The sequence below is a fragment of the Streptomyces sp. NPDC005566 genome, assembly GCF_040605575.1.
Classification (GTDB): domain Bacteria; phylum Actinomycetota; class Actinomycetes; order Streptomycetales; family Streptomycetaceae; genus Streptomyces.
The window spans coordinates 1-57671 of the sequence record NZ_JBEXDB010000022.1 but is presented as its reverse complement, the minus strand read 5'-3'; the positions used below and the strand labels follow the sequence as shown (position 1 = coordinate 57671).

The window sequence follows — 57671 nt, the reverse complement described above, 5'->3', positions numbered from 1 at the left end:
GAGCTGGAGCGCGCCTACCCCGCACTCGTCCTCCGGGAGACGGTCGCCGCCTGCGCCTTTCTCCCCCTGGTCGTCTCCGGGCACCCCATCGGCTCACTGGTGCTCTCCTACGACCGGCCCCACGACTTCCCGCCCGAGGAACGTGCCCTGCTCACGTCCATCGCCGGCCTGATGGCCCAGGCGCTCGACCGCGCACGCCTCTACGACACCAAGGACAGGCTCGCGCACAGCCTGCAGGCACACCTCCTCCCCCACACCCTGCCCCGCATCCCCGGGCTGGACGTCGCAGCCCGCTACCTCCCGGCCGCCCGCGGCACGGGCATCGGCGGGGACTTCTACGACCTGATCCGGCTGGACGACACGACGGCCGCGGCAGCCATCGGCGACGTGCAGGGCCACAACGTGAACGCCGCCGCGCTCATGGGCCAGGTCCGTACAGCCGTGCACGCCTCCGCCGGAGCACCGCCCGACGAAGTGCTCGCACGCACCAACCGGCTGCTCACCGATCTCGATCCCGGCCTGTTCACCAGCTGTCTGTACGTCCATCTCGACCTCGCCGGGCACCGTGCGGTCCTGGCCACCGCCGGTCACCCCGCACCGCTCCTGCGGCAGCCGGACGGACAGACGGCGGTGCTCGAGCTGCCGCCCGGCCTCCTGCTGGGCATCGACCCGGCGTCCCGCTACCCGACGGCCGAGATCGCACTGCCGCCGGGTGCGACGCTCGCCCTGTTCACGGACGGCCTCGTGGAGACTCCGGGGGTGGACTTCGACGACGCGACGGCCGAGCTGGCCGAGCACTTCGCGCTGGCGCTCGACCAGGACATGGACGACGTGGCCGACACGCTCGTGCGGTACGCGGAGCGGTACACACCCGGCACCGATGACATCGCCCTGCTCCTCATCAACGCCCTGGGGACGGGCGCTCCGCCACCGCCGGAGCGGTGAGGCCGGCCGAGGTGCGTTCGAGGAAGTCGGTGGCCCGGAGGGCCGGGGATGTGCCGTGGGAGTCCCGGGGTGCCGAGGCGGTGGGGTTTCATCGGCGCCCCGGGACGGTCAACGGGTGGTGCTGTGAGCGCTGTTCTGGACTCAGCCGCCGTACAGGTCGCCCAGGCTGATACCGGTGGTGGAGGTCGCGCCGCCGAGCCTGACCTGGTGGTCGAGGCTGACGAATTTCCCGGCCGACTGCCAGAGCGCCGGCTTGAGCAGGGCGTACTTGGCTTCGTCCCACGTGGACCAGTCGTGGTTCAACAGCCCGCCCGTGTCACCGGAGTTGGGGTTGATGCACCAGAAGGTCTGGTGGATCCCGTTCTCGACGATGAGGTCACGCAGCGCCGTCATCCACTTCTGGTTCGGGCCGTTGTCGAGGAAGCCGCCCCATTCACCGATGAGCAGGGGTGCGGTACCGGTCTTGTGCACGAAGAGCCAGTTCGGGTCCCAGACGTCGCGCTCCAGTGTGGTGCGGCTCCACTCGCCCTGGAACCAGGGCTGTTGGTAGACCAGTGGCCCGTAGTCGTGCGGCGAGTAGACGAGCTGGTCCTGCTGGGCACCGAGGTCGACCGGGTGGTCCTCGACGCCCCGCAGGTTCCCGCCCCACCACATGCCGTGGTAGTCCGTCGCGGTGGTGGAGGACCAGTTCGCGCCGTCCTTGGGGTAGATCTCGATGCCCTCGCACAGGACGAGGACATCGGGGTTGATCGCGAGGATGCGTCTACCCGCGGTCTCGCAGGTGTACTTGAAGTTGTCCTGGTCGGTGGAGCTGTCCCACTTCGCCCGCGGGCTGTCGGACTGCTTGCCGTGCGGCTCGTTCTTGATGTCCATCGCCACGAGGGTGTCGTTGGTCCGGTAGCGGGCGGTCACCCACTCCCAGGCGGAGTAGAACTGCTCGGTGGTGATCGCCCCCTTCCACCACACGGGGTGTACGTGGCCGGAGTTGTCGGCCTCCGCGCTGTGTACGTCGAGCATCACCTTGATGCCGTACTTCTCCGACACCGCGAGGAAGGCGTCGAACACCTGGAGGGTCGTCCTGTCCTTGAGCTCGGGGTTCGCCCACGTGTTGACCGCGCTGGAGACCGCGGCCCGGCCCTCCTTCCACTCCAGCAGGAGCTGGGTGGAGATCGGTACGCGGACGATGTTGATGCCCCGTTCCGCCATCTGCCTGGTGACCGTCTCCAGATTCGCGGACCACAGTCCGTGGAAGACGCGTTCGGTGGCGTTGAAGCCGAACCAGTTGGCGCCGGTCAGCCAGACCCGGTTGCCCTGCTCGTCGACGATCCGGTTGCCCTCGGTGTGCAGCCAGTCCTTGCCGCTTCCGGCAGCGGCCTTCGTCTGCGCGGCGGGGACTGCCGCGGTCGCCGGCGGTGAGCCTGTCGCCGCCTGGGCAGCGACCGGGCCCGACAGGGTCATCAGCACGGCTGTCGCTGTGACGGCTGCGGCGACCGCCGCGCCCAGGCGCTTTCTCATCGATAACTTCATCCGTCGTTGCCTTTCATGGGGTAAGGCAGGCAAAGGATCATGGGAGCGCTCCCATTCGTCGCTTACATGAAGCCAGCACGGCGGATGCACTGTCAATGGGCATGTCAATCTTCACCTCTTGAAGGCGCCGCGCGGGTCATCGGGAGCCGAGCGGAAGCCGCACCGGTCCCGCACACCCCGACCGCACCCGCCACACCCGGGCGACACCTCCGGACGATCGGCACGCACAAGGAGCCCTCACCGGAGCGAGCCCAGTATTCACGCGACTGAGTCATTAATTTGAGCTCTGAACACAAAATCTTGCGCAGCAGCGTGGACTTCCTTGCGGAGATGCTCCTAGCCTGTGGGGCGTCCGCAGAGCCCCCACGAGCCGCAAGGACGACCGACACGTGACCTCACCACCTGGACGGCGCCTGCTCAGGCGCTCCCTGTCCGCATCCCTCTCCCTGGCCCTCGCCGCCGTCGGCACCGCCGCCGCCGTCGTGATGGCCGGCGCACCGCCCGCCCAGGCCGCCGGTGTCCCCGCACCGTCGCCCGTCGGGATACCCGGCCGGGGTGCGACCGTTCCGTTCACGGAACAGGAAGCCGAGTACGCCGCGACCAACGGCGCGCTCATCGGCCCCGACCGGCTGTACGGTTCGCTGCCCTCGGAGGCATCGGGCCGGCAGGCCGTCACGCTCGACTCGGCGGGTGAGTACGTGGAGTTCACCCTCACGGCCCCCGCGAACGCGATGACCTTCCGCTACTCACTGCCGGACAACGCCGCCGGAACGGGCCGGGACGCCTCGATCGACCTGCGGGTGAACGGCTCCTCGCTCAAGAGCGTGCCGGTGACCTCGAAGTACGGGTGGTACTACGGCGGGTACCCCTTCAACAACAACCCGGGCGACACCAACCCGCACCACTTCTACGACGAGACCCGCACCATGTTCGGGTCCACGCTGGCCGCCGGTACGAAGGTCCGGCTCCAGGTGACCTCGACCGCGAACTCCCCCTCCTTCACGATCGACCTGGCGGACTTCGAGCAGGTCGGCGCGCCGGTCGGCAAGCCCTCCGGCGCCCTGGACGTGGTGGGTGACTTCGGTGCCGACCCGACGGGCAACACCGACTCCACCGCGAAGTTCCAGGCGGCGGTCGACGCGGGCCGCACCCAGGGCAAGGAGGTGTACATCCCGCAGGGCACCTTCCAGGTCAACGACCACATCGTCGTCGACAAGGTGACATTGCGGGGCGCCGGTCCCTGGTACAGCGTGCTGACCGGGCGCCACCCCACGGACCGGAGCAAGGCGGTCGGCGTCTACGGCAAGTACGCGGCCCAGGGCGGCAGCAGCAACGTCACGCTCAAGGACTTCGCCATCATCGGCGACATCCGCGAGCGCGTGGACGACGACCAGGTCAACGCCATCGGCGGGGCCATGTCGAACTCCGTCGTCGACAACGTCTGGATGCAGCACACCAAGTGCGGCGCCTGGATGGACGGTCCGATGGACAACTTCACCATCAGGAACAGCCGGATCCTGGACCAGACCGCCGACGGCGTCAACTTCCACTACGGCGTCACGAACTCCACCGTGACCAACACCTTCGTACGCAACACCGGTGACGACGGTCTGGCCATGTGGGCGGAGAACATCCCGAACGTGAAGAACAAGTTCACGTTCAACACCGTGATCCTGCCGATCCTCGCCAACAACATCGTGACCTACGGCGGCAAGGACATCACGATCTCCGACAACGTCATGTCGGACACCATCAGCAACGGCGGCGGGCTGCACATCGCCAACCGCTATCCGGGCGTCAACTCCGGTCGGGGCACCGCGGTCTCGGGCACCCACACGGCCGCCCGCAACACCCTGATCCGCACCGGCAACAACGACTTCAACTGGCGCTTCGGCGTCGGTGCGATCTGGTTCAGCGGTCTCAACGAGCCGATCAGCAACGCCACGATCAACATCACCGACAGCGAGATCCTGGACAGTTCCTACGCCGCGATCCACCTGATCGAGGGCGCGTCCAACGGGCTGCACTTCGACAACATCAAGATCGACGGCGCCGGTACGTACGCCCTGCAGATCCAGTCGCCGGGCACGGCCTCGTTCAACAAGGTCGTCGCCACGCACATCGCCCAGTCCAACCCGATCCACAACTGCGTCGGCAGCGGCTTCCAGATCACCCAGGGCACCGGCAACTCCGGCTGGTACGCGAACCCGCCCGCCTGCACCGGTGTCTGGCCGGACCCGGTGTGGACCAACGGCGGGGTGCCCGGGAGCGGCGGTCCCACGGACCCGCCCGACCCGACCGACCCCCCGGACCCGACGGACCCGCCCGAGGAGACGGGCAACCTCGCCCAGGGACGTACGGTCACCGAGACCAGTCACGTCGATGTGTACGGCGCGGCCAACGCGGTGGACGGCAACGCCAACAGCTACTGGGAGAGCCGCAACAACGCCTTCCCGCAGTCCGTCACCGTGGACCTCGGCGCCGCCAAGGCCGTCAAGCGGCTGGTGCTGAAACTGCCCCCGGCCGCCGCCTGGGCCACCCGCACGCAGACCATCGGCGTCACGGGCAGCACCGACAACTCCACGTACAACTCGCTGAAGGCATCGGCGGGTTACACCTTCAACCCGTCGAGCGGCAACACCGCGACCGTCACCCTGCCGGGGACGCCGACCCGCTACGTGCGGCTGACCTTCACCGGGAACACCGGCTGGCCGGCGGCCCAGCTCTCCGAACTGGAGGCCTACACCAGCTGATCCGACGACGCAGTGACGGGCCCGGCCTTCACGGCCGGGCCCGTCACTGCGTACGGGGGGTCAGGACTTGGACGCGAAGCCCTCCGCGGCCGGCGACACCTCGGCCGGGCGGACCACCTTGAGACCACCGGGGGTCTTGGCATCCGGCTTCATGATGACGGTCTGGTTGGTCGACGGGGCCGCGGGGTCGGTGAAGTCGTGCGAGATCCCGAAGTCGCTGCCGAAGCCCTTGATGGTGAGCAGGGCCTTGTCGACACCCTCGCGGGTCAGGTCCTTGGACTCACAGGCCTTCTTCAGCGCCTCCCCGAAGACGGCCGCCGCGTTGTATCCGGCGACAACTCCGTTGTCGAGGCCGTCCTTCGGGTACTGGGCCGCGTACGCCTTGGAGAGCTTGGACGGGCCCGCCGCCGCGTCACCGATCGGCAGGGTGGAGGAACCGATGTAGTAGTCCTTCTGCAGGGCCGGGCCCGCCTGGGTCGCCAGGAGCTGCGGCGCGTAGGCCGAGTTGTTGCCCACGACGGGGACGTTGAAGCCCGTGGCGGCGGCGACGCCGACCAGTGAGGCCGCCTGACGCGGTCCGGCACTGATGACGATCGCCTTGACGCCCGCCTGCTTGAGCGCGGAGACCTGGGCGGTCATGTCGTTGTCGGTCGGCTTGATCTTCTGCTCGACGACGGTGAGGCCCGCCTCCTTCGCCGCGTACTTGGAGCCGGCCAGGGCGTTCTCGCCGTAGTCGCCCTCGAAGTACACGTGACCGATCTTGTCGCCCTTGGCGACGCGCTTCTCGTCGAGCAGGAAGTCGACCAGGTTGATCGTCTCGACGTCGTACGTGGCGCCGATGACCCGGACGTACTTGGAGCCGAGGAGGTTCGCCGACCATGCCTGCGGCAGGACGATGCCCTTGTCCTGGCCGTCGATGCGCTGCTCGACGGCGGCGACGAACGGGGAACCGATGAACTGGGCGAAGCCCAGCACATCCGGCTCCAGCTCCGTGTAGGCCGCGATGGCCTTCTGCGGGTCGTAGCCGTGGTCGCGGACGGTCAGTTCGATCTGCCGGTCGCAGATGCCGCCCGCGGCGTTGGTCTCCTTCACCCACAGCTGCTGGGCCTGGGTGACGCTCTTGCCGAGCGATGCGTACACCCCTGTCATGTCGGTGAGGGCTCCGAGGGTGATCTTGGAGTCGGTGACCCCTTCACCGGTCTTCACGCCGCTCTTGTCCGTACCGGCGGCATCCCCCTTCCCGGCCTTCTCGCTGCACCCGACGAGGGTGAGGGTGAGCGCCGCAAGGACCGCTCCGTACACACGCATTTTCATTTCTTCTCCCCTGGATTCTTCAGACGCGTAAGGCCGCCGGGCAGGAACAGGACCACCGCGACCACCGCGGCGCCGTACAGATAGCGGGACGCCTCACCCGGTGTGAGTCCGCCCGTACCGGGGGCGGACACCAGGGGCAGGGAGTCGCTGTAGTGGGTGAGCACCTGCGGGAGCAGCGATACGAACGCGGCGCCGACGACGGCCCCCGCGACACTGCCGAGCCCGCCGATGACGATCATGGCGAGGTACTCGAGGGACAGGACCATGCCGAAGTACTCGGGCACGGTCCGCTGGAAGACCAGCGCGAGCAGGACACCTGCGAGGCCCGCGTACATCGAGGAGAGGACGAAGACCCCCGCCCGGTACTTGGCCACCGGCACGCCCATCACGCCTGCGGCGATCCGGTGGTCGCGGATGGCGTTGAGCGCCCGGCCGGGCCTGCCGCGCAGCACCCCGCGGGCGAAGAGCCCGCTCAGGGCGAGGGCGAGCAGTCCCACGTACCAGAGCTTCTCGGAGGACTCGAAGGGCACCGCGGCGACGACCACCTCGGTGTCGTCGAAGGTGAACCCGAACAGTGAGAGCGGGGGCACGGCACGGCCGTTGAAACCGCCGGTGAGTGAGCCCGCGTTGAACAGCACGTGCTGGCCGATGAAGATCAGCGCGAGCGTGGCGATACCGAGGTACGCGCCGCGCAGCCGGCCGGCGATCGGGCTGAACAGTCCGCCCACCGCTCCCGCCAGCAGGACGGCGAGGATCGCGGCGAGCCAGGTGGGCAGGCCCAGGCCGGAGAGTTCGTGGCCGTTCTCGCTGCTGCTCTCACCGGCCAGGATGCAGTAGCCGTACGCCCCCACGGCGAGGAAGAAGGCGTGGCCCATGGAGAGCTGGCCCGTGCTGCCGGTGAGCAGGTTGAGGCCGATCGCCCCGATCGCGGCGGCCATCGCGAAGAGTCCGGCCTGGAGCCAGAAGCGGTCCAGGTAGAACGGGAACAGGAGGAGCAGGACGGAGCCGGCGAGCCACAGGTAGGGACGGGGGTGCCGCAGCCTTCCGGTGAGCGACCGCCCCGAGCCGGGCGGCACGGGAGCCTGGGTGACGCCGGCTTCGGCGGGCGTCCCGGCGTCCTTGACGGTTTCAGACACGGGCCAGCTCCTTCGTACCGAAGAGTCCCGCGGGCCGGATGAGCAGGACGATCACCATCACGAGATAGGGCGCGAGGTCTCCGATGCCGCGTCCCAGGAAGGAGAGATCGCTCTGGTAGCCGGTGGCGAGTGACTCGGTGACTCCGACGATGAGCCCTCCGACCAGCGCACCCGTCGTCGAGTCGAGGCCACCGAGGATCGCCGCCGGGAAGGCCTTGAGGGCGGCGAAGGAGGTGGCCCGCTCGAGGCCCGGGGTGGGGAAGACGGTGAGGAACAGCGCGGCGACCGCGGCGAGTGCCCCGGCGACCGCCCAGGCCGACAGCGACACCCGGCCGAGTTTGATGCCCATCAGGGCCGCGGTCTGCGGGTTCTCGGCGGCGGCCCGCATCGACACGCCCCACGAGGTGTAGCGGAATGCGAGCAGGAACACCGTGATGAGGAGCCCCGCGACGACGAAGGCCGCGATGCGGGTCTCGGCCAGGGTGACGCCGCCGATGGTGACGACGTCGTCCCCCCAGGGGTCACCGAGCGACAGGACCTCGGTGCCCATCTGGCGGGTGAGTTCCGTGGTGATGAGGATGTCGACGCCGATGGTGACGATGGCGAGGACGCTGTGGTCGCTGCCCCGGTAGCGGCGCATCACGAAGAACTCGACGGCGGAGCCGACGACCGCGGCGCCCGCGATCCCGACGCCGAGCGCCGGCCAGAAGCCGATGTCGTCGTGCAGTACGGCGGTGACGTATCCGCCCGCCAGCAGGAGGGAGGCGTGGGCGAAGTTGACGACCTCGGTGGCCTTGAAGATGACGACGAAGCCGAGCGCGATCAGTGCGTAGACCGATCCGATGGAGAGTCCGCCGAGGAGGAGTTCGATGAAGGTGGTCATTCCTGTGTCCCCAAGTAGGCCTGGACGACGGCCGGATCGTTCTGGACCTCGGCGGGGGTGCCGCCCGCGATCCTGCGTCCGAAGTCGAGTACGGTCACGGCGTCCGCGAGCCGCATCACCACACCCATGTCGTGTTCGACGAGCACGATGGAGATGCCGAGGCTGTCGCGTACGTCCGCGACGACGGCCGCGACGCGACGGCGTTCGTCGGCCGTCATACCGGCGATGGGCTCGTCGAGCAGCAGCACCTGCGGCTCCATGCAGAGCGCACGGCCGAGCTCGACGAGCTTCTGCTTCCCGTACGGGAGTGCACCGGCGGGCCGCTCCAGCTCCTTGTCCAGGCCGATGAACTCGGCTATTTCTCGGACCCGTTCGCGATGGCGCCGCGCTTCGCGGGCCGCGGACGGCAGCCGCAGTCCGCTGGCGAGGAACCCGGCGCGGGTGAGGCGGTGCCGGCCGAGCAGCAGGCTGTCGGCGACGGTGGCGTGCGGGGGCAGCGCCAGGTTCTGGAAGGTGCGCGCGACGCCGAGGCCGGCGATCTTGTGCGGGGCGAGGCCGGTGAGTTCGGTGGACCCGAGGTGCACCGAACCGGAGGTGGCGCGGTAGACGCCGGAGAGCACGTTGAAGGTGGTGGACTTGCCGGCGCCGTTGGGTCCGATGACGGCGTGCACGCTGCCGGGTTCGACGGTGAACGAGACCGCATCGAGGGCGGTGAGCCCGGCGAAGCGGACGGTCACGTCGCGCACGGCGAGTGCGGCCGGGGCGGTGACGGGGGCCGTGGTGGCCGGAGCGGTTGTCACGCGGACCACCTGCTCAGGGTGCGTGAGGGTCCGCCGACGGCCTGCCGCGCGACCTCGGCCGCCTCCTCGTCGACGACGCCCAGATAGCGGCGGCGTACCTCGTCGGAGGCGGCGAGATCGTCGGCCGGGCCCTCGATGGCGACCTCGCCGACGTCCAGGACGTACGCCGTGGAGGCGAGCCTGAGCGCGATCGCCGCGTTCTGCTCGACGAGCATGACGGAGGTGCCCGCCGCGTTGATCTCCTGGATCGTCTCGGCGATCCTGGCCGCCATCAACGGCGCGAGGCCGAGGGACGGTTCGTCGAGCAGGAGCAGGCGTGGCCCGGCCATCAGGGCCCGTCCCATCGCCAGCATCTGCTGCTCCCCACCGGACAGCAGCCCGGCACGCTGGTGGGCGCGCTGGGCGAGGACGGGGAACAGCTCGTGTACGCGTGAGAGGGCCGCGGTCGTCGCCTTGCGCCCGCCCCGGGCACCGAGTGCACCGGCCCGCAGGTTGTCCGCCACCGTCATCCGGGCGAACACCTGTCGCCCCTCCGGCACCTGGATCACTCCTGCGGCCACCACCTGGGCGGGGCTCAGCCCGTCCAGGGGTACGCCGTCGAAGCGGATGGTGCCCGTGCCCGTCCCGCGGTGGAAGCCGAGGGTCCGCGACACGGCCCGCAGCAGCGTGGTCTTACCGGCGCCGTTGCCGCCGAGTACCGCGGTGATCGCGCCGGCCGGCACGTCGACGGAGACGTCGCGCAGTGCCCGTACCGGGCCGTAGCCCACGGACAGTTCGCGGATCTCGAGCGTTGCCATGCGTCCTCCTCCTTCCGACTGGTCGTTGTGGTGCCACAGACCAGCAGGGGGGCGGGCCGCGCGTCCACGGTCCGCGGCGCAATCGCTGCGGCTGACCAGCGTGGGAAGGGTGCGGTTGTGCACGCGCACAGAGGCGCGCACATCCGCTGTCGTACGCCTCGCGGCGGGTGGCATCGTCACGAGCCATGAGCGGCCCGGCTGCGGAACGGAGCGATGACATGCAGCGGCGCAGTGACGAACGGGTCCAGGCGCTGCTCGACGCCCTCCTGGAGGACCGGTCCACGCCGGGACTCGCGGCGCGTGCGGCGGCCGGTCTGGGGCTGCCGGAGCAGGGCCGTTACGCGGTGGCGGTGCTGCGGACGGGGGGCGGGCCGGCCCGTCCGGTCATGGACGCGGACGGGATGACGTTCCTCCGGCGGATGCGGGCGGACTGCGAGATCGTGGTCGTGGCCCTGGGAGAGCGGGGTACGGACGAGCTCGTCGCGGTCATGGTGGAGCGGTGTCCGGGTCCGGGCGGGATCAGCCCGGCGGTGAACTCGCTGGCCGAGCTTGGGTCGGCGCGCCGGCTGGCCGATGTGGCCCTGCTGACCTGTCCCCCGGGCACGGCCCGGATCGTGCGGCTGGAGGAGCGGCTGCCGGCAGCGCTGGTGGTGAGCCGGCCGGAGCTCGCGGCCCGGCTGGTCGCGAGTGTCTTCGGCCCGCTGCTGGGCCTGGACCCGGCCGACCGGGACCTGCTGGTGCGGACGCTGGAGGCCTGGCTGGACTGCGGGGGGTCCGCGGGGCGGGCGGCGGGCCTCCTGTACTGCCACCGCAACACCGTGCTGAACCGGTTGCGGCGGCTGGAGCAGCTGACGTCACGGTCGCTGTCACGGCCGCGCGAGCTGGTCGAGGTCATGCTGGCCCTGGAGGCCTTCCGGCTGTCGGTGGCGACGCCGCGGTGAGGGGCGGGCCCGCCCCTCACCGCTGTGCGTCACGACAGGAGGCTGTGCGTCACGACAGGAAGTCGCGGGCGATCGCCTCGGCCACGCGTTCGAGCAGGGGGCCGGCCTGTGCCATGGAGACCGCCGGATCGGGTTCGAGTTCCGTCAGGGCGTAGGCACGCCGGATCCCGGCCCCTTCCAGCGCCTCGGGCGGCAGGGCGAGCCGTCCGCAGACGGCGACGACCTCCACGCCCGCGGCACGGGCCGCCGCGGCGACGCCCGCCGGTGCCTTGCCGTGCAGGGTCTGCTCGTCGAGCGATCCTTCGCCGGTCACGACGAGCGTGGCGCGGGCGAGCGCCGGGGCGAAGCCCAGGACGTCGAGCATGACCTCGATGCCGGGCCGGAAGCGTGCCCCCAAGGCGACCAGCGCGCCGTAGCCGATGCCTCCGGCGGCGCCCGCCCCGGGAAGCGCGGCGTGCTCGGGTCCCAGGACGGAGGCGTAGTGGGCGAGCGCCGCATCGAGGACCGCGATGTCGTCCTCGGTGGCGCCCTTCTGCCGCCCGTACACCTCGGGGGCGCCCTTCGGGCCGGTCAGCGGGTTGTCCACGTCGCTGGCCAGGATCAGGTCGATGTCCGTCAGCCGGGGGTCGAGCCCCGACAGATCGGCCTCGGCAAGCTCCGCGAGCCCTCCGCCGCCGGGGCCGACGGGCTTGCCGTCCGCGTCCAGGAAGCGGGCACCGAGCGCGGCGAGCATGCCGGCGCCGCCGTCCGTGGTGGCGCTGCCGCCGACCCCGAACACGATCGTCCGTGCGCCCGCGTCGAGTGCGGCCCGCAGCAGTTCGCCGGAGCCGTACGTGGTGGCCGTGAGCGGGGCGAACTGCCCCGCCGGGAGGTGCTGAAGGCCCGATGCCTCGGCCATCTCCACCACGGCCGTGGTGCCGCGCACCGCGTACGCCGCGTCGACGGGTGTGCCCAGCGGTCCGGTCACCCGCGCCTCGCGGCGCTCGAACCCGGCGGCCACCGCCGCCGCGACCGTGCCGTCGCCGCCGTCCGCCACGGGCAGGGTCTCGACCCGCACCTCGGGGACGACGCGCCGCAGTCCGGCCGTCACCCGCTCCGCGACCTGTACGGCCGTGAGCGAGCCTTTGAACTTGTCCGCCGCGACGAGCACGCGGGCGGTCTCGATCACTGCTCCGTCCGTCACCTTGCATCCTTTGCTTTCGAACAGGCAGTCGCGCCGCCCCGACCCTATCCGGACCACCCCCTCTCTGCCCATGGCTGTCCATGACCGCCCTGGCCTGCCGTTGAGCTGCCGCCATGCCCCACTGACTCCGCCGCCCGGCGCGGCGAGTCGCCGCCGTGCGGCGGGTGTCCCGCCTCCCTCCCGGTGTCACGAGCCGGTCGCACTCGACCGCCGGCGCCGCCATCCGCTCGTCTCCCTGTGGTTCCGGAGCCGCAGGGGCGTCGAGGTGGACACGGTTCATCCCGGTCCTGTCCTCCGGCACCTGCCGGAGGACAACCGTTGGCTGTGCCCGTCCGCGTCCTCGACGGCCGGTTTCGTGGTGCGCTGCTCCGGTGCACCGGCCTGGGCAAGGAGGTCGTCCCGTACGGCCGACGCACCTCCTCCTCCCCCCAGGACCCGATCCGGCGTTGCCGGGGGTCCGTTCGGAGGACCGTCGGGAGTGGCGGCCGGTCACCGGAAGGGCCTGCTCCTACGTTCGGTCCCATGACGAACGCATACACAGGCCGTGCTCAGGCGCCCACCCGACGGGGCGCGCTCGCCGGTCTCGCAGCCGGGGCGGGGGCGGCCGTGCTGTCCGCGGCGTCGGCGGCCTCGGCGAGCTCGGCACCGGCGTTCGTGACGGAGCGTGGCGCCGACGCTTCCGCCCCGCCTTCGGCACCTGCCGCGTCGTCGACGCCCGGTGCCATGCAGTTGTTCACGGACCCGGGGCTCAACTTCAACGCGCTGCTCGCGCTCGGCGGCGCCGGGTACGGTGCGGCCGAGGTCGGGGAGGTGCTGACCGCCGTCAACGCCATCAACGCCGCAGGGGCGAGCGAGCAGACCTATACCGCGGAGTTCCGGCGCTGGGGCGAACGGCTGACGGCAGCCGCCTCGCCCCACCGGGAGACACGCCGTGCCCACTCGCTGCGGGCCGCCCAGTACTACGGGCAGGCGCTGTTCTTCGTCCTCGGCTCGGACACCCCGGGTGACGAGAAGAAGCTGTATCTGGCGGGGCGCCGGGCCTGGGACACCTTCGCCCGGCTGTGCACGCCGGCGGCGATCACCGAGCAGGTCCCCTACCGGGGCGGGGCATCGATTCCCGTCTGGTTCTTCCGCCCCGACGAGTCGGGCAAGCCCCGGCCGACCGTCATCCTCACCAACGGCAGCGACGGCCCGAACGTCGACATGTGGACCTACGGGGTCTCCGCCGCGCTCGCCCGCGGCTGGAACGCGCTCGTCTACGACGGCCCCGGCCAGGGCCAGCTGCTCTTCGTCGACCAGCTCGTCTTCAGCCCGCGCTGGGAGCAGGTGGTCTCGCCGCTCGTGGACTGGCTGGAGCGTCGCGGGGACGTCGACGCCCGCCGGATCGCGCTGACCGGCCTGTCCATGGGCGGTGACCTCGCACCGCGCGCCGCGGCCTTCGAGCACCGGATCGCCGCTCTGGCCGCACTGCCGGGCTGCCTCGCCCCGTGGCTGGGCTTCCCGGAGGAGCTCCGGGACATCGTCACCCCCGACAAGGCGGAGACCAACCGCATCTGGAACGAGGAGGTCGCCCCCGAACTGACGCCGTCCGAGCAGTTCGTCATCAAGAAGCGGATCGAGCCCTTCTCGATCCCGGCGATGCTCGCCGCCCGGCAGGGCCGTCTCTTCACCGACTTCTGGACACCGGCCCAGCGGATCATGGCGCTCGACATCACCGGGGTCGTGGGCCGCATCGCGTGCCCCACGCTGGTCCTCGACTACGACGACGAGGTCTTCTACCCGGGTCAGCCGCGCGAGTTCTTCGAGCTGCTGCGCACCCGCAAGGAGTACCGGCTCATGCGGGCGGCCACCGGTGCCCAGCTTCACTGCTCCCCGATGGCGCCGCAACAGCACTGCGAGGTCGTCTTCGACTGGCTGGAGGACACCCTGGGCCGGGGCGACCGCCGGTAGGGGGCATCAGGGCGCCGTTCTCCGGTGGGGGGACGCCTTCCGGCGGCCGCCGGCGCCGCGGCGGCACCTTCCGCCGCGGCCCTACTCCTTCAGGCCTCCCTGGACCCGGCGCGACGGCTTGAACACGTACAGGTCCAGGATCTCGGGCGCATCGGCGAGACCGGGTCCGCCGTCCCCCGCCCAGGTCACGATGTCCGCGACGGCGTGCGGATCGTTCACCAGCCCGAGCCAGACCGGCCGGCCACCGGCGCCGCGCCCCTCTGCGGAGGGCTGCACCACGATGACGTTGCCCTGCTCGCAGGCGTCCAGACACTCCACGGCACGGACGGTGGCGACCCCGTCGAGGGACTCCCGCAGCTGTGCCAGCTGCCCGGCGTGGTCCACACCGGGGATCTTCGGGGTGCCGCAGCAGCAGCCCCGGCAGACGCTGACGGTGGGCCGGGAAGGTCCCGGCCCGGCGGCGGGCCTGCGGGTGCGGCGGCTCATGCGGAGGAACTCCCGGTGGTGGCGCGGCTGATCACCGTAGGACTGTACCGAGCAGCTCCCCCGAGGGTCCGGGCCCCCGGGTGGGGTAGTGTTGACGGCTGCGAAGGGGAGTAGCCCCGCAAACCGGTCGTCGACACGCTGGAGCCCTCGGGTTCCCGGTGGCCGGGCTCGTAGATCCTTACGGGCGGGCGAGACCTTCGGTCAGGTATGACACACCCGCGTCCTGCGGGCGCTGCCGTCATGCCGGGCCGAGTGGTCCTCCGAGAAGCCCGAGCGGCGCTTCGCGAAAGGCCCGGGGCCCGGCTCGTACAGAAAGCCACCCGGAATGCATCTCGACCTCCTGGCGATCCTCACCGCCTTCGGGCTGATCTTCCTCGCGGAGCTCCCCGACAAGACGATGTTCGCCTCCCTGGCCATGGGCACGCGCATGCGGCCGCTGTACGTCTGGTTCGGCACGTCGTCCGCCTTCATCGTGCATGTCGCCATCGCGGTCGGCGCGGGAGGACTGATCGGTCTCCTGCCCGACTGGATCGTCAAGCTGGTCTCGGCCTGCCTCTTCGCCTTCGGCGCGTTCATGCTGCTGCGCAGTGGCGGCGGTGACGAGGACGACGAGGACGAGATCAAGACCGTGACCGGCTTCTGGCCGGTCTACTCGACCGCTTTCATGGCCGTCTTCATCAGCGAGTGGGGCGACCTGACGCAGATCACCACCGCGAACCTCGCCGCGAGCAACGGCACCTGGTCCACGGCCGTCGGGGCCGCCGCCGCCCTCATGTCCGTCTCGGCGCTGGCCCTGCTGGCCGGGCGCTTCATCGCCAAGCGGGTGCCTCTGAAGACCGTGCAGCGCATCGGCGGGGTGTGCATGCTCGGACTCGCGATCTGGTCGGTCGTCGAGATCTTCACGGGCTGATCCGTACGAGGGGCCGGTCGGGCCCTCAGAACAGGGCTTGTACCTCGTCCCCGGTCCCCCGCTCGAAGTCCAGCAGCCGCTGCTTGCGCTCCAGCCCGCCGCCGTACCCCGTGAGGCTTCCCGACGCTCCGACGACCCGGTGGCAGGGGACGATGATCCCGATCGGGTTCTTGCCGTTGGCGAGGCCCACCGCACGGGAGGCGCCGGGCTTGCCGAGGTGTTCGGCCAGTTCACCGTACGAACAGGTCTCGCCGTACGGAATCTGCTGGAGCCCGGCCCAGACGCCGCGCTGGAACGGGGTGCCGCCCAGGTGCAGCGGCAGGTCGAACGTCCTCAGCTCTCCGGCGAAGTACGCGTCCAGCTGGCGGACCGTCTCGGTGAAGGGCCGCGGGTCGGGCTCGCCGAAGGTCTCCTCCGGCGGCCGGTGGCGTTGTCCGGTCATGTACAGGCCGGCCAGTGCGCCGTCGGTGGCGACCAGGGTGAGGGCCCCGTACGGGCTGTCGATGACCGTGTGCTGCCTGGTCACCGTGGGTGTGGCGGTCATGGTTCGTCCTTACGCCCTCAGACGGGCAGGTGGTTGATGGGGTGGTTGTCGACGGTCCACAGGTACTGCACCGCGTACGCACGCCAGGGCCGCCACTGCGCGGCGCGTGCGGTGAGCGCCGCGGGGGTCGCGGGGAGGCCGAGCTGCTCGGCCGCCCGGCGGATGCCGAGGTCGGTGGGGAGGAAGGCGTCCGGGTCCCCGAGCGCGCGCATGGCGATCACTTCGACCGTCCAGGGGCCGAAGCCCGGCAGCGCGGCCAGTTCGGCCCTGGCCGCGTCCCAGTCGGTGCCCTCCCCCAGGTGGAGCGTGCCGTCGGCGAGCGCCCCGATCAGGGTGGTGAGCGTGGTGCGGCGGCTGCGCGGCAGGGCGAGGGTCTCGGGATCGAGTACGGCCAGGGCCTCCGGGGACGGGAAGAGATGGGTGAGGCCGCCCTCGGGGTCGTCGACGGGCACACCGTGGGCGGTGACCAGGCGGGCGGCGTGGGTGCGGGCGGCGGCCGTGGAGACCTGCTGGCCGAGCACCGCGCGCACGGCGAACTCCGCGGCGTCGACCGTGCGCGGCACACGGCGGCCGGGGGCCGCGTCGACCAGCGGCGCGAGCAGCGGATCGGAGCGCAACTGCTCGTCCACGGCCACGGGGTCCGCGTCCAGGTCGAGCAGCCTGCGGCACCGGCTGATGGCCTGGGTGAGATCACGGGGGTCGGTGAGGGAGAGCCGGCAGGCGATGTGGTCGGGCCGCGGTGTGAGCGCCACGATGCCGTGTCCGTGCGGGAGGGTGAGCGTGCGGCGGTAGGCGCCGTCACGCCATTCCTCGACCCCGGGGACGGCCGTCGCGGCGAGGTGCCCGAAGAGGTTGCTGGGGTTGAGCGGGGCGCGGTACGGCAGCCGCAGGGTGATGACTCCGGGGGCCTCGGCCGCTCCGGCGCCGCGTGCGGCACGGGTGCGCAGTTCCCCGGGGGCGAGCGCGAAGACCTCGCGGACGGTGTCGTTGAAGGTGCGGATGGAGGCGAACCCGGCCGCGAACGCCACCTCGGCCATGGGGAGTCCGGTCGTCTCGATCAGTACCCGCGCGGTCTGGGCACGCTGGGAGCGGGCCAGCGCGAGCGGGCCCGCGCCGAGCTCCGCGAGCAGCTGGCGCTCGATCTGCCGGGCCGAGTAGCCGAGCCGCGCGGCGAGACCCGGTACGCCCTCCCGGTCGACCACCCCGTCCTGGATGAGACGCATGGCGCGGGCCACGGAGTCGGCTCGGGCGTTCCACTCCGGTGAGCCGGGGCTGGTGTCGGGCCGGCATCGCTTGCAGGCCCGGAATCCGGCCTGCTGGCAGGCCGCGGCGCTGGGGTAGAACGTCATGTTGCGGACCTTGGGCGGCACCACGGGACAGCTGGGCCGGCAGTAGATCCGGGTGGTCAGGACTGCCGTGAAGAACCAGCCGTCGAAACGGGCGTCCTTCGACTGTACGGCCCGCACGCAGCGCTCGGTGTCGGTGTGCATGCTTCAAGCATCGGGCATCCACGGCAGTAGGGCTGGCGGAAATCCGACATCAGCCTTGCGCTGCCAGGGCCTCCTCGAACTCCACGTAGGCGTGTGCGTCGAACAGCACGAAGCGCACCTCCTCGACCGGCGGAGCCGCCTCGGCGAGCACGGTACGGACGGCGATGCGGGCGCCGTCGTCCATGGGCCAGCCGAAGATGCCGGTGGACACGGCCGGGAACACCACCGTGCGCGCACCCAACTCCGCTGCCACGCGCAGGGATTCGCGGTAGCAGGAGGCGAGCAGCTCCGACCGGTCCTCGGCGCCGCTCCAGACCGGACCGACGGTGTGGATGACCCACGTGGCGTCGAGCCGGCCTGCGGTGGTGGCTACGGCCCTGCCGGTCGGCAGCCCCTTGCCGTACTGCGACGCGCGCAGTTCACGGCAGGCGGCCAGAATCTCCGGGCCGCCGCGGCGGTGGATCGCGCCGTCGACGCCGCCCCCGCCGAGGAGACTCGAATTCGCGGCGTTGACAAGGGCGTCGGCCTTCTGACGGGTGATGTCGCCGCGGGCCAGGGTGACGGTGACGGCCTCAGATCTGCTCATGCGCACATCATGCCGTTGCCGGGCGGGGCCGTGCGGGACGCTCACGTGGCCCGCAGACGGCGCCACACCGCCTTCGCCGCGTGATGGCCGGACATTCCGTGCACGCCGGGGCCGGGCGGGGTGGCCGAGGAACAGAGGAAGACCGCTGGGTGGGCGGTGGCGTACGGGACGCGGGCGAGTTTGGGGCGTATCACCGTCTGGAGTCCGGCGAACGCTCCGGTCGCGATGTCTCCGCCCACGTAATTGGCGTTGCGCACCGCGAGTTGGGGCGGGCCGGCGATAGCGCGGGCGAGGACGAGATCGCGGAATCCGGGGGCGAAACGCTCCAGCTGCCGCTCGATGACCTCCGTCGCGTCGCCCTCCCAGCCCGCGGGGACGTGTCCGTACACCCAGAAGACATGGCGGCCCTCGGGGGCGCGGGACGGGTCGACGAGGCTCGGTTGTGCGGTGATCAGGAAGGGGACGTCCGGGTCGCGGCCCGACACGGCGGCGCGCAGGGCGGCGTCGATCTCACCGGCCGTGGGGCCGACATGAACCGTGCCGGCCCGCCTGGCCTCCTCCGCGGTCCACGGGACGGGGCCCGACAGGGCGTAGTCGATCTTGAAGCAGGAGGCGCCGTAGCGGTAGCGGTCGTAGGCGCTGCCGAGTCCGGCGATGCGGGCGAGTGCGGCGGGAGAGGTGTCGAAGATGTACGCACGGGCGGGCGGAAGCTCGTCGAGGCGCTTCACCTCGATGCCCGTACGGATCGCACCCCCCTGTGCACGCAGGTACGAGGCGAGGGCGTCGGAGATGGCCTGCGAGCCGCCGCGGGGCACGGGCCAGCCCTTCTCGTGTGCGGCGAGCGCGAACATCAGCGCGACTCCGCTCGTCGCGAGGCCGCTGGTGGGTGCGATGGCGTGGGCGGCGAGCCCGGCGATGAGTCCGCGCGCCCTGGCGCCCTTGAACCGGCGGGAGAGGAGCGTGGCGGGCTGGATCGCGTCGAGGCCGAAGCGCGCCCAGCGGTACGGGTCACGGGGCAGCCCGTCCCACGGGGTGCGCAGGAAGTCCGCGGCGAGTGTGTCCCAGTGGCCGGTGTAGGGCGCGACCAGCCTGCGGTACGCGCCCGCGTCCTCGGGGCCGAGCGACATGGCGCTCTCCCCCACCGACCGGGTGAGCACGGCGGCGGATCCGTCGGGGAAGGGGTGGGCGAGCGCCAGCTGGGGCTGCAGCCATTCGAGGCCGTGCCGGGCCAGCGGCATCGCGTCGAAGGCGGGCGAGCCGATACCCAGAGGGTGCACGGCGGAACACGGATCGTGCCGGAAGCCCGGAAGGGTGAGCTCCTCGGTGCGGGCACCCCCTCCGACGGTCTCCGCAGCTTCGAAGACCTCGACGGCGAAGCCGCGGCGGGCCAGTTCTGCCGCGGCCGTCAGCCCGTTGGGGCCCGCCCCCACGACGACGGCATCCAGCATCGATGGCACCTTCGGACTCCTTTGTCAGCCGGTGGCCAGGACACCCAGGATATTCGGGCGCGCCGACAACCGGCCCGCGGGTAGCCTCCTGGCCGATGAACAACGCATCCGCACCTTCTCCCGCCGTCTCCGCGATGGCTTCCCGGCTTGCCGCGCTGCCCGGTGTCACCGCCGTCGTCCTCGGCGGCAGCCGGGCCCGTGGCACCCACCGGCCGGATTCCGACTGGGACCTGGGTGTCTACTACCGCGGCACCCCCGACCTGGCCGGACTGACCGCACTGGCGTCCGAGGTGCAGGGTTCCCCGGTGGCGGTCGCGGGGCCCGGCGGCTGGGGACCGTGGGTCAACGGCGGTGCGTGGCTCACGGTGGACGGCGTCGCGGTCGACTGGATCCTGCGCGATCTGGACCGGGTCGAGTCGGTCTGGTCCGACTGCCGTGAGGGCCGCTTCGAGGTGGGCGTCCAGCCCGGCCACCCGCTGGGCTTCTGGTCCCCCTGTTATGTGGGTGAGGTCGCGCTCGGGCGCGTACTCGACGACCCGTACGGGGAGTTGACGGTCCTTCAGGAGACGATGGGCTCCTACCCGGAGCCCTTGCGCAAGGCGCTCGTCGACGCCGCGTGGGAAGCCGGCTTCTCCGTGGCCTCTGCCCGCAAGTCCGCCCCGTCCGGTGACACGCTCCACGTGGCCCTGTGCCTGTCGACGGCGTTCGGCGTCCTCGCCCAGTCCCTCCACGCCCACCACCGCACCTGGTGCCTCAACGAGAAGGGCGCGCTCGCGGCGGCCGCCCTCCTCCCGGACACCCCGGCCGGCTTCGCGGACCGGGTCTCCCGGGCACTGCGCGGCCTGGACGCGGATGCGGTGGAGACGGCTGCCGGAGTCGTACGGGAGGTCCAGCGGGTGCTGGACGGCGGCGAGGCGGCCTCAGGCGCCGGAGGGTCCTGAGGCGGACGTGCCGGTGCGCAGCGCGGTGAGGACGGCTTCGGCCGTCGCCGCGTCGCGGGCAGCCGTGAAGGGGAGGGCGTTGCCGCCGGTGATGCGGTACGGGACCCCGGCGAGCGTGGCCTGGGTACCGCCCGCCTCGGCGACCAGGAGCAGGCCCGCCGCGTGGTCCCAGGCCAGTTCCCAGTTGAAGGCGACGGCGTCCTGCGCACCGCGGGCGACGGCGAGGTACTCGAGGCCCGCCGATCCGCAGGGGCGCGCCTCGATGCCTTCGGTGCGCAGGCCGAGCAGCGCACGCTTCTGGGCGTCGGAGGTGTAGTCGGGGTGGGACATCGCCACCCTGAGGACGGCGCCCGCCACGGGCGAACCGCTGTGCATAGGCGTGCCGTTGAGCGTGGCGCCGCGGCCTCGTACGGCGATGGCCATCTCACCCAGCGCGGGGGCGTAAGTCCAGGAGGCGAGCACCTCGCCTCGGTGGGCGAGGGCCACCAGGGTGCAGAAGCCGGGTTCGCCGTGGACGAACTGGCGGGTGCCGTCGACCGGGTCGACGATCCAGACGGGCGCGTCCTCGCCCAGCGCGTCGTACACCGACGGGTCGGCGTGGACGGCCTCCTCGCCGACGACGGCCGAGCCGGGCAGGAGCCTGGTCAGCGAAGCGGTGAGGTGCTCCTCGGCACGCCGGTCGGCCGCGGTGACCAGGTCGTGCGGGCCGCTCTTCTGCACGATCTCGTGGGTGGCGAGCTGCCGGTACCGCGGCATGATCTCGGCGGCGGCCGCTGCGCGGACCGCCGCCTCGACCTCGGTCAGGTTCCCTGCGTCCGCAGCGAGGAAGTCATCGATCATGCCTCCAGCTAAGCACGGTCGCCGAGGGACATCGCAGGTGGGCGGTCAGCGCCCGACCGCGTACCCCTGCATGCCGCGCGGATTGGCGGCGGCGGACAGCACTCCGGTCTCCGGGTCCCGGGCGACGGCGCACATGCGCCCCTCGGACCACGGGTCACCGACCGTCACGTCGTGGCCGCGTCGGCGCAGCTCCTCGATGACCTCCGGGTCCATCCCCTCCTCGACGGTCATGCTGCCGGGCCGCATGCCCCGAGGGAAGAAGGAGCCGGGGAAGCTGTCGTTGTGCCAGTTCGGGGCGTCGATGGCGCCCTGCAGATCGAGGCCGCCACGGACCTCGGAGCGCAGTGCGACGGCAAGGAAGAAGTGGAGCTGCCACTGATCCTGCTGGTCACCGCCCGGCGTACCGAACGCCAGGACCGGGACGCCGTCGCGGAGCGCGAGGGACGGGGTCAGGGTGGTCCGGGGGCGGCGGCCCGGGGTGAGGGAGTTGGGCAGTCCCTCGTCGAGCCAGGCCATCTGGAGGCGGGTGCCGAGCGGGAAGCCGAGCTCGGGCACGACCGGGTTGGACTGGAGCCAGCCACCGCTGGGGGTGGCGGAGACCATGTTGCCCCAGCGGTCGACGACGTCGAGGTGGCAGGTGTCGCCGCGGGTCGCACCGTCCTTGGCGACGGTCGGCTCGCCCGCGCCCGCGGCCGGTATGCCCATGGCGTCGAAGCCGGACTCGCCGGAGGCGACGGCGTGGGCATGGGCGCTGAGGACGGGGGTACGGCCCCCGGGGCTGCCGGGGCGCAGCTCGCGCGAGGCCTCGGAGGTGACGAGGGCGCGGCGTGCCGCGTTGTACGGCTCGGAGAGCAGCACGTCGAGGGGTACGTCGGTGGCGTCGCCGTACCAGGCCTCGCGGTCGGCCATGGCGAGCTTGCAGCCCTCGACGAGGAGGTGGACGTAGTCGGCGGAGCCGTAGGCGGGCAGCTCGGCCGGCAGCAGGGCGAGCTGCTGGAGGAAGGCGGGGCCCTGGCTCCAGCCGCCCGCCTTGGCCAGGGTCCAGCCGTTCCAGTCGTACGTGGCCGGGGCCTCGTACGACGCGGACCAGCCGGCCAGGTCGGCGGCGGTGAGGGTGCCTGTGTGGTGGGCGCCGCTGGTGTCCAGGGTGGGTACGGCGGCCTGGCGGACGAGCGCCTCGGCGATGAAGCCCTCGCTCCAGACCTTTCGGGCGGCCTCGATCTGCGCGACGCGGTCGCCGCCGCCGGTCTCCTCGGCCTCGGTCTGCAGGCGCCGCCAGGTCGCGGCGAGTGCGGGATTGCGGAACAGCTCACCGGGCTCGGGGGACTTCCCGCCGGGCAGGTACACCTCGGCGGACGACTGCCATTCGTTCTCGAACAGCTCGCGGACCGTCTCGACGGTCTGCCCGATCCGCTCGACCGGTGCGTGGCCGTCCTCGGCGTACCCGATCGCGTACCGCAGCACCTCGGCGAGCGTCTTGGTGCCGTGGTCACGCAGGAGCACCATCCAGGCGTCGAACGCGCCGGGCACGGCGGCCGCGAGGGGACCGGTGCCGGGAACGAGCTCGAGGCCGAGTCCGCGGTAGTGGTCGATGGTCGCCCCCGCGGGCGCCGGGCCCTGGCCGCACAGGACCTGTACGTCGCCGTCCCTGGGCGCCAGGATCATCGGCACCTCACCGGCGGGCCCGTTGAGGTGCGGTTCGACGACGTGCAGGACGAATCCGGCGGCGACGGCCGCGTCGTAGGCGTTGCCGCCGTCCTCCAGCACTGCCATCGCGGACTGCGAGGCGAGCCAGTGGGTGGAGGACACCATGCCGAAGGTGCCCTGGAGGGTGGGCCTGGTGGTGAACACGGGATAGGGCTCCTTGGTGCGGTGATGCTGTGAGGTGCGCTGTTCGGATCGTAAGGACGACGAATCAGGGTGCCGCGGCCGGGGCCACGACAACCGGTGCCGCCGCGTCCGGGGCCGCCCCGTCGTCGTCGACGAGGTGGCAGGAGACCTGACGCCCGCCGGGCAGCTCGCGCAGGACGGGCACCTCGGTGCGGCACCGGTCGGTGGCGAGCGGGCAACGGGTGTGGAAGCGGCAGCCGGCCGGCGGGTCCAGCGGGCTGGGCAGCTCGCCGTGGAGCACGATGCGCCGGCGGGAGCGCTGGTCGACCGGGTCCGGGACGGGGGCGGCGGAGAGCAGGGCCTGGGTGTACGGGTGCTTGGGTGCGGCGAACAGTTCGGCGGTCGGGGCCTGCTCGACGATCTGGCCGAGGTACATCACGGCGATCCGGTCGGCGAGGAACTCGACGGCCGCCAGGTCGTGGGTGATGAAGAGGCAGCCGAAACCGCGGTCGCGCTGGAGGTCGGCGAGGAGGTTGAGGACGGAGGCCTGGACCGAGACGTCCAGGGCCGATGTCGGCTCGTCGGCGACCACCAGGTCGGGGTCGCAGGAGAGCGCTCGGGCGATCGAGATGCGCTGGCGCTGCCCGCCGGAGAGCTCGTGCGGATGCCGGTCGGCGTGCTCGGGGCGCAGGCCGACCTGGGCGAGGAGCTCCTCGACCCGGGCGCGCACGGCGGGACCGCGGGCCTGCCGGTTCAGTCTCAGCGGTTCGGCGATGATCTCGCCGATGGTCATGCGGGGGTCGAGCGAGGACGACGGGTCCTGGAAAACCAGGTGGAAGTCCTTGCGCAGCGGCCGCAGGGCCCGGCGCGAGAGGTGGGTGATGTCGGTGCCGTTGATGCGGACGCTGCCGCCGGTGGGTTCGTCGAGGCGCACGGCGCAGCGGCCCACGGTCGACTTGCCACTGCCCGACTCGCCGACGAGGCCGACGACCTCACCGCGGCCGATCGTGATCGAGACGCCGTCGACGGCGCGGACGGTACCGCCGCCGGAGGCACCGAAGTGCCGTTCCATGGCGTCGATCTCGAGCACCGGCCCCTGTGGGGCGGGCGCGTTCTCGTCGTCGCTCCCGCGCGGTGCGGGGACGGTCTGCGCTGTGGTCACTTTCCGGCCTCCTGGATGGTTCGCGCGGTCTCTCCGGCGGCGGGCACTCCGGCCGGGTCCGCGGTGTGGGGGTGCCAGCAGGCGGCCCGGTGCGCCGCGTCGGCGCCCGCCTGCAGGTCGACGGCCGTGAGGCCGGGCCGGGACGAGGTACAGGTGTCGTCGGCGCGTGCGCAGCGCGGCGCGAACGTGCAGGCGTCGGGCTGGGTGTCGAGGCTGGGGACCAGGCCGGGGATCTCGGGGAGCCGCCGCTTGCCCTCGCCGCCGGGCCGCAGTACGGCGCCCAGCAGACCCCGGGTGTAGGGGTGGCGTCCCGAGCCGAACAGATCGTGGACCGGGGCCTGTTCGACACCCCGTCCCGCGTACATCACGAGCACCCGGTCGGCGGCGTCCGCGACCACACCGAGGTCGTGCGTGACCAGGACGATGGCGGTGCCGAGCCGCTCGCGCAGCGACTGCAGGACCTCGAGGATCCCGGCCTGCACGGTCACGTCCAGCGCTGTCGTCGGCTCGTCCGCGATGAGTACCGCCGGGTCGCAGGCCACGGCGATCGCGATCATCACCCGCTGGCGCATGCCGCCGGAGAGCTGGTGCGGGTATTCGTCGATGCGGCGCAGCGGGGCGGGGATGCCGACGAGTTCGAGGAGTTCCACGGCACGCGCCCTGGCCTCCTTCTTGCTCAGCCCCTGGTGCCTGCGGACCACCTCGCCGATCTGCCGGCCGATGGTGAGGACCGGGTTCAGCGAGGTCATCGGCTCCTGGAAGATCATCGCGATGTCCTTGCCGCGGACCTTCTGGAGCTCCTTCTCGGATGCCCCGACCAGCTCACGGCCGGCGAGCCGTATGGATCCGCCGATGTGTGCGGTGGGGGGCAGCAGCCCCATCACGGCCATCGAGGTCACGGACTTGCCGCAGCCCGACTCCCCCACCACGGCGAGGACTTCGCCGGGGGCCAGGTCGTAGGAGACCCCGTCGACGGCGTGCACGGTGCGGGAGTCGGAGCGGAAGGACACCGACAGGTCGCGCACGCTCAGGATGGGTTCGCGCACGGGTGTTCCGGTCATCGGGTTCCTCCACGGGGGTCGAGGACGTCACGCAGCCCGTCGCCGAGCAGATTGAAGGCCAGCGTCGCCGCGACGATCGCCAGACCGGGGAAGACCGCGAGCCAGGGGGCCGGGGCCAGGAAGGACTGGGCGCCGGACAGCATCACGCCGAGCGAGGGGTCGGGCGGCTGGACGCCGAGGCCCAGGAAGCTGAGCAGTGCCTCGCCGATGATCGCGGCGGGGATGCCGACGGTCGCCTGGACGATCAGGGCGGAGGTGGCGTTGGGCAGGATGTGACGGAACAGCACGGTGCCGTCGCCACCGCCGTTGGCGATGGCTGCCGCGACGTAGTCGACGTGCTTGAGCCGCAGCGTCTCGGCGCGGGTGATGCGGATGACCGCGGGGATCTGCGAGATGCCGATCGCGATGGTCGCGTTGGTCAGCGACGGGCCGAGGATGGCGGCGAGCCCGACGGCGAGTACCAGGAACGGGAACGCCAGCATCGTGTCGGTGAGCCGGGAGATCGCACCGTCGGCGAACTTCCCGTAGTAGCCGCCGATGAGCCCGAGCGGTACGCCGATGACGAACGCCAGCACGACGGCGACGAGACCGACCTGCATGGAGGCCCGTGCCCCGAACACGATGCGGGACAGCTGGTCGCGGCCGAGGTCGTCGGTGCCGAGCCAGTGGGCCCCGCCGGGTTCTGCGAGTACGTTGCCGAAGTCCGGCTGCGAGGGGTCGTACGGGGCGATGAGCGGGGCGAACAGTGCGACCAGGATGAAGACGGCCGCGATGATCCCGCCGGTGAGGGCGAGCCGGTTCTTCCGCAGGGCCCGCAGCCTTCCGCCGCCGGCACGCCGCCCGGTGACCTTCGGCGTGGCGGGGAGCGAGGGGGTAACTGTGGTCACCGGGCACCTCCGAGCCGGATGCGCGGGTCGATGACCGAATAGATCACGTCGACCAGCAGGTTGATGAGGATGTACGCGGCCGAGGTGCAGAGCACCACGGCCTGCAGCGTCGCGTAGTCACGGGTGAAGACGGCGTCGATGGTGAGCTTGCCGAACCCGGGCAGGACGAAGATCTGCTCGGTGACGACGGCCCCCGAGATCAGATGGCCGAGCTGCAGGCCGAGGACGGTGACCACGGTGACGAGTGAGTTCCGCAGGGCGTGACCGCCGATGACCTCGCGCCGGGAGAGGCCCTTGGCGCGTGCCGTACGGACGTAGTCGGCGGACAGCGAGTCGAGCATCGCGGCCCGGGTCTGCCGCATCACGACGGCGGCGAGCCCTGATCCGAGGACGATCGCGGGGAGCACCATGCGGCGCAGGTTGTCGACCGGGTCGGTGCCGAAGGGGACGTAACCCGAGGCGGCGAAGACGGGGACGGCGATGGCGAGTCCGAGGACGAGCACGATGCCGAGCCAGAAGGTCGGGATGGAGAGGCCGATCAGCGCGATGGCGTTGGCGAGCCACTCCTCCGGCCTGCCGCGGCGGACCGCGGCGACCACGCCGGCGCCGATGCCGACGACGACCGCGAGGAGGAGGGAGAGCGCGGCGAGTTCCAGGGTGACGGGCAGGGCCTGGGCGATGGCGTCACTCACGGGCAGTCCGGTACGGGAGGAGGTCCCGAGGTCGCCGGTGAGCGCGTGGCCGATGAACCGGGCGTACTGGACGACGATGTTGTCGTTCAGTCCGTAGCTCTCGCGGATCGCGGCGAGCGCCTCGGGGCTTCGTTCCTCACCGGCGAGGGCGAGTGCCGGGTCGCCGGGCAGCGCCCGGATCCCCGCGAAGACGACCATGCTGACGAGGAAGAGGGTGATCAGGGACTGGCGCAGGCGCGTCAGCAAGTACTTGGTCATCGTGTGTACCCCGCAGTTGTGACACGTACCAGTCCGTCGCCGTAGACGCGGATGCCCGCGACGTCCTTGCTGGCGACGACGTAGTTCTTCTGCCGGTAGAGGTAGATCAGCGCGTGGGCGTCCCGGACCTTGCGGGTCAGTTCGTCGTAGATCCCGGCGCGCTTCGCCGGGTCCGCGACGGAGCGGCCTTCGGCGATCAGCTTGTCGATCGCCGGGTCGCCCAGACCGTAGGCGTTCATCGCGCCTGCCGTCTTGAGGAAGTTGGAGACGTTGCCGTCCGGGTCGAGCCGGCCGGACCAGCCGCTGGTGAAGACGTCGTACTTCCCTGCGTCCGTCTCGGCCAGCATCGTGGCGTACTCGGTGGGCCGCAGGGAGAGTTCGAAGCCGGCCTCCTTGACCATGGCCTGCAGGACCTGGCCGACACGCCCCTGTTCCGGGGTGGTGGAGGTCTTCAGTTCGATCTTGACGGGGGTTTTCACCCCGGCCTCCTTGAGCAGCTTCTTCGCCTTGGCGACGTCGCGCTTGGGGCAGTCCTGCGCCGGTCCGCCGGGGGCGATGGCGGACTGCGGGGAGATCGGGCCGCAGGCCGGTTCATGCATGCCCTGGAAGACGACCTTGTTGATCAGGTCACGGTCGATGGCGAGCTCGAAGGCTTCCCGGACCCGGACGTCGCGGCCCAGGGGGGTGTCGATCTTTCCGGGCTTCTCGCCGAGGCCGTTGACGTTGCCGACGTTGATGCCGATGCCCTGGTAGCCGAGCGAGGGCGAGTTGAAGAGCTGGAGCTTGGGCTCGGTGAGTGCGCTCTGCACGTCGACCGGGGCCATCTGGTCGCCGATCTGGAGGTCGCCGGAGCGCAGATTGGCCAGCCTGACGTTGCCGTCGGGGATGGGCTTGTAGATGACCCGGTCGAGGTGCACCGCGGCGGCGTCGTAGTAGTGGGGGTCCTTCTCCAGGACGATCCGGTCGCCGCCGACCCGCTCGACGAAGCGGAAGGGGCCGACGCAGGACGGGTGGTTGGTGAAGTTCTTCCCGTACTTCTTGAGCGCGGTCGGCGACATCACCATCCCGGAGCGGTCGGCGAGCACGCCGGTGAGGGGGACATAGGGATGGTCGAGCACGATCCGTACGGTGTGCGGACCGGTGGCTTCGATGGTGCGGGCCGGAGCGAGCTCCGTACCGCGTGCCGAGCCGGGGAGGTCGCGGTGGCGCAGCAGTGAGGTGGCCACGGCGTCGGCGTCGAGCGCCGTTCCGTCGCTGAAGGTGAGGCCGGAGCGCACCTGGACCGTGACCGTGAGGCCGTCGGCCGAGGTGGTGGGCAGTGCTGCGGCGAGCTGCGGCACGAGGGTGCCGTCCTCGTCGATGTCGTAGAGCTTCTCGCACATGCCCGCGAAGACGGTGCGGCCCACGAGCGTCTGGGCGAGCGTGGGGTCGAGCTTGTCGGGATCCGAGTTGAGAGCCACCGTGATGGTCCCGCCGTCGCGCACGGACCGTTCATCGGTCTTCCGTACACCGCCGACCTCGGTCGCCGAGGACTGCAGCGAAGCGCAGCCCGAGGTCAGGAACACCAGGGCAACCGCCACCATGGCTACCGCTTTTCGGCGCACGAAGGCCTACCTCCTGCCAGGAGTGATCAAAGGAATATCGCAGACCGTATTTCGCATACAGTCCGCAGTGCAAGGGGGTCTCCCACATAGCGGACGGATAATTCTGACGATCGGGTAACGGCGCGGGCAGGTCGCCCAGGGATGCACGGATTGCCTGAACTGTGCAGGTGGGAGCCGGTCACCCGACGCATTCGGATGCGCCGGCAAGGAAGGCGCCCGGAGAAAGTCAGGTACCTGACAATTGATACGTGGTGACAGCACACATGCGGAAGCGGGCCGCCGAGGCTTTGCCGGCCCGGCCGGAGCCTGGGCACGGGGAAGCGACGGGGCCCGCCATCCGTACGCCTATCGGTCGGCCTTGGACCGCCACAGCAGCCAGCCGAAGTACGGGGCTCCGATCACCGCCGTGAGGACGCCCACCGAAATCTGTGCGGGTGCGATGACCGTACGGCCGATGGTGTCGGCGACGACCACCAGCAGGGAGCCCATCAGCGCGGCCACCGGAAGCACCCGCCCGTGACGCTGGCCCACCAGGGCGCGCGCCGCGTGCGGTGCCACCAGTCCGACGAAGCCGATCACACCCACCGCGGCCACCGCGGCCGCGGTGAGGACGACGGCGATGCCGAGCAGCCCCAGCCGCGCCCTGCCGAGCCGGATCCCGAGCAGCCTCGGTGTGTCCGCGTCCAGACCGATGAGGTCGAGCTCCCGGCGCCTGACGGCGAGAACCGGCAGCGACACGGCGAGTGCCGCGAGGACCGGGAGGACCTCGGGGAACGTGCGCCCGTAGGTCGAGCCGGAGAGCCAGATGAGCGCCTTGGTCCCGTTGTACGGGTCGGTGAGCACGATCATCAGACTGACGAGCGCCGCAGTACCCGCGGAGACACCGATACCGATCAGCACCAGCCGGTCCTGTTCGAGTCCGCGCCGCGCCGCGAGTCCGAAGACCAGCGCGGCGGCGGCTGCCGCCCCCGCGAGCGCCGATCCGCTGATGAGCCAGAAGCTCGCGAGCGGGACGACGGTCAGTGTGATGACGGCGCCGACTCCCGCTCCCCCGACGACCCCGAGGATGCCCGGTTCGGCGAGCGGGTTCCGTGAGACGGCCTGCACCACCGCCCCCGCGGTCGCCAGCGCGGCACCGGCGAGCAGTGCCGCGGCGATCCGCGGCATGCGGGTGTCGAGTACGAAGGTGACGAGCCTCCCGGACCGGCCGGTCAGCCAGTTCCCCACGTCGCCGAGCAGCAGGGGGGTATCGCCGAGGAGGGTCGCCGCGACGACCGCGAGGACGAGAGCGGTGGTCACCACCGCGAGGGTGACGACGAACGCGCGTCGACTGCGCAGCCGGGCGAAGGCCGCCTCGGGGCCGGTGGATCCGCCTCCGCGGGACCGGTGGGCGAGGAAGACGAGCACTGCGGCACCGAAGAAGCTCGTCACGATGCCGGTCGGCACGGACGCGCCCGCCTGGGCACCGAAGACGGCGCGCAGCAGCACATCGGCGCCGAGCACGACGAGGACGCCCGCCACCGCCGAAGCCGGGATGAAAGCGCGGTGCCGGATGAGCGCGGGCACCTTGGCGCCGGCCAGCCGGACGATCGCAGGCGCGCAGAGTCCGACGAAGCCGATGGGTCCGGCGACGGTGACGGAGACGGCGGAGAGAACCACGGCCAGGACGACGGCCGTTGCCCGCGTCATGCGCGGGCTGACTCCGACCACGACGGCGCCGTCGTCACCGAGGGCGAGGATGTCGAGCCGCCTGCCGAGCACGATCAGCCCGATCAGCGCGAGGACCGCGACCGGGGCGAGCCGGTCGATCGTCTGCATGCCGATCTGCGCCAGGGAGCCGTTGCCCCAGGCGTAGAGACCGGTGGTCTGCTGGGGGCGCAGGAGGAGGAGCATGTGGCTCAGACCGCTGAGCCCGAGAGTGAGCGCCGATCCAGCGAGTACGAGCCGGGTGGTTCCCGCTCCGGCGCGGGCGAGTCCCAGCACGATCCCGGCGGCGAGGAGTCCGCCGATCAGGGCCGTGCCGCCGGACAGGACGGGCGGCAGGCTGATGCCGAACGCGGCGACGACGACGACCGCGAAGTAGGCGCCGGCGTTCACGGCGAGCGTGTCGGGCGAGGCCAGCACGTTGCGGGACACCGACTGCAGCACGGCTCCGGCCGCGCCCAGGGCGCAGCCGACGACCAGCCCCGCGGCGAGCCGCGGCAGCCGGGAGGCCACCAGTACGGCGTCCGCCTGGTGGTCCCCGTCGGTGTCGGCCCACAGGGTGGCGAGGGCACGCCAGAGGGTGTGCAGTCCGACGGGCGCCGTGCCTTGGCTGATGTGCACGACAGCCAGGGCGAGCAGGGCGGACAGCGCCCCGAGCGCGAGGAGGAAGAGGGGCCCACGGCGGGCGGGCCGGACGGCCCCGACGGACGACGCGTCCTCCGTCGGGGCGGTCGACGACGCCGGCTCGGCCTTCGTCGTAAGGGTGCTCACGTTCACTTGGTCAGTGCGTCCACAAGCGCGTCGACGTACTGCGTCATCGACGCCGTGCCGCCGAACATCCAGATGCCGTCGGGCAGTCGGTGGACGTCGCCGTTCTTCACGAAGGGCAGCGACTTCCACACGGCGTTGTCCTTGAGACCGTCGGCGAACGGGTCGGCGGTGTCCGCGCTGTTGGTGATGTAGACGAACTGGGCGTCGCCGATCTTCGTGAGCCCTTCGACGTCCGTCGCAGCCAGGCCGTAGCCCTCGTCGCCCTTCATGGCCCAGGGACTGACCAGACCGAGTTCGGTGTTGATGTCGGTGAGCAGCGCTCCCTTCACGTACGGGCGCACCGATACCTGGCTTCCTTCCTTCCAGCCGTCGGCGAAGGCGACCTCTTCGCCGCCCAGGCCGGCGGTGGCGAGTTCCTTCTTGCCGTCGGCGAGCTTCTTGCGGAAGGCGGCGATCTCGGTCTTCGCCTTGTCCTGGGTTCCGGTGGCCTCGGCGATGAGGTTGACGTTGTCGGTCATCTGGTCGATCTGCCGGCCGGCATCCGCCGCCTTCACCACGATGAGCGGGGCCACCTTGGAGAGCTGCTTGACGGCGGCATCCGGCAGGTCGGTCGTCGCGACGATGAGGTCGGGCTTCAGAGCGGCGACCGTGTCGACGCTGGGTTCGCCGCGGGTACCTATGTCCTTGACGCTGCCGGTCAGCGGCGCCGCGGTGTCGTAGGCCCTGTACCCCTTCACGTCGGCGACGCCGACCGGGTCGACGCCCAGCGTGATGAGCGATTCGACGACGTTCCACTCGGTGCCGACGACACGCTTGGCCGGCCCGTCAAGCTTGACCTTCGTGCCGCGCGCATCGGTGACGGTCAGCGTGGAGTCGGAGGCGGACGCCTCCTCGGGCGCCTCGGTGGTACCGCAGCCGACGAGGGTCAGCGCCGCGGTGCCGGCGATCACGGGCCATGCCCAGTGCTTGGTCGTCATGGAAGTTCAGGGCCTTTCGAGCCGAAGGTGGTGTCTTCCCACCGCGCGGGTGCGGGGGATGCCCGTCGAGGGATCGGGTTCGACCTCGATACGGATGCCGTAGGTGTCGGTCAGGAGCCCGGGTTCGTACACCTGGGCGGGAGTTCCGGCAGCGGCGACGCGACCGGAGGAAAGCAGGACGACCTGGTCCGCCACTGCGGCTGCCTGGTCCAGGTCGTGCAGGACCACCCCGATCGTCACGCCGTGCGTGTCGGCCAGGTTCCTGATGAGGTCCAGGATCTCCACCTGGTAGCGGAGGTCGAGGTAGGTCGTCGGTTCGTCGAGGAGCAGTACGTCGGTGTCCTGTGCCAGGCAGCAGGCGAACCAGACGCGTTGCAGCTGACCGCCGGAGAGACTCTCGACGCCGCGGTCGGCGAGATCGGTGACGTTCGTGACGGCCAGGGCGTGCTCGACGAGCCGCGCGCCGTCCGGATCGCTCCCCCGCATCCGGCTGCGGTACGGGTGCCGTCCGAAGCCCACCACCTCGCGGACGCTGAGACCGGCCGGGGTCGTGCGGCTCTGCGCGAGCAACGTGACACGCCGGGCGAAATCGGTGCGCGAGAGCGCGAGGGCGTCGATCGGGTCCTCGTCGCCGCCGACGGTCACACTGCCGCTCCGAGCCCGGTGCAGGCGCGCCACGGCGCGCAACAGGGTGGACTTCCCACTCCCGTTCGGGCCGATCAGCGCGGTGACCTGTCCTCGTGGAAGACGGAGGTCCGCTTCGTGTACGACGTCGACGCCGTCATAGGCGACCGTGACTCCCGTGGCGGCGAGGCCGGACGGGGCATCAGCGCCGACGACGGGAACGCCGGGGTCTGCCACGGCGCGGTGAGGCGGTGGCGATTCTTCTCGGTCGGGTGCAGTCACGATCACCCGGCTGAGGTTAGCCTAACCTAAATAGAAGGCGAAATCCGGCCCCCGGGGAGACTCGCTGGCCGGAAACAGGCCATCACCTCACCGCGAACGGCGGCCTGTTCCACCAGCCGCTCCGGGCGGTGCGGCCGACAGCTGCTGTGACGTCACCTTCTGTTCCTGCACAACGAATCGGGGGCCGTCGTATGCGACGGCCCCCGATCGGGGCGACGAGGAGCGGAGGGCGGCCGCGAGGTCACTGCCCCGTACGCCGCCTCGGGCCCGGTGGATCCGGATGCTGCCGGTCCCGGACAACGGGACCGCGTCAACTAGCCCGCGTAGGTCTCGAATTCGGCGACCTTCGGCGTTCCGGTCGAGCCGGTGATCTCGAACGTGATCTTCTTCAGCGAGGTCTGCGGAATCGAGATGGCGCCCGCGCCGGTGCCGGATTTCAGGACGGCACCGGTGTCGCCGTTGAGGACCCTCCAGGATCCGATGCTGCCCGCGGAACCTGCCGCCTCCCGGATGTTGATGCCGGCCACGGCGGTGGCGGAGGACCACTTGATCGAGACGGAACCGGTCGAGCCGGCCGGCGACCAGTAGGTGCTCAGGCTGCCGTCACGCACGTTGCCGAAGCTCGTCCCGTCGGCCTTGCTGGAACCGTCGGCGCCGGCGCCGATGCTGAGGTTGGTCCCGCTGGGCTGGGTCGGGTCAGGCGTGGGGGTGGTGGGGTCGGGCGTGGGGGTGGTGGGGTCCGGGGTGGGAGTGGTCGGGTTCGGTGACGGGTTCTGCGGCGTGCAGCTTCCGTCCGACACCTTCAGGCCCTTGTTGGCCCCTGCCGTCTGGCCGACGACGCTCGGCACGCAGTTGGCCGCGTCGAGGCGGAAGGAGTAGGGGATGCTGACCGTGGTCGTGGACTGCACGTTGGGCCCGGCGGGCTTCGTGTCGGTACCGGGGGCGGACCAGGTCACGTTGTCGAAGATGTTGCCGGCGACCTGCCAGTAGCCGGCCGCGTCCGTGTAGAAGGTGCCCAGGACGTCCTTGGAGTCCTTGAAGTAGTTGTTGTCCACCTTGGCGCGGGCCCCGGCCCGGGAGTTGATCCCGGACTCGTTGAGCTTCACGTAGTAGTTGTTGTACATGTGGGCGATGCCGCCGCGCAGCAAGGGTGCACGGGAGTCGATGTTCTCGTACAGGTTGTGGTGGTAGGTCACGAAGCCGTTGGAGAGCTCGGTCTCGCTGGAGCCGATGAGGCCTCCGCGGCCGGAGTTCCGCAAGGTGCTGTACGACAGCGTCACGTACTGGGTGTTGTCCTTCATGTCGAAGAGGCCGTCGTAACCCTCCGACTCACCGCCCGACGCCTCGAGGGTGGTGTGGTCGACCCAGACGTTGCGGACGTCGCTCTCCATGCCGATGGCGTCACCGCCGTTGGACGTGGGGGAGCCCGACTTCTTGACGTTCTTGACCGTCACGTTCTGGATGATGATGTTGCTGGACTCGCGGATGTGGATGCCCAGCTGGTCGAAGACGGCTCCGCTGCCGACGCCGACGATCGAGACGTTGCTGATCTGCTTGAGCTCGATCACGCCGGCGGCGGTGTTGCAGCTGTCGCCGGAAACCTTGGCGGTGTTGCCGTGGTTGATGGTGCCCTCGACCTCGATGGTGATCGGGGTGCTGGCGCTGGCCCGGCCGCACAGGGCCGCATGGATCGCGGTGCCGGTGGTGGCTCGCACGGTCTGCCCGCCCGCACCGCCGGTGGTCCCACCGTTCTGGCTCGCGTAGCCGGTGGCACTGCCGGTCACTGCCGCCGATGCCGAGGGCATCGACACGAGCACACCGGCCGCGGCCGCCAGGGCCGTCGTGGCGAGCGCCGCAGAAAGTCGCAGTGCGACTGGTCGTCTCATATCCATCTCCCGATTCGTCTTCGAACTCTGGGTGCTGATACTCGTACGCTGGTCATATCCATGAACTTTCGAGACTGCGTCCTGCCGCTGGGCAGTCCCTCGTCGGTCCGGTTGCGGGCGCCTTCCTCGACGCGGCCGGGCCGACGGTTCCGCCGCGCCGGTACCGGCCCATGCGAAAGTCGCGGTCGATGCGATGGAAACCGCATCAACCGGAACGAGGCTCGCGAACGAGGAAAGCGCTTTCTGTTCGCGAGGATAGGGCCGCTCGCTCGGGGCTGACAAGGTTCTTGTCACATGCGGAATGCGTACCGCCTCACTTCGGGCGACACCGGCGACCGACCCGGCCGCCGCGCGGGAGAAGCTGTTCCCGCCTCCCGGCGCTCCAGCCGCAGGTCTTCCCGGCCGACGCGCTCGGGACGGATCGATCATCGCGGGAAAGATGGCTCAGAAGTTCATAAGACTGGTCGACGTTCGAGGTTATGAACTCGGCATCTGCGGCCGACTCCTCCGGTCCGCGCCGCTGCTTACGAGGGCTCGGTCCCGACACGCGGCTCCTTCCTCGGCGTCGGGATGGCCGGCCGAATCGTCGAGGCAGAACTGGCCCGTACGACGCATGGTGCGGACACATCGGCCGGAGGCGGGGTTCCGGGTCGGGTCCGACACCTCCGGGTAGGCGGCCCGGGTGCCCTGAGACCTCCCGGGCCGCGACGCAGACCGCCCCGGCAGGCGGGTGCCTGCCGGGGCGGTGCTTGCGCTTCAGGGTCTCCGGGAGCGCGCCGCCGGATCAGCCCAGCGTCGCGATGGCCTTGTTGAAGGTCGCCGACGGACGCATGACGGCCTCGGCCTTCGTCGGGTCGGGCTGGTAGTAGCCGCCGATGTCGACCGGCGAGCCCTGCACGGCGATCAGCTCGTCGACGATCGTCCGCTCCTGCTCGGCCAGCGTCTTGGCCAGTGTCGAGAACGCTTCGGCGAGCTTGGCGTCCGCCGTCTGCTGTGCCAGCTCCTGCGCCCAGTAGAGCGCCAGGTAGAAGTGGCTGCCCCGGTTGTCGATGCCGCCGAGCCTGCGGCTGGGCGACTTGTCCTCGTTGAGGAACGTGGCCGTCGCACGGTCCAGCGTGTCCGCGAGGACCTGGGCGCGGGCGTTGTCCGTCGTCTGCGCGAGGTGCTCGAAGCTGACCGCGAGGGCGAGGAACTCACCCAGGCTGTCCCAGCGCAGGTAGTTCTCCTTGACGAGCTGCTGGACGTGCTTCGGCGCGGAGCCGCCGGCGCCCGTCTCGAACAGCCCGCCGCCGTTCATGAGCGGAACGACGGAGAGCATCTTCGCGCTGGTGCCCAGTTCGAGGATCGGGAAGAGGTCGGTCAGGTAGTCACGCAGCACGTTGCCGGTGACCGACACGGTGTCCTCGCCGCGGCGGATGCGCTCCAGGGAGAACGCGGTGGCCTTCACCGGCGACATGATCTCGATCCGGAGACCGTCGGTGTCGTGGTCGGCGAGGTACGTCCGGACCTTCTCGATGAGCTCGGCGTCGTGCGCGCGGTCCTCGTCGAGCCAGAACACGGCCGGGTTGCCGGTCGCGCGGGCGCGGGTGACGGCGAGTTTGACCCAGTCCTGGATCGGCAGGTCCTTGGCCTGGCACATCCGGAAGATGTCACCGGCGCCGACGGCCTGCTCCAGCACCGCGTTGCCTGCGGCGTCCAGGACCCGCACCGTACCCGTGGTCGGGATCTCGAAGGTCTTGTCGTGGCTGCCGTACTCCTCGGCCTTCTGCGCCATGAGGCCGACGTTGGACACCGATCCCATCGTGGCCGGGTCGTAGGCGCCGTTCGCACGGCAGTCGTCGATGACGACCTGGTAGACGCCCGCGTAGCTGCTGTCCGGCAGGACGGCGAGGGTGTCGGCCTCCTGGCCGTCCGGACCCCACATGTGACCGGAGGTGCGGATCATGGCCGGCATGGAGGCGTCGACGATCACGTCGCTGGGGACGTGCAGGTTCGTGATGCCCTTGTCGGAGTCGACCATCGCCAGGGCGGGGCCCTCGGCGAGCTCGGCCTCGAAGGAAGCCTTGATCTTCGCGCCCTCGGGCAGGGCCTCCAGGCCCTTGAGGATGCCGCCGAGACCGTCGTTCGGGGTCAGGCCGGCCCCGGCGAGCACCTCGCCGAACTCGGCGAACGTCTTCGGGAAGAACGCACGCACCACGTGACCGAAGATGATCGGGTCGGAGACCTTCATCATCGTGGCCTTGAGGTGCACGGAGAACAGCACGCCCTCGGCCTTGGCCTTGGCGATCTGCGCGGTGAAGAACTCGCGCAGCGCGGCCACCCGCATCACGGCGGCGTCGACGACCTCGCCCGCCAGGACGGGTACCGACTCGCGCAGGACGGTGGTGGTGCCGTCGTCGCCCACGAGCTCGATGCGCAGGGTGCCGGCCTCGGTGACGACGACGGACTTCTCGGTGGACCGGAAGTCGTCGACGCCCATGGTGGCGACGTTGGTCTTCGAGTCGGCCGTCCAGGCGCCCATGCGGTGCGGGTGCGCCTTCGCGTAGTTCTTGACCGAGGCGGGGGCCCGGCGGTCGGAGTTGCCCTCACGCAGGACGGGGTTGACCGCGCTGCCCTTGATCTTGTCGTAGCGCGCGCGGACGTCCTTGTCCGCGTCGGTCTTCGCCTCGTCCGGGTAGTCCGGAAGCGCGTAGCCCTGCCCCTGGAGCTCCGCGATCGCGGCCTTCAGCTGCGGGATCGACGCCGAGACGTTCGGCAGCTTGATGATGTTGGCGCCGGGAGCCTTGGCCAGCTCGCCGAGCTCGGCGAGTGCGTCATCGATACGCTGACCGGCCTCGAGGTGCTCCGGGAAGCTGGCGATGATCCTGCCCGCCAGGGAGATGTCGCGGCTCTCCACCGTGACCCCTGCGGTCGAGGCGTATGCCTCGACGACGGGCAGGAACGAGTAGGTCGCCAGGGCAGGGGCCTCGTCGGTGTGCGTATAGATGATGGTCGAGTCAGTCACCGGGTGCTCCGCTCCACGTCTGCAACATTGCTTGACATCAAGATATCTCCTGCCCGCCCCCCTCTCCACAGGGGCCCGCCCTCGTTTTCGGCCGGAACCGGTCAGTCGCGTCCGGCCCCCGACGGGGCGGACCCCTGCGCCCGTGGCGGCCTGCGCGCCTCGACCAGCCCCGACTCGTACGCGAAGACGACCAGCTGTGCCCGGTCGCGGGCGCCCAGTTTGATCATGGCGCGACTGATGTGGGTCTTGGCCGTGAACGGGCTGATCACCATGTGGGCGGCGATCTCCTCGTTGGTCAGCCCTCGCGCGGCAAGGGCGGTGACCTCGCTCTCGCGGCGGGTGAGGGCCTCCAGGCCCGGCGCGGTGGCACGGTCCGGGGGCCGGGAGACGAACGCGCCGATGAGCCGACGGGTGATGGCGGGTGACAGCAGGGCGTCGCCGCGGGCCGCGACCTCGATGGCCCGCAGGAGTTCGGCCGGTTCGGTGTCCTTGAGCAGGAATCCGGCGGCCCCTGCCCGCAGGGCGTCGAAGACGTACTCGTCGAGGCCGTAGTTCGTCAGGATGACGACGTGCACAGCAGCCAGCAGGGGGTCAGCAGCAATTTCGCGGGTCGCCTCGATGCCGGTCATCACAGGCATCTGTACGTCGATGAGCGCCACATCCGGGACGTACCGGCGGACCAGCTCCACGCCCCGGCGCCCGTCGGCGGCCTCCCCGACGACCTCGATGCCCTCCTCGGCCTCCAGCAGGGCCCGGAATCCCGCACGCATGAGGGCCTGGTCGTCGACGATCAGCACCCGGATCATCCTGCGGGCTCCCCGGACATCCTCGACTCCCCCGGTCTCCCGGGCTCCAGGGGCAGTTCGGCACGTACCGAGAAGCCTCCGTGCGCACCCGGCGCGGCTTCGAGGGTGCCGCCGAGCGCGGTGACCCGCTCCCGCATGCCGGTCAGCCCGGTGCCCGGAGTGATCCGGTCGCCGGGCAGACACGGCCCCCGGTCCTCGACGCGGAGAGCGAGCGTCGAGTCCGTGTAGAGGAGACGGACGGTGGTCTCGGCGCGGTCCGCGTGCCGGGCCACATTGGTCAGGGCCTCCTGCACGATGCGGTACGCGGCTCCGCCGACATCGGCCGGAAGAGGCCGTTCGACGCCGTCGACGGTGACCACGAGCGCGATGCCCGCGGCCCGCGCCCGTTCGGCCAGCTCGTCGATGCGGTCCAGGCCCGTGCCGGGGTCGAGCCCGTCCGTGCGCAGCACCTCCAGCGTCGAGCGGAGTTCCCGCATCGCCTCGCCGCTGGCCTCCTGGATGGCGAGCAGGGCGGGCTCCACCTCGGTGCCGCGTTTACGGGCGAGGTGGACGGCAACGCCGGCCTGCAGTTTGACGATCGAGATCGAGTGGGTCAGCGAGTCGTGCAACTCCCTTGCGATGCGCAGTCGTTCCTCCCCCGCCCGGCGCAACGCGGTTTCCTCGCGACTCCGTTCGGCGTCGAGCGCCCGCTGTTCGGTCTGGCGCAGGTAGGCCTGCCAGTTCTTGTCGATGAGGCCGGTGACCCCTGCGCAGAGGAACCAGCCGAGCAGGAGCAGCGTCCGCTCGACGGTGTCCTGGACTCCGGGTACGGCGATGAGCAGCACCACGAAGTAGCCGAGGAGGAACAGGGCCCCGGCCCCGATCGCCTGCGCCCGGTGCCCGCTGCGCGCCGCGGCGTGGACGGCGACCACGACGGGCAGCGCCACCCAGCTGCCCGGGTGGGCGTGGGACACGTACGCGAACATGCTCAGGGTGGTCACGGCGAGCACCGTGCGGGGGGCCCTGCGGTGTGCGGCGAGGGCGAGGGAGCCCGCCGCGACGAGCAGCAGGTCGAGGACGTCCGGCGAGGACGCCGCCCGGGCCGCCGCGATCACCGCCGCGCCGATCACCGCGGCACCTGCCGTGTCCAGCAGGAGTGCCCGCCGGTCGATGTCCCCCTGCACCCACATGAGCCGCACCATAACTCCCGTACGGTTGCGGGCGCGTCGTCCTGCGGGACGGGTTCGGGGCTGCTCCCCGGGGAGTAGTGCGGTCGCCCGCCCGTCGGGCCGGCGCAGCCCGGACTGCCTCCCGCTGTACGACGACGGGAGCGGGTGGCGGGGACGAGCATCGTCGCCATGACCGGACCTTTCCGATACACCTCGCCCGAACCTCCGAAGTCGGCCACCGGTGTCGTGGCCGACGTCTACGCCCAGCTCGCCACCGACTTCGGCATCAAGGACGCCACGACCTTCGTCGTCCTGTCCGCCTCCCCTCCGCTGCTCACCGCCACCTGGGCCCTGATGCGGGAGTCCCTGCTGGCCGGGCAGGCGTCACGTACCGGGAAGGAGGTGGTGGCGGCGGGGGTCTCGCTCGCCAACCGCTGCCCGTTCTGTGTGCACGCGCACACCGTGCTGCTGCATGCCACCGGTGATCACCGGCTGGCCGAGACGATCCTGCGGGGCGATGAGCCGGACGAGCCGGGCCATCGCCGACTGCTGGCCTGGGGCAAGGACATGAGTACGGCGCAGCCGTTCCCGGCGCGGGAGGCGCCCGAGTACGTGGGGACGGCGCTCGCCTTCCACTTCATCAACCGCGTCGTGTCCTCGTTGCTGTCCGAGGTGATGCTGCCGGGTGGCGCCGAGAAGTACCGGCTGGTGCGGAGCACGGCGGGCCGTTCGCTGGCCCGCACGGTGCGCCGCGAGCTGCGGCCGGGGGCCGGCCTCGCGCTGCTCGACACGGCCGGCGCCCCGCCGCAGTGGGCCGGGGACACCCCGGTGGGTACGGCGTACGGCGCTCTGCGCACGGCCGCGCAGCTGGGTGCGGACCTGTTGGGCGACGAGGACGCCGTGTTCGTACGGGAGTCGGTGGCCGGCTGGGACGGCGTCACGCCCCTGCCCCTGGCCGCCGCGCTGCCCGACCGGGCGGAGCGGCCGGGCGCCCGGCTCGCCCTGCTCGCGGCGCGTGCTCCCTATCGGATCACCGACGAGGACGTGGCGGCGTGGCGTGTGCCGCCGTTCACCGATCACTGCCTGGTCCACCTGGTGGCCTTCGGCGCTATGTGCGCTGTCGAGCGGGTCGAGGCCAACCTGCGGACGGCCGCCGGGGAGCGGGCATGAGCGGCGCCGCAAGGCACGGTCCGGCTGAGCCTGCCACCGGGCCGGTGATCAGGAGCTCGGGCTGACCAGCTCGTCCCTGGGCGGCCGGTGCTCGTACCAGCGCTGATCGGCTTCCAGTTGGGCGGCGAGCGAGACGAGCCGTTCCTCGCTGCGGGACGGGCCGAGCAGCTGGGCGCCCAGGGGCAGGCCGTCGCGGGTGAAGCCCGCCGGGACGTTGACGCCGGGCCAGCCGAGGACGTTCCAGGGCCAGGCGTACGGGCATGCCGCGGTCATCGCCAGGTCGGTGCGCCAGGCGCTCAGGTGGTCGAAGGTGCCGACGCGGGGCGGCGGGGCGGCGGTGGTCGGGGTCAGCAGCACGTCGTATCCGCCCGTGGCCGTGTCGAAGAAGGCGCCGATCCTGCGGTGCTGGCGCACCTCGCGGGCCCGGGCCGCCCGGACCACCCGGCCGCCGAGGCGGGTGCCGGTGCGCAGGGCGCTGCGGGTCCGTGGGTCCAGAAGCGCGGGGTGGGGGTGCAGGGCGGCGAGTTCGGCGATTCCGGCGGTGGCGCGGGGGACGAAGGAGAGGCCGATGAGTCCGTAGCGGGGGCGGGCCTCCTCGACGTGGTGGCCGAGGCGGGCCAGGACTTCGGCGAGTGCGGTGACGGCGCGCACCACCTCGGGGTGGGGTGCGTTCCGGGTGAGGGTGAGCGGGGGCTGCAGGGCGAGGCCGATCCGCAGCGTGCCCGGGTCCCGGCGGGCGGCTGCGGACGCGCTGACGGCGGGCGGCCGGTGGGGGTCGCCGGGGTGCGGTCCCGCGGCGGCGTCCAGGAGCAGGGCCGCGTCGGCGACCGTACGGGCGAGGGGGCCGTTGACGGTGAGGCCCTGGAAGGCGTCGCTGTTGGGATGGACGGAGATACGGCCGCGCTGCGGCTTGATGCCGACGAGGTGGGTCCAGGCGGCGGGGATGCGGATGGATCCGGCGCCGTCCGAACCGAGTGCCGCCGGGACGAGTCCCGCGGCGACGGCCGCCGCGGAGCCGCCGGACGAACCACCGGGCGTGTGGGCGGTGTTCCACGGGTTGCGGGTGACGCCGAAGGCGGGCCCCTCGGTGAAGGCCCACTGGCCCAGCTCGCAGGAGTTCGTCTTGCCGACGATGACGGCTCCGGCCGCACGCAGCCGGCGAACCACCTCGCTGTCGGCGGTGACCGGCGGCAGGTCGCCCGCGCAGCCGAAGTGGGTGGGCATGCCGGCGACGTGGGTGTCGTCCTTGACGGCGACCGGCACCCCGAGCAGGGGCAGCCGTTCGCCGGCCGCGAGCCTCAGATCGGCTTCGGCGGCCTCGGCGAGTGCGGCTTCGGTCCGCAGGTTACGGAAGGCGTTGAGGGTGTCGCGGCTCGCCTCGATGCGCGCGAGCGCGGCGGCGACGAGCTCCTGGGACGTCGTGCGGCCGGCGGCGAGGCCCTGTGCGCTGCCGACGAGTCCGTACGGTTCGGCCGGGTCGTCCGGCCTGCTCGGTCCGGTCCGCTCCGCGGGGTCTGCCGAAGACATCGCTGCCGCCTCCTCGCTGCCGTCGGAGCACGGTCCCCGAGGTACGCCCCGGGGCCGCCCGAGCGGTCCTACTGGAGAGTAACGAGGGGGCGGGGTCCGCTCAAGCATGCTTGCCGGAAGGACTGTCTGCGCCGCGCGCGGCGCAGACAGTCCGAAGGCCTACGGCCTCACATGGATCTCGCCGATCCCCGAACCGAGTCCGGCGCAGTGGGCGGTCGACTGTCCGGACTGGCCCGGGTTCAGCGTGACGTGCTCACCGTCCACGTCCGGGGACCAGCCGCAGACCAGATGGACCCAGAAGGTCTGCGGCGCCGATCCGTCGTTCCGGCAGAGCGCGTACCCCGTGTAGTCGTCGATCGCGTGCTTCCCGGTGTCGCAGGACAGGCCGGGCGGCACCGCGGCCGGCGCGACGGCGACCGCCGCGGTCACCGGCACGGCGAGCGCCACGGTCAGGCCCGTGACGGCCGTACCGCGCACCAGGGTGCGAACGGCGTTCCACCTGGACAGTTTCTTCATGTCTCCCCTTTGATCCTTTGCTCTTCACGGCAGCTCTCCCCCACGTTCCGTAACCGAAAACAGCGCCGAACCTCACACTCCGTGCACCTTTCTGCCGCGCGGGCGAAGAATCTCCGGCGTACGCTCGCTTCGGGGGAACGCACGCTCGAAAGAGGCCTGGACAAGGCTGAATCCGAGGAGGCGCCGTGACCGGACAGCGCATCACCGCCCGTGCGGTCGCCTGCGCGGCGGTGGCCGTACTCACCGTGACGAGTGGCGCGGTGGCCCACGCGGACGACGACATCGAGTCGCTCCCCGCCCGTGAGATCGCCGACCGCTCCCGTGACGCCCTGCTCGACATCCGGTCGCTGCACCTGCACTCGGAGGGCGATCTGGGCGAGGGGCGCTCCCCCATGACGGTCGACCTCACCCTGGACCGGGACGGCAACTGCGTGGGCGGTATCGACCTGGGCGAGGACGAGGGCTCGGTCGAGATCGTCAAGCGTGACGACATGGTCTGGCTGAAGCCGGATTCGAACTTCTGGAAGAACCAGGTCCCGGTCGGAGGCACGACCTTCGATGCGATTCTGGCCGGGCGGTACATGAAGGGCGAGGCCTCGGACTCGAGACTGCGCCCCATGGTGCAGGTCTGCGATCTCGACACGTTCCACGAGCTCCTCTCCGACAACGCCGATGCGCCCGGGGGGACGCTCACCAAGGGCACGGTCACGACCGTCGACGGCGTACGGGCCGTCCCCGTCACGAGGACCGGGGACGACCGGGAACTGACGTTGTACGTGGCCTCCGAGGGCAGGCCCTACCCGGTAAGGATCACCGTGCAGGACGGTGGGGAGGACGCGGCCGTGGACTTCTCCGGCTTCGACAAGCCGGTACCCACGGCCACACCGCCCGCGGACGACACGGTGGACATCAGCGCTCTGCTGGGCAGGACGCCCGCGCCCGTCTGAGGAACGCGCCGCGGCAGCCGTTCGCCTGCCACGGCTACGACGTCGCGGAAACGGTCGGCGGAACTGCCCTTACGGGAGGCCTACTTCGCGAACCATGTCCCGACTGGCGCCCCGGCTGCCGCTGTTGGCCCACAATGGCTCTGGGTGCGGCGACGGGAGACATGGATGCGGGCGCTCGTGGTCGGGGTGGAGTCGTACGAGGCGGGGTCGGCCTGGGACCTCGACGGGCCGGTGCACGACGCGCTGGGGTACGCGGGCTGGCTGCGGGAGCTCGGGGTGAGGGACGAGTCGCTGACCCTGCTGCTCTCTCCACTCGAGCGCAACCGCGAACTCGCCGACGGCTTCGGTCTGCCGTACCGCCCGGCCGACCGGAACACCGTGCACCAGGTGCTGACCCGGGAACTGGCGGAGGAGCGGACCGACTGGCTGTTCGTCGCCTGGTCCGGGCACGGCCTCATCGACGCCGACCGCAGCCGACGACTGCTTTTCGCCGATGCGGTCCACCAGGACCTGCGCGGCCTGGACGTCGAAGCGGTGCTGGCCATGTACCGGTCGGACGGCGCGCCGGGACATCCGCGCCAGCTCTGGCTGTTCGACGCCTGCCAGACGTACGCCGACCCGGCGACGACGGCCGGGTCCCTGCGGCCGGACCCCGTACCGCGTTCGACACCACGTCAGCAGGCAGACCAGTACGTGCTGTTCGCCTGTGGTCCGGGTGAGGCGACGCGCAATGGGCTGCGCTCGGGTGTGTTCAGTGCCGAGGCCCTGCGGATGCTGCGCGAGCACCCCGACTGGCGGCGGACCCCGCGGCCACTGGCCGAGGCGCTGCGCGGCCGGTTCGGTACCACCACCTCTCTCTGGTTCGAAGGGGACGGGGAGGCCGGGCGGACCGCCGGGCGGAATGCCGTGCGGCGGAAGATTCCGGCGCAGAGACTCGAACTGTCCGACAAACGCCGTCTGCGCGACGCACTGGCCGCGGTGGGAGTGATGCGGCAGCCGGAGTCACGCAGTCAGGTCATCGACTTGCTTCCTGCTGAGATAGCGGGAAGTGTCAGCAGATCAGGGGTAATGCTCCTGGAGATCCTGGATCTCGTCGAAACCTGTCTGGCATTTGGTGACGGACTGACGCACTTGTGGTCGGCGGTGTCCCTGGTCGATCCTGGTACGACTGCGCTCGACGATCTCCTGGAGGTCTTCCGGAGTTATCCGGAGTGGTTTACTCCGCCCCATCTCGAAGCGAATTGACGCTTCGTGATTCAGCCACTTCAGGCCCGTGCCGGCGCAGGCTTGACCGGTTGAGCATGTTTCCAGCAGCGCATGCATAGGACATCATGTAAGTGCGGGCCGAACATCGCATCGCACTGACTCGGGGGAGGTCTCACGGCAGTGGTAAAGCCGAAAAGCGCCGCCATATCGGATCTGCCTGATCTCACCGGCACGTCCCTGGAGGCGTTGCGCGCTGGATCGAACGACGACAGAGCGGCCGCCAAGAAGCGGCTGCTGGAAGAAGTCGGGCGGTCGGCCAGAAGCGTGTCCCCCGGCGGGGAGAACAGCTGGACCGCCTGACATCCCCGGTCCGTCCGATCCGGTGCCAAGGCAGAGGGAGCGTATGTGCCCTGACTCACTGCACGAAGCGGAGTCGCGGCATTCACTGACACCTCAGCAGTTCCGCGAACTCGCGCGCGCCGACGGCAGTCCCGCTACGCTCGCCGCGCTGTCGCGAGCCGAGTACAGCCACCGCCTGCTGTTGTTCGATCTGCTGATGGACGCTCTCAGCCCTCTGGCCGGGGTGACCGGCCGGCTCCCTTCCGCCCAGCGCGCATGGGACCTGCTCGCCGCGGCACAGCGCCAAAATCCGGCAGTGGTCGAGGAATTGCTCCTCCTTCCGGAAACCGGGCTGTGGCTGACCCGGCTCCTGACCCGGCTGCGCACCGCCGGCCGTGCCGAGACCCCTCTGTGGGCAGAGACAGGGCATCTGCACACCCTGGCCGCCGTGGCCGCGGCACGGGCGGGCCTCACCTTCAGCTTTCCCGTGCCGGCCCTCCGGGAGAGCGTCTGGCTGCCCACGATGGGACTGGCGCGGCTGCCCTCGGTGCACCGGCAGCCGAACACCTGGACCGTGGCAGAGGTGCGGTCGGTGTGCGGCCGGCTCACCCTCATGGGCGCTTACGGCCATCTCCGTCTGCCCTCCGGCCCGGAGCGCCCGGCGCGCGGCTGGCTGCCCCAGCGTAGGCCGGCTCTCGGCGCAGGTGCTTTCCGCCGGATCACGCTGGACGACCTCGGCCACCACCGGCTCGCCCCCCTGCCGGAGGGTGCGGCCGAGCGGTTGACGCAGAGCGCGTACGACTCCTGGAGCAGACTGCTGCAGGACGCGTACGGGCTGTTGACCACCATGGATCCTGCTACGGCCGACGCGGCCGTCGGGTTACTGCGCTCCCTCCAGCCGATGCCGGCCCACGAACGGTTCCGGGTACGCAGCGTCAGCAGCGGTCACGGCGTCGGCGGACTGGCATCGTCCATGCCGGACACGGCGCATCTCTGCGCCGCCACGCTGGTGCACGAACTCCAGCACAGCAAGCTCAGCGCGCTGATGCATCTGTACCCGCTCCACGAGCCCGCGCCCCAGGGCGAGCCGCAGCGGCTCTACTACTCGCCCTGGCGCGACGACGCCCGACCGCTCGGGGGAATGCTGCAGGGCGCCTACGCCTTCACAGCGGTGGCACGCTTCTGGAGTGCCTGCGCCGTCCAGCTCACCGGACCCGTCAGTGGCCTCGCCCGCTTCGAAAGTGCCCTGTGGCTGGGCCAGCTGGCCGATGCCGTGCCGGACCTGGCCACCGACCCGACGCTGACCGCGCTGGGACGAGACGCCTTGCAGGACCTGCTCGGGGCCGTCCTCCACCTGCACGACCGGACCGGTGAGGGCCCCGAGGTGACGATGGCCCGCCGGATGGCCGCCGATCACCGGGCGACGTGGAGGCTGGCCCATGTGCGGCCCCATCCCGACGACGTGGGGCGGCTGGCGGCCGCCTGGTGTGCGGGCCGGAAGCGACCGCCCGAGCTGCCACCGCGTCCGCACCCGGAAATCCGGGAATCCGGGGCGCGGCACCTCGACGCCCGCGCCATGCTGGTGCGCGTCGGCCTCGCCGACCCGGTCGCACTCGACAAGATGCGCGGCAGCCAGGCGGACCACGTGCCCGGGGTCGCCGGGGCCCGGCCGGCCGATGTCCTCTGGGCCTGCGCCGAGTTCGGCGCCGCGCGGCACCTCTACGTACAGGACATCCGGAGCGCATCCGCCGGCCCCGCAGCATGGACGGGCCTGGGGCTGGCCCTGACGGACCTCGGCCGCGCTCCGGAGGCCGTCAGGGCCCTGACGGCGGTGCCCGAAGTGGTCGCGGCCGTTCACGGCGCCGCCCGGCTCATGTCACGGCGGACGCCGGACCCGATCGCCCTGGCCGGTTGGCTCGGCCAGGGCGATACCGGCCCGCCCGGCATCTGCCAGGTCGACGTCCGTTAGATCGGCATGGGGTCGACGTCGCAGTTGGCCCGGCGCCAGGCGAGCGTGTCGGCGCTGGCCCGGTGATCCGGTCCCAACTGCTCGTTGATCGCGTCCACAGCACTCCGGTGCAGTTCCTCGGCCTCCCCGGTGCGGCCCAGTGCCCTCAGGTCCGACGCGGTGTTGCCACGCAGCACCAGCACGGTGGGGTGGGATTCGCCGAACTTCTCGATCAGGCCCGCCGTCGTCTTCCGGTCGAGTTCCAGAGCGGCGGCGGCGTCTCCCTGGGCGAAGAGGTCGTTGGCCAGGTTGATCGCGCAGATCAACGTGTGCGGGTGTGTGTCGCCGAGCGGTGCCCGGAAACGGGCCAGCGCCGACTCGTTCAGCTTCCGCGCCTCGTCGACCCGGTCGAGGAGCCGCAGCGTGACGGCCAGATTGGCATCGGCCGCGACGGTGTGCGGATGGTCCTTGCCGAATACCTCCGCGTACAGCGCCCGGGTCCGCTCCCCCAGCTTCAGTGCTTCCTGGAGCTTCCCGTTCTGCCGCAGGTCGATGGAGAGGTTGAGCGAGGCCTGCAGACCGTCGGGACTGCGCTCGCCGTACCGGTCGATGAGCGCGGTCCGGGCCATCTCGGTGCTGGCCTGGGCAGCCTCGTGGTGGCCCGCCTTGCGCTGCGCCACCCCGAGCCTCGCCACCGCCCGCAGTGCGGACGGGTGGAATTCGCCGAACGTGCTGCGGAACGTATCGACCGCGTCCTCGCAGGCCTTCTCCGACGCGGCGTACTCGCCCAGTTCCTGCTTGTCCAGGGTGAGTGAGACCTCCGAGTTGAGAGTGGTGGGCGCGTCCGCGCCGAACATCTGCACCTTGGTGCGCCAGCTCGCCTCGTCCAGGTCCCGCGCTTCGCGGAAGAGGCCGTTACCGCGCCGGGTCACCGCGAGGTTGTGCGCGTGGAGCAGGGTCTCGGGGTCCTCGTCGCCGTACGACCTGACGGCCCGCGCGTAGACCTCCTCGTCGAACTCCAGCGCACCCCGGAAGTCCCCGCGCGCTCGGCGGTCGCCGGACACCTGACCCTTGACGCGCAGGTACTCCTCCTCCAGATCCGGGCCGGCCCCCTCCAGTGTCGCAAGCATGCGCTCGCCCAGGGCGGCGGCCTGCGGATAGCGGCCCATCGTCCACATGATGAAGCGCACATGCCGGCCGAGGATCAACGTCTGCTGGTCGTCCTCGCCGAAGAGCCGGCACCAGTTCTCGTACGTCTCGCTGGAGAAGTCCAGCGCCGCCTCGTGATCACCCCAGTAGAAGAGGTACTCCGCGACGTTGTAGACCATCTGGCGCACATTGCGGTGGGGCGAAAGCGACGCCCGGGAGGCGATGACATGCGGGTAGAGCTCACCGAAACGCGTCCAGTTCTGCGGGGCGCGCGGGTCGCTGGGCGCGTTCGCCGCGAGGAGCAGGTGCGCTCCGTGCCGGAACGTACGGCGTTGCTCCTCGGCCATGCGCGCTTCGAGCACCGCCTGGACCAGCCGGTGCATCTGGATCGAGTTGGTGCGGTGGTCGATCTTCGCCAGGGAGTAGCGGCTGATCTCCCGGATGGCCCGGCTGAGCCGGATCGGGTCGGTGAAGATCCGGTCCAGCTCCGGGGCGATCGGCTCGGAGACCGCGTTGGCGAAGAACTGCCTGGAGACTGGTTCCGGCGCGAAATAGGCGCAGAGTTCCAGGAGCTGGATGGCCCCGGCGTTCTTCCCTTCGACGTGGTCGAGGGAGACGTTCCACGCGGTGGCGACGGTCTTCTCGTACTGGGTCGGCGGGGACACCGCCATCAGCTCAGCGCTCTTCTCTTCGAACACCCTCAGATACTCGGCCGGAGGCATGCCGGTCTCGGCGCGCCACGCCGATGCCTGCTCCACTGCGAGCGGCAGGTCGCCGAGGACCTCGGCGAGCATGTCCGCGTCCGCGGTGGACAGATCGGGGTTGCGCCGCCGGAGCAGCTGGATGCTTTCTTCCCGCTCGAACACATCGACTTCCAACGGGTGGGCCAAGGTGTTCCACTGGGGATTACGCGATGTCACGATTACGGAGCCTACCGGTCCGCCCGCAGGCGTGCTCGGGAAGTATTCCTGCACCGCTGCCGGACTTTCCGCATTATCGAACACCAGAAGCCATTTACCGTACGGATTTCCGATGCGCAGCGCCTCCAGGACCGCCGGCACCGCGGTAATCGCCTCACTGCTCACCGGTAGGTGGAGCCGCCGGGCCAGTTCGACAAAAGCCTGCTGAATCTGTGTGGGCCGTTCCGCAGGAATCCAGCAGACAACTTCGTATTCGGCGGCATGCCGGTATACGTATTCGAGCGCGAGTTGCGACTTCCCTACACCGCCCATTCCGTGCAGTGCATGCGGGAGTACCGCGGTCGGGCCGTCCTGCAGACCGCGTTCCAGGTTGATGAGCAATTCTTCGCGTCCGGTGAATACGAGGTTCCTCGGCGGCATGTTGCCCCAGACGGCGGGCATGGGCGGTCGCGCACCGCCTCCGGCCGGGGGTGCCGGGGGTGCCGGGGCCGGGCTTTCTACCGAGGGGCGGACCGTACTCACTTGTGGGCCTCCAGGGGCGGGGATCGTACTGTCGGTGTCGTCGGGGAGTGTCTCATCGGGAGAAGGCCGCGAAGGGTTGTGTCCGGCTTCGGACCCGGGCGTGTTCGCAGCGTCCGGGGGGCCGGCCCCGATGTGCTCGCCGAGGCGCCGGGCGCGGTGGAGATGATTTCCGGAAATCGCCTGCAGCGCCGCATGTTCGGCCTGCCGGAAGCGAAGGTTCTCCGTCGTCGACTCGACTGTCGTGAGGGCTTCCTCATGGTGCGGCGACTCTTCGGAACCATGTAAGTAGCCGAGGAACTCACGCGCCGCTTCATTGCGCGGGGCGAGAAACTCAGCCGCCTTTTTCAGTGCTCTTTCCGTGGCCGTCCTGCTGCCCGCAGCGAGTAGTTCCTCGCGGGCGCCGTCGACGAATACGTAGGATTCCCCGTCGCACCCCGGAAGCGGATCGACCAAGGGGCTGATCAGCAGTTCCGCCAGATGCGCTCGCGAAGCGCGCGGCATGACCTGCCGCTTCACCTCGGACATGGTTTCCAGGTCCAGCTGTACCGCGGCCAGGCGCGTGGCCAGCGCGAACGCCTCCGCCGAAGCCCTCGTGCGGAACCGCGCAACCAATTCGGCGGCGGTCAGCCCCTGAACGGGTGACGGCGCGGGTGACTGCAGCGGCCGGGTACTGGTGAGGATCGCCGCCATGTCCGCCCAGCGCGGCGTGGTTCCCGCGACGAACCGGGCCCACGGACCGAGCCACTCGGCGCCCAGTTCCAGGACCGGAACGAGGACGACCTGATCGGAGGGATCGCGTGGGAGCGACGCGGCAAGCGGCTCGGCGGGCTCCCAGTGGACCTGTGCGTTGGCCGACCACGGCCCTTGGGCACGGAGTCTCACCCGTACCGGAAAGAGTCCTGTGCTGGGCCACAGGCGCTGCGGCAGGAGCTGGAGCACCACCACGGGCTGGAACTTCCCCCAGAGAGCGGCCAGTCGCTGCGCGGCTCCGGAACGCCAGGCCGGCGCGACGCCGTCCGTCACCAGGAAGACGATCTGCCGCGCCGTCGGGTCGACGAGGCTTCGCGGCGGCTGCGGGTGCGCCGCCTGTCCGTGGCCGCGCAGCACCACACGCGCGGCATCAGCGGTGTCGAGCGTCATCACCTTCACGTCGCGCATCCCGCCGTACCGGCTCAGCATCGTCCGGAAGTGCTTCACCGCCGGCCGCCACAGGGTCATGTGCGGGGCCATGTCGACCACCAGCACCGCACTCCGTCGGCGCTCCGGCTCGGGCGTGAGCACCGGTGGCAGATGCGGGGCCGCCGCGATCCGTTCCGCCGTCGCAGACTCGTCCAGGACGTCGGAGTGGGCGGACGCGACGAAGGAGCGCAGCGGACGCAGCGCACGACCGAGGCTCAAGCGGTCGCGCGGGGGGCGGTCGGCTGCGCCGGGGCCGACGACGGTCCGCAACTGTGGGACCGCGGGCAGTTCGGCCGTCGCCGCGAGGGTGTCCTCCGTGCCTGGCCCGACGACGGGCGGCGGTGCGTCCTCCCGTGGGGCAGGCGGCAGCGGTTCGGGTACCAAAGGCCGCTGCTGTTCCGGCTGCGGCTCCTCGCTCCTGTCCGGCTGCTCCGGCTCGGCCACCCGGTCGTCGTCCTGCTGTGCGGGAGCAGGCTCCGACGGCTCGGCGTCCTCACGGCCGGTGCCCGCCGGGTCCTCGTCGGTGGCCAGTCCAGGATGGTTTGCCGCCAGCCATAACGAGTCGGCCACTTCCCACGGGTACAGACCGGTGAGAGGCAGCGGTTCGCCGTCAGGCGGGCTCATCGGGCCGTCGCGACGGTGCTGCGCACCGGTGCCTCCGGCCCTCGACGTTTCCCCGGTCACCCCGAATCCGCCCCTTCACCGCCCAGTGGGTGCCAAATGGCGGCGAGGACCGATTGCCACTCGTCGGCGTCGCTTCCGTCCTGCCGGTAGAGGCCCGACGTCGCCAAATGCGCGGCATTCAGCAGCTGATCGGCAGCCAGCCCGCCCATCCGGGAGCTCCGTCGGAGAAAGTCACGGATCAGCGCGTCCTGACGGTCGCCGAGGAGATCTCCGAAATGTCCGGAGACGAGTTCTCCCAGCGTCTCCGCGTCGGGGTCAGGAATGTCGAGCCGCAGACAGCGCCGCATAAACGCTTCGGGGAAATCGCGTTCACCATTCGATGTCATGACGACGACGGGGAAGACGTGAGCCCTGACCACTCCGTTCTCGACCACCGCGCTGTGACCGGGATCAGCCGTATGGACGGTTGTGGATGCTTCCGTCTGTTTCACCCGTACGAGGGGTGGCACTTCGAACCAGGCGTCCTCGAACAGGGTCAGCAGGTCATTGGGCAGATCGCCGTCGCACTTGTCGATCTCGTCGATGAGGACCACGCGCGGCAGCCGGTAGGGGAGCATGCCCGTGCCCAGCGGCCCCAGCTGGACGTAGTTCCCGATGCTGGGCCGTCCGGTGCCTTCGGCGGCGTCCTGGGTGGCCTGCGCGCGTCCGATGGCGTCGTACTCGTACAGACCGGAGGTCAGTGTCGTCCGGCTGGTGACGGGCCAGTGCAACACCCGGCCGAGGCGTAACTCCCGGGCGATCCGGTAGGCGAGGCCCGATTTTCCCACTCCTGGCCGGCCGGTGACCAAGAGGGGCCTCCGGAGCAGGAGCGCGGCGTTGACCAGGCGGAGTTCCTCGGCGCGAGGGACGCGCCGGCGTCCTGGCGGTCCGAGCCGGCGGTCGGCCTCGTCGTCGTCCGGTGGCTGGGGCATGGTCGCCGCGCTGCGGAAGGTGCGCCAGGGCGGCCCTTCGGGCCAGGTGCGTTGCTCGTACGCCTCGTCGGGTAACGGGTCTCCGGTGCCCCGGTAGAGCCGGCCGTCGTTGTCCGCCGCGTTCACTCGGTCCCCCCTACAAAGGTGGCAGGAGCGTTCTGCCCGCCCTCAAGAAGATGCTCGGGGTCGTCCCAGATCATGCTCATCGAACGGATCGCGTCAACGTCTCGCTCCCGTACAGCACTTGACTCGCCTGCGACCGTGGCGCGGACGGCAACGTCGGACTTCCACTGTTGCGCACTCTCGGGAAGGTGTGCCAGCCCCTCATTGGCCAAGCTTTCACGAATAATGCTCCGGAACACCGCTGACGCGGGATCCGCCCGGTGGTAGACGACTATGGGCACTCCGAGGTCCAGGGCGAGACTCAGCTCGCGCAGGCCCAGTTCACTCTCGCGGTGCGGCGGCCTGCTGAGCACCATGCCGACCACGTCGTCGTCACGCCCGATCTTCGCGTCGAGCAGGGCGAGGTGCTCGGCATCCGTCAGCCCTTCGGGAGCGCACTCGTACAGCTGGCCCCGGCCGTCGCCGGTCCGCCAGTGCGCCCAGCGGGCGCGCCACGCGTTGTGGAAGGTGGGACGCTGTACGCGCTCCAGGCTGTGCAGCATGATCTCCCGGTATCGGCTCAGCAGAGCGTTGGGAAATCCCAGCGTGGGATCACGGTCCCACCACTCCACGGGCTCGGTGAGCAGCTCCGCCGGCAGGAAGATCTCCAAGGCGGCGTTGTCCGCACGGGAGTGGCGCAACTGCGTCATGTGAGTGAGTAACTTAGCTAATTCGTACGGTAGTTGCGACCTGGTCACTGATTCCAGCGGCTCGGTGTGGGGATCTCGCTGGAGAGCGTTCGAGTCCGGATATCTGACGCAGGCGGAGACGTAGTAGCGCTGTGCCCTGCTCATCCGCCGCCTGCCCGCTCCGCTGTGGGGCGTACGGTCCGGCTCCACCTTGACGTAGATCCTGATCAGCGGCCTGGCCGGGCCACCCCGGCCGGCGTGCGGGACGTCATCGGAACCGGTGGTGCGGGGGTCGGGGCCGTCCCTGAGGTCGGCCCGCAGCGCGACCAGCGACGCAGACAAGTTCCACACGTCGGCGAAGTGGTCGTTCCATGTCCGCAACTCACCCACTGCCGCGGCCATTTCGGGAAGGAGGGACAGGTGTTCCAGGAAGGCCATGGCGGGCATCAGCTCGCCGGGGCGCCCGTTCTGGTCGGCCAGATGGAGGAACGCCTCCCAGGGCGTGGCGCAGTTCTCGGGCAGGCGCGCCAGCCCGTCGGTGGCCCGTTCCACCAGGGCACCGAAATCGGCCACCGGAACATCCAGCACGCGGCGCAGCGGCTCCCAGTCGGGACCCGGGAACGCCAGCCGCGCCTTCCACTGCGACAGCAACAGGAGCAGCGCCGGCTCCAGTGCGGGCGTGACCAGGCACGTGGCCTCGACCAGGAGGTCCATGCCGTCGTCCAACGCGGCGCAGCTGTACACGATGCTGACGAATTCCTGACGTGTCACGGTGAAGCTCGCAGGCGTCAGGCCGGGAATGTGCTGGTGGATCATCTGACGCCACAGGTCCCGGCTGCTGTCGTTGATGAGCCGCCCCGCCGGGTCCTCCAGCGCTTTGATCACCGCGCGCAGGACGCGGTGTTGTACGGCATCGAATCCTCCCGTGGCCACGCGCGTCCTCTCTTGCACCGTGACGTGTGTCCGAGTCGAGGTGGGGGCCCAGGGTAAGGGCTCCCCGATCAGCCGGGAAGTGCCTCGGCCAGGACCCGGTAGAGCTCCGTGTTGGCCCAGTAGGAGCTGTGGGCCGCGGAGACCGGCTGGCGGTTGTCCACCGCCACATCCGTGATGCGCGGGTCGTTCCCGAAGGCTTCGGCCGCGACGTAGGAAAGCAGGTCGCGGCGGTCGTGGACGTTGAGCCAGCGGGGGAACGCGCCGGGCAGTCCGGTGCCGTAGGGAAGGGACGGCAGCGCGTCCAGTTCGTACAGCAGGGGCGCTTGCGAACCCACTGTCACCAGCATGTCCGCGACGGGGTCCGATGCCTGGGCCGCCAGCAGGTCGAAGGCGATGATCCCGCCCAGGCTGTGCCCGAGCAGGACCACGGGCCCCCGGTCGGGAAGGGCCCGGATCGTGTCGGCCACGTGGTCACGTACTGCTTGGCCACGTGTCAGATAGCTGAGTACGTCTCCGAAGAAGCCCACCGAGCGATCGCTGAGCCGCGCTCGCCGGGCCACCAGCATCCGAGAGCCGAACGAACGCTCGAAGAGCCGTGCCGAGTATCCGAGGGCGGAGACGAGGGCGTCGTTCAGCCCCTTGGCGTCGCCGCCGAGTTCGTTCGTGAGGAGGTCCACGAGGTCATCCCGCTCCGGGACCGGGAACGTGCCTGCCTCCCTGGACGACTGCGCCATCGCCCAGGCGGTCAGAGCACGGGCGGTCAGCCGGGGAAGGGCGTCACCCCCGGCGGGCGCGACAACCACGGCCTGGCGCAGTTCCTGGGCGGCCAGCAGAGCGGCGACCCCTTCGGTGACCGAAGGGCCGGACACGAAGGATCCCCACGCCTCACTCACCGCCTCGGACGCATCCAGTCGGGACAGCACTCCCAGGAGATGGTCGCCGGTGGAGATCACACCCGGGGTGAAAAGGGCCGGGGACCCGGAACCGGACGGTTTCCCGGACATGGCGTACACGCCGAGCTCGGCGAACGGGTCGGCGTACAGCATCGCCCAGCGCAGCCGGGCCTCGTCCGTTTCGCTGCCGCCCTCGAAGCCGTCGGCGGAGAGCGGGGAGGGCCCGGTTGCCACCACTCCGGATTCCGCTGTTCCGGCTCCCGCCTCCTCGGCCGTCGCTGCCAGGTACTCCGGGTATCCGGGTATCGATACTCCGCCCGCCCTCAGGTACGACCCGAGTGAGGAGCCCCAGTCGCAGGGTTCGACACAAACGTCGGAGCGGACGCGGGCCAGGCCGTTCCGAATCCCCTCCAGCGCCTGGCTGTAGGACGGCTCGCGCACGCCCGTACCGTGTACGAAGAGAACTGTGACCATCTTCGAGGACCCCCGTCCGAAGTGGCGGGCAACGCCTGCCACTTGGTGATACTAACGGGGCTCGTGACGGCATGCAGCGGGGTCGGGGCGCCTTTCGGGCCAGCCATTTCGCGCAGCCTGAGTCAGTCCTGCAACTCACGATGCTCAACAGTGGCCACTACTCCAGCTCTTCCAGCATGGACGCGACCTGCCGACCCAGGCGGTATTCCAGATCCATATACGCCGGCAGGACCCTCGATGTGCTTCCGTACTTGAGCGTGGTCACCGGCACGAACCGCGTGGTATCGCCCTGCGAAGGCCACCCGAAGTGCCCCCGAACGCAGTCGATCTCCATGGCGCTCATGCCCCTGTCCGACTCCGCCCAGCCCGCCAGGGCGTTCTTCCTGGCCGTCTCCAGAAATTCCGGCGCCACCTTTCCGACCACGTCCAGCGTCACACAGTGCGTCAGCTCGAACCGGATGACGGGATGCGGGTAGCGGCCGTGCTCGTACGCCGTCAGTGACTTCCGATGCGTGTCGTACATGCCGAAAAGCATGGCGACGGCGAAGAACTGCCTGGCAATGAGGGTCCCTCGCTCGTCGGAATGCATCACGAACGGCAAGAGCCGGTGAGCGACGGTCATGGCGGCCATGAGATCGGCGTGGACTTCCAAGCCGCGCCGCAGATCCGAGAGGCTCAGATCCGGCGGGACGAGCCGGTCGCCGGCCTGAGCCAGAGCCAGAGCCAGAGCCAGCAGCCTGTCGTGCCGACCGTAGAGATGTGCCAACTCGTGGCCGACCAGGTAATGCAGCGACAGTTCCATGATGTCGTCGGCGATCGAGTCCCGGGTCTCGTCCTCAGGACTCTCGGCATCGAAGGCCTTCAGCGCCGACCAGCACTGCTCACCGTCCTGGTCGGTCTGCTCCCCGAACAGTGGTACGAGGCCTGGGGCAAGCTCCCAATCCGGTCGCCGGTCGATCACGTTGCCGATGACGACGTCTGTGACGGAGGAGCGCGACAGAAGATGGAGGAGCCGTCGCGCCAGAGCCCTGGCCCGGGCCAGGATGCCGAGGGGAATGACGACGACGGAGTCCCCGCCGTCCAGTCGCCTCGCCCGGCAGACCATCGAATTGCTGTTGACCACCACGACGGAAGCGGGGCGGCCGTCCGGGCTCGTCGCCTCTGCGTCGAACCGAAGGACGTCGAGGCTCCGCTGCACGGCAAGACTTCCGGCGCGGGTCAGTACCTCCGCAAGCAATTCGGGGCGAGCCTCCCCGCCGGCCAGCCCTACAGCGTCGGAGAGGCGCATCTACTGGGGACCCAAGGCTTCGGCGTAGTCGCGTGCTGTCCGGTTCACGCGGATTTGCCACATGGCTTCGAGCGAGTCTGTTGGCCCCACGGGAACGACTGGTC

General features: G+C 70.7%; 43 protein-coding genes (1 of these 43 running past the window's edge). 10 read left to right on the top strand and 33 right to left on the bottom strand.

The features are described 5' to 3' along the window. Positions 1-945, top strand: partial view of a SpoIIE family protein phosphatase gene (locus tag ABZS61_RS29435; protein ID WP_356427747.1) — the end only. The gene continues 1209 nt to the left of window position 1, outside the view; the window shows 945 of its 2154 coding nt (coding positions 1210-2154); the start codon falls outside the window, past its left edge; its stop codon occupies positions 943-945. Between the two features lie 141 nt (positions 946-1086). On the opposite strand, the gene ABZS61_RS29430 is transcribed toward ABZS61_RS29435, so the two are convergent. Continuing rightward, a complete protein-coding gene (locus ABZS61_RS29430; protein WP_356427744.1) occupies positions 1087-2460 on the bottom strand; it encodes a glycoside hydrolase family 5 protein in 1374 nt (457 codons plus the stop codon). A 401-nt stretch (positions 2461-2861) separates the two neighbouring features. Here ABZS61_RS29430 and ABZS61_RS29425 point away from each other — a divergent pair, with 401 nt between their 5' ends. Further along, the gene (locus ABZS61_RS29425; RefSeq protein ID WP_356427741.1) at positions 2862-5225 is read left to right on the top strand and encodes a discoidin domain-containing protein; all 2364 of its coding nucleotides are present in this window, start codon (positions 2862-2864) and stop codon (positions 5223-5225) included. Between the two features lie 60 nt (positions 5226-5285). Here the strand turns inward: ABZS61_RS29425 and ABZS61_RS29420 are convergent, their stop codons facing one another. From ABZS61_RS29420 to ABZS61_RS29400, 5 genes are read right to left on the bottom strand one after another with little or no spacing between them, the layout of a single operon-like run. Beyond that, positions 5286-6539 (bottom strand): ABC transporter substrate-binding protein, encoded by a 1254-nt coding sequence (locus tag ABZS61_RS29420; protein WP_356427738.1) that lies wholly within the window; start codon positions 6537-6539, stop codon positions 5286-5288. Continuing rightward, positions 6536-7615, bottom strand: a complete 1080-nt coding sequence (locus ABZS61_RS29415; protein ID WP_356427900.1) for a branched-chain amino acid ABC transporter permease — start codon at positions 7613-7615, stop codon at positions 6536-6538. Before ABZS61_RS29415 ends, ABZS61_RS29420 begins: the two co-directional genes overlap by 4 nt. A gap of 52 nt (positions 7616-7667) precedes the next feature. Further along, complete coding sequence (locus tag ABZS61_RS29410; protein ID WP_356427735.1) at positions 7668-8558, bottom strand: branched-chain amino acid ABC transporter permease; 891 nt, start codon at positions 8556-8558, stop codon at positions 7668-7670. After that, entirely contained in the window at positions 8555-9367 is an 813-nt protein-coding gene (locus tag ABZS61_RS29405) for an ABC transporter ATP-binding protein (RefSeq protein WP_356427733.1), read from the bottom strand. Before ABZS61_RS29405 ends, ABZS61_RS29410 begins: the two co-directional genes overlap by 4 nt. Further along, entirely contained in the window at positions 9355-10155 is an 801-nt protein-coding gene (locus ABZS61_RS29400) for an ABC transporter ATP-binding protein (RefSeq protein ID WP_356427730.1), read from the bottom strand. Before ABZS61_RS29400 ends, ABZS61_RS29405 begins: the two co-directional genes overlap by 13 nt. 218 nt (positions 10156-10373) lie before the next feature. Between ABZS61_RS29400 and ABZS61_RS29395 the strand changes: the two genes are divergently transcribed. Beyond that, a complete protein-coding gene (locus ABZS61_RS29395; RefSeq protein WP_356427727.1) occupies positions 10374-11096 on the top strand; it encodes a helix-turn-helix domain-containing protein in 723 nt (240 codons plus the stop codon). Between the two features lie 49 nt (positions 11097-11145). Here the strand turns inward: ABZS61_RS29395 and ABZS61_RS29390 are convergent, their stop codons facing one another. Further along, entirely contained in the window at positions 11146-12261 is a 1116-nt protein-coding gene (locus ABZS61_RS29390; protein ID WP_356427897.1) for a glycerate kinase, read from the bottom strand. Positions 12262-12801: 540 nt separating this feature from the next. Here ABZS61_RS29390 and ABZS61_RS29385 point away from each other — a divergent pair. After that, positions 12802-14229, top strand: a complete 1428-nt coding sequence (locus ABZS61_RS29385; RefSeq protein ID WP_356427724.1) for an alpha/beta hydrolase — start codon at positions 12802-12804, stop codon at positions 14227-14229. Between the two features lie 81 nt (positions 14230-14310). Here the strand turns inward: ABZS61_RS29385 and ABZS61_RS29380 are convergent, their stop codons facing one another. Further along, positions 14311-14715, bottom strand: coding sequence for a (2Fe-2S) ferredoxin domain-containing protein (locus ABZS61_RS29380; RefSeq protein ID WP_356427722.1), 405 nt, complete (start codon positions 14713-14715; stop codon positions 14311-14313). Positions 14716-15040: 325 nt separating this feature from the next. On the opposite strand from ABZS61_RS29380, the gene ABZS61_RS29375 reads away from it, so the two are divergent. Beyond that, positions 15041-15625 (top strand): TMEM165/GDT1 family protein, encoded by a 585-nt coding sequence (locus ABZS61_RS29375; RefSeq protein WP_356427720.1) that lies wholly within the window; start codon positions 15041-15043, stop codon positions 15623-15625. A gap of 25 nt (positions 15626-15650) precedes the next feature. Here the strand turns inward: ABZS61_RS29375 and ABZS61_RS29370 are convergent, their stop codons facing one another. The 4 genes from ABZS61_RS29370 to ABZS61_RS29355 are packed head-to-tail and all read right to left on the bottom strand — an operon-like array spanning position 15651 to position 19702. Continuing rightward, complete coding sequence (locus ABZS61_RS29370) at positions 15651-16169, bottom strand: methylated-DNA--[protein]-cysteine S-methyltransferase (RefSeq protein ID WP_356427718.1); 519 nt, start codon at positions 16167-16169, stop codon at positions 15651-15653. Between the two features lie 17 nt (positions 16170-16186). After that, complete coding sequence (locus ABZS61_RS29365; RefSeq protein ID WP_356427716.1) at positions 16187-17659, bottom strand: AlkA N-terminal domain-containing protein; 1473 nt, start codon at positions 17657-17659, stop codon at positions 16187-16189. A gap of 49 nt (positions 17660-17708) precedes the next feature. Then, positions 17709-18245 (bottom strand): O-acetyl-ADP-ribose deacetylase, encoded by a 537-nt coding sequence (locus ABZS61_RS29360; protein WP_356427714.1) that lies wholly within the window; start codon positions 18243-18245, stop codon positions 17709-17711. Positions 18246-18286: 41 nt separating this feature from the next. Continuing rightward, positions 18287-19702, bottom strand: coding sequence for an NAD(P)/FAD-dependent oxidoreductase (locus ABZS61_RS29355; RefSeq protein WP_356427712.1), 1416 nt, complete (start codon positions 19700-19702; stop codon positions 18287-18289). 86 nt (positions 19703-19788) lie between these two features. On the opposite strand from ABZS61_RS29355, the gene ABZS61_RS29350 reads away from it, so the two are divergent. Then, positions 19789-20634: a nucleotidyltransferase domain-containing protein gene (locus ABZS61_RS29350; protein WP_356427710.1), complete on the top strand. Its 846-nt coding sequence runs from the start codon at positions 19789-19791 to the stop codon at positions 20632-20634. Here ABZS61_RS29350 and ABZS61_RS29345 read toward each other — a convergent pair. From ABZS61_RS29345 to ABZS61_RS29280, 14 genes are all read right to left on the bottom strand, one after another. Then, positions 20614-21474, bottom strand: a complete 861-nt coding sequence (locus tag ABZS61_RS29345; protein WP_356427708.1) for an inositol monophosphatase family protein — start codon at positions 21472-21474, stop codon at positions 20614-20616. The genes ABZS61_RS29350 and ABZS61_RS29345 overlap by 21 nt on opposite strands. 45 nt (positions 21475-21519) lie before the next feature. Beyond that, positions 21520-23325, bottom strand: a complete 1806-nt coding sequence (locus tag ABZS61_RS29340; RefSeq protein ID WP_356427706.1) for a gamma-glutamyltransferase — start codon at positions 23323-23325, stop codon at positions 21520-21522. Positions 23326-23389: 64 nt separating this feature from the next. After that, entirely contained in the window at positions 23390-24376 is a 987-nt protein-coding gene (locus ABZS61_RS29335; RefSeq protein ID WP_356427895.1) for an oligopeptide/dipeptide ABC transporter ATP-binding protein, read from the bottom strand. Positions 24377-24462: 86 nt separating this feature from the next. Next, positions 24463-25527, bottom strand: a complete 1065-nt coding sequence (locus tag ABZS61_RS29330; RefSeq protein ID WP_356427703.1) for an ABC transporter ATP-binding protein — start codon at positions 25525-25527, stop codon at positions 24463-24465. Further along, positions 25524-26345: an ABC transporter permease gene (locus tag ABZS61_RS29325; RefSeq protein ID WP_356427892.1), complete on the bottom strand. Its 822-nt coding sequence runs from the start codon at positions 26343-26345 to the stop codon at positions 25524-25526. Before ABZS61_RS29325 ends, ABZS61_RS29330 begins: the two co-directional genes overlap by 4 nt. Before the next feature lie 65 nt (positions 26346-26410). After that, positions 26411-27364 (bottom strand): ABC transporter permease, encoded by a 954-nt coding sequence (locus ABZS61_RS29320; RefSeq protein ID WP_329205880.1) that lies wholly within the window; start codon positions 27362-27364, stop codon positions 26411-26413. After that, complete coding sequence (locus tag ABZS61_RS29315; protein WP_356427700.1) at positions 27361-28968, bottom strand: ABC transporter substrate-binding protein; 1608 nt, start codon at positions 28966-28968, stop codon at positions 27361-27363. Before ABZS61_RS29315 ends, ABZS61_RS29320 begins: the two co-directional genes overlap by 4 nt. 345 nt (positions 28969-29313) lie before the next feature. Further along, complete coding sequence (locus ABZS61_RS29310) at positions 29314-31449, bottom strand: iron ABC transporter permease (protein ID WP_356427697.1); 2136 nt, start codon at positions 31447-31449, stop codon at positions 29314-29316. Further along, complete coding sequence (locus ABZS61_RS29305; protein WP_356427694.1) at positions 31446-32420, bottom strand: iron-siderophore ABC transporter substrate-binding protein; 975 nt, start codon at positions 32418-32420, stop codon at positions 31446-31448. Before ABZS61_RS29305 ends, ABZS61_RS29310 begins: the two co-directional genes overlap by 4 nt. A gap of 6 nt (positions 32421-32426) precedes the next feature. Then, complete coding sequence (locus tag ABZS61_RS29300) at positions 32427-33281, bottom strand: ABC transporter ATP-binding protein (protein ID WP_356427690.1); 855 nt, start codon at positions 33279-33281, stop codon at positions 32427-32429. Positions 33282-33640: 359 nt separating this feature from the next. Beyond that, on the bottom strand, positions 33641-35212 hold the full coding sequence (locus ABZS61_RS29295) for a pectate lyase (RefSeq protein ID WP_356427687.1): 1572 nt from the start codon (positions 35210-35212) through the stop codon (positions 33641-33643). A gap of 784 nt (positions 35213-35996) precedes the next feature. Beyond that, positions 35997-38216 (bottom strand): NADP-dependent isocitrate dehydrogenase, encoded by a 2220-nt coding sequence (locus ABZS61_RS29290; RefSeq protein ID WP_356427684.1) that lies wholly within the window; start codon positions 38214-38216, stop codon positions 35997-35999. 101 nt (positions 38217-38317) lie between these two features. Further along, the gene (locus tag ABZS61_RS29285) at positions 38318-39022 is read right to left on the bottom strand and encodes a response regulator transcription factor (RefSeq protein WP_356427681.1); all 705 of its coding nucleotides are present in this window, start codon (positions 39020-39022) and stop codon (positions 38318-38320) included. Then, positions 39019-40191 carry a sensor histidine kinase gene (locus ABZS61_RS29280; RefSeq protein ID WP_356427677.1) on the bottom strand — a complete coding sequence of 391 codons (1173 nt, stop codon included), beginning with the start codon at positions 40189-40191 and terminating at the stop codon, positions 39019-39021. Before ABZS61_RS29280 ends, ABZS61_RS29285 begins: the two co-directional genes overlap by 4 nt. Before the next feature lie 168 nt (positions 40192-40359). Between ABZS61_RS29280 and ABZS61_RS29275 the strand changes: the two genes are divergently transcribed. Beyond that, the gene (locus tag ABZS61_RS29275; protein ID WP_356427674.1) at positions 40360-41340 is read left to right on the top strand and encodes a carboxymuconolactone decarboxylase family protein; all 981 of its coding nucleotides are present in this window, start codon (positions 40360-40362) and stop codon (positions 41338-41340) included. A gap of 48 nt (positions 41341-41388) precedes the next feature. Here the strand turns inward: ABZS61_RS29275 and ABZS61_RS29270 are convergent, their stop codons facing one another. Then, positions 41389-42867, bottom strand: a complete 1479-nt coding sequence (locus tag ABZS61_RS29270; RefSeq protein ID WP_356427671.1) for an amidase — start codon at positions 42865-42867, stop codon at positions 41389-41391. Between the two features lie 159 nt (positions 42868-43026). Then, complete coding sequence (locus ABZS61_RS29265; protein WP_356427668.1) at positions 43027-43383, bottom strand: hypothetical protein; 357 nt, start codon at positions 43381-43383, stop codon at positions 43027-43029. 185 nt (positions 43384-43568) lie between these two features. Between ABZS61_RS29265 and ABZS61_RS29260 the strand changes: the two genes are divergently transcribed. The 3 genes from ABZS61_RS29260 (at position 43569) to ABZS61_RS29250 (ending at position 47844) form a co-directional block, all read left to right on the top strand. After that, complete coding sequence (locus ABZS61_RS29260) at positions 43569-44330, top strand: hypothetical protein (protein WP_356427665.1); 762 nt, start codon at positions 43569-43571, stop codon at positions 44328-44330. A gap of 165 nt (positions 44331-44495) precedes the next feature. Continuing rightward, positions 44496-45575 carry a hypothetical protein gene (locus tag ABZS61_RS29255; RefSeq protein ID WP_356427663.1) on the top strand — a complete coding sequence of 360 codons (1080 nt, stop codon included), beginning with the start codon at positions 44496-44498 and terminating at the stop codon, positions 45573-45575. A 364-nt stretch (positions 45576-45939) separates the two neighbouring features. Then, positions 45940-47844 (top strand): HEXXH motif domain-containing protein, encoded by a 1905-nt coding sequence (locus tag ABZS61_RS29250; protein WP_356427660.1) that lies wholly within the window; start codon positions 45940-45942, stop codon positions 47842-47844. On the opposite strand, the gene fxsT is transcribed toward ABZS61_RS29250, so the two are convergent. The 5 genes from fxsT to ABZS61_RS29225 form a co-directional block, all read right to left on the bottom strand. After that, the gene (fxsT, locus tag ABZS61_RS29245) at positions 47841-52163 is read right to left on the bottom strand and encodes an FxSxx-COOH system tetratricopeptide repeat protein (RefSeq protein ID WP_356427657.1); all 4323 of its coding nucleotides are present in this window, start codon (positions 52161-52163) and stop codon (positions 47841-47843) included. The two genes, ABZS61_RS29250 and fxsT, sit on opposite strands and share 4 nt — an antisense overlap. Before the next feature lie 110 nt (positions 52164-52273). Beyond that, on the bottom strand, positions 52274-53314 hold the full coding sequence (locus tag ABZS61_RS29240) for an AAA family ATPase (protein WP_356427654.1): 1041 nt from the start codon (positions 53312-53314) through the stop codon (positions 52274-52276). Further along, positions 53311-54912, bottom strand: a complete 1602-nt coding sequence (locus ABZS61_RS29235) for a hypothetical protein (RefSeq protein WP_356427651.1) — start codon at positions 54910-54912, stop codon at positions 53311-53313. Before ABZS61_RS29235 ends, ABZS61_RS29240 begins: the two co-directional genes overlap by 4 nt. A 68-nt stretch (positions 54913-54980) precedes the next feature. Further along, a complete protein-coding gene (locus ABZS61_RS29230) occupies positions 54981-56321 on the bottom strand; it encodes an alpha/beta fold hydrolase (protein WP_356427648.1) in 1341 nt (446 codons plus the stop codon). 115 nt (positions 56322-56436) lie between these two features. Then, entirely contained in the window at positions 56437-57567 is a 1131-nt protein-coding gene (locus ABZS61_RS29225) for a hypothetical protein (RefSeq protein WP_356427645.1), read from the bottom strand. Positions 57568-57671: the final 104 nt, after the last annotated feature.

Coding starts and splice junctions, on each gene's coding strand:
- ABZS61_RS29430 (WP_356427744.1), bottom strand. CDS start 2,460: ATGAGAAAGCGCCTGGGCGCGGCGGTCGCCGCAGCCGTCACAGCGACA.
- ABZS61_RS29420 (WP_356427738.1), bottom strand. CDS start 6,539: ATGAAAATGCGTGTGTACGGAGCGGTCCTTGCGGCGCTCACCCTCACC.
- ABZS61_RS29410 (WP_356427735.1), bottom strand. CDS start 8,558: ATGACCACCTTCATCGAACTCCTCCTCGGCGGACTCTCCATCGGATCG.
- ABZS61_RS29400 (WP_356427730.1), bottom strand. CDS start 10,155: ATGGCAACGCTCGAGATCCGCGAACTGTCCGTGGGCTACGGCCCGGTA.
- ABZS61_RS29395 (WP_356427727.1), top strand. CDS start 10,374: ATGCAGCGGCGCAGTGACGAACGGGTCCAGGCGCTGCTCGACGCCCTC.
- ABZS61_RS29385 (WP_356427724.1), top strand. CDS start 12,802: ATGACGAACGCATACACAGGCCGTGCTCAGGCGCCCACCCGACGGGGC.
- ABZS61_RS29380 (WP_356427722.1), bottom strand. CDS start 14,715: ATGAGCCGCCGCACCCGCAGGCCCGCCGCCGGGCCGGGACCTTCCCGG.
- ABZS61_RS29375 (WP_356427720.1), top strand. CDS start 15,041: ATGCATCTCGACCTCCTGGCGATCCTCACCGCCTTCGGGCTGATCTTC.
- ABZS61_RS29370 (WP_356427718.1), bottom strand. CDS start 16,169: ATGACCGCCACACCCACGGTGACCAGGCAGCACACGGTCATCGACAGC.
- ABZS61_RS29365 (WP_356427716.1), bottom strand. CDS start 17,659: ATGCACACCGACACCGAGCGCTGCGTGCGGGCCGTACAGTCGAAGGAC.
- ABZS61_RS29360 (WP_356427714.1), bottom strand. CDS start 18,245: ATGAGCAGATCTGAGGCCGTCACCGTCACCCTGGCCCGCGGCGACATC.
- ABZS61_RS29350 (WP_356427710.1), top strand. CDS start 19,789: ATGAACAACGCATCCGCACCTTCTCCCGCCGTCTCCGCGATGGCTTCC.
- ABZS61_RS29345 (WP_356427708.1), bottom strand. CDS start 21,474: ATGATCGATGACTTCCTCGCTGCGGACGCAGGGAACCTGACCGAGGTC.
- ABZS61_RS29335 (WP_356427895.1), bottom strand. CDS start 24,376: ATGGAACGGCACTTCGGTGCCTCCGGCGGCGGTACCGTCCGCGCCGTC.
- ABZS61_RS29330 (WP_356427703.1), bottom strand. CDS start 25,527: ATGACCGGAACACCCGTGCGCGAACCCATCCTGAGCGTGCGCGACCTG.
- ABZS61_RS29320 (WP_329205880.1), bottom strand. CDS start 27,364: ATGACCAAGTACTTGCTGACGCGCCTGCGCCAGTCCCTGATCACCCTC.
- ABZS61_RS29305 (WP_356427694.1), bottom strand. CDS start 32,420: ATGACGACCAAGCACTGGGCATGGCCCGTGATCGCCGGCACCGCGGCG.
- ABZS61_RS29295 (WP_356427687.1), bottom strand. CDS start 35,212: ATGAGACGACCAGTCGCACTGCGACTTTCTGCGGCGCTCGCCACGACG.
- ABZS61_RS29285 (WP_356427681.1), bottom strand. CDS start 39,022: ATGATCCGGGTGCTGATCGTCGACGACCAGGCCCTCATGCGTGCGGGA.
- ABZS61_RS29280 (WP_356427677.1), bottom strand. CDS start 40,191: ATGTGGGTGCAGGGGGACATCGACCGGCGGGCACTCCTGCTGGACACG.
- ABZS61_RS29275 (WP_356427674.1), top strand. CDS start 40,360: ATGACCGGACCTTTCCGATACACCTCGCCCGAACCTCCGAAGTCGGCC.
- ABZS61_RS29270 (WP_356427671.1), bottom strand. CDS start 42,867: ATGTCTTCGGCAGACCCCGCGGAGCGGACCGGACCGAGCAGGCCGGAC.
- ABZS61_RS29265 (WP_356427668.1), bottom strand. CDS start 43,383: ATGAAGAAACTGTCCAGGTGGAACGCCGTTCGCACCCTGGTGCGCGGT.
- ABZS61_RS29255 (WP_356427663.1), top strand. CDS start 44,496: ATGCGGGCGCTCGTGGTCGGGGTGGAGTCGTACGAGGCGGGGTCGGCC.
- ABZS61_RS29250 (WP_356427660.1), top strand. CDS start 45,940: ATGTGCCCTGACTCACTGCACGAAGCGGAGTCGCGGCATTCACTGACA.
- ABZS61_RS29225 (WP_356427645.1), bottom strand. CDS start 57,567: ATGCGCCTCTCCGACGCTGTAGGGCTGGCCGGCGGGGAGGCTCGCCCC.